Origin of the sequence: Specibacter sp. AOP5-B1-6 (genome assembly GCF_052376555.1) — a bacterium.
Classification (GTDB): Bacteria; Actinomycetota; Actinomycetes; order Actinomycetales; family Micrococcaceae; genus Specibacter.
Genome location: NZ_JBQSVT010000004.1, coordinates 114,861 through 158,034, shown reverse-complemented (window position 1 = coordinate 158,034; position 43,174 = coordinate 114,861). Strand labels below are relative to the sequence as shown.

The 43,174-nt window shown below is 64.9% G+C and carries 32 protein-coding genes (1 of these 32 running past the window's edge); 21 read left to right on the top strand and 11 right to left on the bottom strand.

Features of this window, described 5'->3' with window-relative positions:
- Positions 1-5: 5 nt before the first annotated feature.
- From ACT3TS_RS03475 to ACT3TS_RS03465, 3 genes are all read right to left on the bottom strand, one after another.
- Positions 6-2,873 (bottom strand): ATP-binding protein, encoded by a 2,868-nt coding sequence (locus tag ACT3TS_RS03475; RefSeq protein WP_444530087.1) that lies wholly within the window; start codon positions 2,871-2,873, stop codon positions 6-8.
- Positions 2,874-2,932: 59 nt separating this feature from the next.
- Complete coding sequence (locus ACT3TS_RS03470; RefSeq protein WP_444530086.1) at positions 2,933-3,130, bottom strand: hypothetical protein; 198 nt, start codon at positions 3,128-3,130, stop codon at positions 2,933-2,935.
- Positions 3,131-3,445: 315 nt separating this feature from the next.
- A complete protein-coding gene (locus tag ACT3TS_RS03465) occupies positions 3,446-3,670 on the bottom strand; it encodes a DUF7455 domain-containing protein (protein ID WP_444530085.1) in 225 nt (74 codons plus the stop codon).
- 213 nt (positions 3,671-3,883) lie between these two features.
- Between ACT3TS_RS03465 and ACT3TS_RS03460 the strand changes: the two genes are divergently transcribed.
- Positions 3,884-6,004, top strand: a complete 2,121-nt coding sequence (locus tag ACT3TS_RS03460) for a DNA gyrase/topoisomerase IV subunit B (RefSeq protein WP_444530084.1) — start codon at positions 3,884-3,886, stop codon at positions 6,002-6,004.
- Between the two features lie 111 nt (positions 6,005-6,115).
- Here the strand turns inward: ACT3TS_RS03460 and ACT3TS_RS03455 are convergent, their stop codons facing one another.
- Together ACT3TS_RS03455 and ACT3TS_RS03450 are read right to left on the bottom strand one after the other, a co-directional pair.
- The gene (locus ACT3TS_RS03455; protein WP_444530083.1) at positions 6,116-7,066 is read right to left on the bottom strand and encodes a M48 family metalloprotease; all 951 of its coding nucleotides are present in this window, start codon (positions 7,064-7,066) and stop codon (positions 6,116-6,118) included.
- 65 nt (positions 7,067-7,131) lie between these two features.
- Positions 7,132-7,509 (bottom strand): BlaI/MecI/CopY family transcriptional regulator, encoded by a 378-nt coding sequence (locus tag ACT3TS_RS03450; protein WP_444530082.1) that lies wholly within the window; start codon positions 7,507-7,509, stop codon positions 7,132-7,134.
- Positions 7,510-7,680: 171 nt separating this feature from the next.
- Here ACT3TS_RS03450 and ACT3TS_RS03445 point away from each other — a divergent pair, with 171 nt between their 5' ends.
- From ACT3TS_RS03445 to ACT3TS_RS03430, 4 genes are all read left to right on the top strand, one after another.
- Positions 7,681-9,282, top strand: a complete 1,602-nt coding sequence (locus ACT3TS_RS03445; protein WP_444530081.1) for a cytochrome ubiquinol oxidase subunit I — start codon at positions 7,681-7,683, stop codon at positions 9,280-9,282.
- A 71-nt stretch (positions 9,283-9,353) separates the two neighbouring features.
- Positions 9,354-10,412 carry a cytochrome d ubiquinol oxidase subunit II gene (gene cydB, locus ACT3TS_RS03440; RefSeq protein WP_444530080.1) on the top strand — a complete coding sequence of 353 codons (1,059 nt, stop codon included), beginning with the start codon at positions 9,354-9,356 and terminating at the stop codon, positions 10,410-10,412.
- 1 nt (position 10,413) lies between these two features.
- Positions 10,414-13,947 carry a thiol reductant ABC exporter subunit CydC gene (gene cydC / locus ACT3TS_RS03435; RefSeq protein ID WP_444530079.1) on the top strand — a complete coding sequence of 1,178 codons (3,534 nt, stop codon included), beginning with the start codon at positions 10,414-10,416 and terminating at the stop codon, positions 13,945-13,947.
- Between the two features lie 9 nt (positions 13,948-13,956).
- Complete coding sequence (locus ACT3TS_RS03430) at positions 13,957-14,991, top strand: GNAT family N-acetyltransferase (RefSeq protein WP_444530078.1); 1,035 nt, start codon at positions 13,957-13,959, stop codon at positions 14,989-14,991.
- A 15-nt stretch (positions 14,992-15,006) separates the two neighbouring features.
- Here the strand turns inward: ACT3TS_RS03430 and ACT3TS_RS03425 are convergent, their stop codons facing one another.
- On the bottom strand, positions 15,007-15,525 hold the full coding sequence (locus ACT3TS_RS03425) for a DinB family protein (RefSeq protein ID WP_444530077.1): 519 nt from the start codon (positions 15,523-15,525) through the stop codon (positions 15,007-15,009).
- Positions 15,526-15,774: 249 nt separating this feature from the next.
- Positions 15,775-18,447, bottom strand: coding sequence for a DNA gyrase/topoisomerase IV subunit A (locus ACT3TS_RS03420; protein ID WP_444530076.1), 2,673 nt, complete (start codon positions 18,445-18,447; stop codon positions 15,775-15,777).
- An 84-nt stretch (positions 18,448-18,531) separates the two neighbouring features.
- Here ACT3TS_RS03420 and ACT3TS_RS03415 point away from each other — a divergent pair, with 84 nt between their 5' ends.
- The 3 genes from ACT3TS_RS03415 to ACT3TS_RS03405 all read left to right on the top strand — a co-directional run bounded on the left by ACT3TS_RS03415 (position 18,532) and on the right by ACT3TS_RS03405 (position 23,251).
- Positions 18,532-21,207 (top strand): bifunctional acetate--CoA ligase family protein/GNAT family N-acetyltransferase, encoded by a 2,676-nt coding sequence (locus ACT3TS_RS03415; RefSeq protein WP_444530075.1) that lies wholly within the window; start codon positions 18,532-18,534, stop codon positions 21,205-21,207.
- 87 nt (positions 21,208-21,294) lie between these two features.
- On the top strand, positions 21,295-21,975 hold the full coding sequence (locus tag ACT3TS_RS03410) for a DUF5998 family protein (protein ID WP_444530074.1): 681 nt from the start codon (positions 21,295-21,297) through the stop codon (positions 21,973-21,975).
- Between the two features lie 4 nt (positions 21,976-21,979).
- Positions 21,980-23,251 (top strand): alkaline phosphatase family protein, encoded by a 1,272-nt coding sequence (locus ACT3TS_RS03405; RefSeq protein ID WP_444530073.1) that lies wholly within the window; start codon positions 21,980-21,982, stop codon positions 23,249-23,251.
- 76 nt (positions 23,252-23,327) lie between these two features.
- Here ACT3TS_RS03405 and sepH read toward each other — a convergent pair whose 3' ends face one another.
- A complete protein-coding gene (sepH, locus tag ACT3TS_RS03400; RefSeq protein WP_444530072.1) occupies positions 23,328-24,815 on the bottom strand; it encodes a septation protein SepH in 1,488 nt (495 codons plus the stop codon).
- 263 nt (positions 24,816-25,078) lie between these two features.
- Between sepH and ACT3TS_RS03395 the strand changes: the two genes are divergently transcribed.
- On the top strand, positions 25,079-25,354 hold the full coding sequence (locus ACT3TS_RS03395) for a DUF4193 family protein (RefSeq protein ID WP_444530071.1): 276 nt from the start codon (positions 25,079-25,081) through the stop codon (positions 25,352-25,354).
- A 60-nt stretch (positions 25,355-25,414) separates the two neighbouring features.
- On the opposite strand, the gene ACT3TS_RS03390 is transcribed toward ACT3TS_RS03395, so the two are convergent.
- Complete coding sequence (locus tag ACT3TS_RS03390) at positions 25,415-25,930, bottom strand: DUF3093 domain-containing protein (protein ID WP_444530070.1); 516 nt, start codon at positions 25,928-25,930, stop codon at positions 25,415-25,417.
- 118 nt (positions 25,931-26,048) lie between these two features.
- On the opposite strand from ACT3TS_RS03390, the gene dut reads away from it, so the two are divergent.
- The 4 genes from dut (at position 26,049) to ACT3TS_RS03370 (ending at position 28,522) form a co-directional block, all read left to right on the top strand.
- Positions 26,049-26,591, top strand: a complete 543-nt coding sequence (gene dut / locus ACT3TS_RS03385; RefSeq protein WP_444530069.1) for a dUTP diphosphatase — start codon at positions 26,049-26,051, stop codon at positions 26,589-26,591.
- Between the two features lie 63 nt (positions 26,592-26,654).
- Positions 26,655-27,446, top strand: coding sequence for a DUF3710 domain-containing protein (locus ACT3TS_RS03380; RefSeq protein ID WP_444530068.1), 792 nt, complete (start codon positions 26,655-26,657; stop codon positions 27,444-27,446).
- An 11-nt stretch (positions 27,447-27,457) separates the two neighbouring features.
- Positions 27,458-27,787, top strand: coding sequence for a hypothetical protein (locus tag ACT3TS_RS03375; RefSeq protein WP_444530067.1), 330 nt, complete (start codon positions 27,458-27,460; stop codon positions 27,785-27,787).
- Positions 27,788-28,522, top strand: coding sequence for a DUF3159 domain-containing protein (locus tag ACT3TS_RS03370; RefSeq protein ID WP_444530066.1), 735 nt, complete (start codon positions 27,788-27,790; stop codon positions 28,520-28,522).
- Between the two features lie 93 nt (positions 28,523-28,615).
- Here ACT3TS_RS03370 and ACT3TS_RS03365 read toward each other — a convergent pair whose 3' ends face one another.
- Positions 28,616-29,275 (bottom strand): potassium channel family protein, encoded by a 660-nt coding sequence (locus ACT3TS_RS03365; protein WP_444530065.1) that lies wholly within the window; start codon positions 29,273-29,275, stop codon positions 28,616-28,618.
- Position 29,276: 1 nt separating this feature from the next.
- Complete coding sequence (locus tag ACT3TS_RS03360; RefSeq protein WP_444530064.1) at positions 29,277-29,948, bottom strand: potassium channel family protein; 672 nt, start codon at positions 29,946-29,948, stop codon at positions 29,277-29,279.
- A gap of 221 nt (positions 29,949-30,169) precedes the next feature.
- On the opposite strand from ACT3TS_RS03360, the gene ACT3TS_RS03355 reads away from it, so the two are divergent.
- The 8 genes from ACT3TS_RS03355 to ACT3TS_RS03320 form a co-directional block, all read left to right on the top strand.
- A complete protein-coding gene (locus ACT3TS_RS03355) occupies positions 30,170-32,140 on the top strand; it encodes an APC family permease (protein WP_444530063.1) in 1,971 nt (656 codons plus the stop codon).
- 5 nt (positions 32,141-32,145) lie between these two features.
- Positions 32,146-33,618: a class I SAM-dependent RNA methyltransferase gene (locus tag ACT3TS_RS03350; RefSeq protein ID WP_444530062.1), complete on the top strand. Its 1,473-nt coding sequence runs from the start codon at positions 32,146-32,148 to the stop codon at positions 33,616-33,618.
- Positions 33,619-33,734: 116 nt separating this feature from the next.
- The gene (locus ACT3TS_RS03345) at positions 33,735-36,170 is read left to right on the top strand and encodes an HAD-IC family P-type ATPase (RefSeq protein WP_444530092.1); all 2,436 of its coding nucleotides are present in this window, start codon (positions 33,735-33,737) and stop codon (positions 36,168-36,170) included.
- A 68-nt stretch (positions 36,171-36,238) separates the two neighbouring features.
- Entirely contained in the window at positions 36,239-39,067 is a 2,829-nt protein-coding gene (locus tag ACT3TS_RS03340) for an aconitate hydratase (RefSeq protein ID WP_444530061.1), read from the top strand.
- Between the two features lie 418 nt (positions 39,068-39,485).
- The gene (gene dxs, locus ACT3TS_RS03335; protein WP_444530060.1) at positions 39,486-41,477 is read left to right on the top strand and encodes a 1-deoxy-D-xylulose-5-phosphate synthase; all 1,992 of its coding nucleotides are present in this window, start codon (positions 39,486-39,488) and stop codon (positions 41,475-41,477) included.
- The gene (locus ACT3TS_RS03330) at positions 41,474-42,058 is read left to right on the top strand and encodes a DUF402 domain-containing protein (protein ID WP_444530059.1); all 585 of its coding nucleotides are present in this window, start codon (positions 41,474-41,476) and stop codon (positions 42,056-42,058) included. The genes dxs and ACT3TS_RS03330 overlap by 4 nt, the downstream gene beginning before the upstream one ends.
- Complete coding sequence (locus ACT3TS_RS03325; RefSeq protein ID WP_444530058.1) at positions 42,055-42,735, top strand: hypothetical protein; 681 nt, start codon at positions 42,055-42,057, stop codon at positions 42,733-42,735. The genes ACT3TS_RS03330 and ACT3TS_RS03325 overlap by 4 nt, the downstream gene beginning before the upstream one ends.
- 92 nt (positions 42,736-42,827) lie before the next feature.
- Positions 42,828-43,174, top strand: partial view of an aldo/keto reductase gene (locus tag ACT3TS_RS03320; RefSeq protein ID WP_444530057.1) — the 5' portion only. 631 nt of this gene lie beyond the right edge of the window; only the first 347 of its 978 coding nucleotides appear in the window; the start codon lies at positions 42,828-42,830; its stop codon lies off the right edge, out of view.

Sequence of the window (43,174 nt, the reverse complement as noted above, 5' to 3'; positions counted from 1 at the left end):
GAAGCTCAGGGCTGGTTTTTCACCCTGGCATGGTTGGCCGCTTCGGTGCGGCTCGTCGCGTTGAGTTTGCGCAGGATGGCCGAGACGTGGACGCTGACAGTCTTGGCGCTGATGAACAGTTGCGCCCCGATCTGTTTGTTGCCCAGGCCCTCCGCGACAAGGTCCAGCACCTGGGACTCCCGCGCCGTCAGCTCCAAGGTGTTGGGGCGTGTGCCGGCTCCGTCAAGGCGCAGCCCTGACCTGGTGGCGAAGTCCCTGGCAAGGGCCGCGACTAGGCCGGCCCCGATCGACTCTGCCCTGTCGATGGCGTCCCGGAGCGATGCAACAGCCGCGGCCTTGTGCCCGGCGAACTGTTCAGCCTGCCCCTTGCGCAGTGAAACATAGCATCTCAGGTGGGCAGGCAGTGCCTGGCACAGTTCCGCGGCACTGTGCCACGCGGCCGGGTCATTGCCGGTGCCCCCGTCCCCGCCGAGTTCGGCCTCAAAGAGCGCTGACCATGCCGGGTGCGTGGGCCAGAAACCGTCTCGTGACAAGAGGCCCCGCAGCTGCGCCTCGGCCGCACGGTCAAGGCCCAGCCCGGCCTTGCGCCTGGCGGCAAGAATCCTTGCGGCGGCGGCTATCAGCGGCAGCTCGTAGCCCGGCAGTGACCGGAACTCCGGACTCATGAGGAACGTTGCTTCGCGCCAAGCCGCATCGAGGTCACCGCGCACCCACGCCAGTTCCGCAGCGAACAACGCCAGGGGAAGCCGCGACTGCATCTCCACCCGGGCCAATTCGTGCAGCAGCGGCTGCCATTGCTGAAACAAGGCCGCCGCCCCGGCAGTATCCCCTCCCCAGAGGGTTGACCAGCTCTTGGAGCGCAGCAGATAGGCGTGGAAGGAGCTGGGCGGGGACAGGGACAAGTTCCGTTCCAGCAGGGCATGGGCCTCTCCCCAGTCGCCCCTGGCAAAAAGGGGCTCCACGGCATTGGATGAGAGGATGGCCCCGGTCGTTCGCTCCACACCCACCTCGCGGGCCTGCTGGATCCCTTCCTCGGCGACACTAATCGACTCGTCATACATGCCCAGCTGGTTCAGGGCATCCGAATAATTGATGCGGTATCGCAAGAGCGCAGCGGCGTTGCCCTGTGCCAGCTCTTTTGCGGCCTCGAGGTCCGCCCGCCAGCCGTCGATGTCACCGGCAATGGCGCGCGAACAACCGCGCAGATTCAAGGCGATGGACTGTTCGGCGCGGTCCGCGCCCGCTTTGGACAGCTCCAGTGCCTCGCTGGCCATGCTGATCGATTCGCTGGGCTTCGCCTCCAACATGTACCGGGCTGCAAGGTGATTCAACAGGGTTGCCCGCAGCCGGTCGTCGCTGCCCCGAGGGGTCAATTCCAGTGCCCGCAGCAGAAGTTCGGCCGAGCCAAGTTGTGCATTGAACCCCAGGTACCGTGCCTGGTCGGCGAGCAACCGTGCCAGGTCGGCTCCGCCAACATCAGGCTCTGCCGCAGCCAGGCGGATGACGGCCAGCGACCGTTCGCCGCTGCCAGCCTGGTTGTGCGCGGAGGCAGTGCGTGCCATCAGGGCGAAGCGGGGCATGCCGGCCAGGGTTGCTGCGTCCCCAACCCGGTCCCAGAGCTCCAGCGCACGCTCGCCCATGCGGGCCGCCGTTGAATAGGCGTAGCTGCGTTCCGCCTCCGAGACTGCGGCAATGGAGGCCCGGAATGTTTTCTCCTGCGCGTTTGCGGCGTGCCAATGATAGGCAATTTCGACGGCGTCGCGGTGCCCGGAGCCCCTGGATTCCAGTGCCTGCGCGTAACGGGTGTGGAAACGCGTGCGCTCACCGGGAAGCAGGTCGGCATGGATGGCTTCACGGACCAGGGCGTGCCGAAAGGTGTAACAACTCCCGTCCAACGTCAGCAGGTTGGCGCGCTGTGCCGCACGGGCTGAGGCCTCAAATTCCTCGAAGGACCTGTCATAAGCAGCCAAAGCCTGCGTGTGTGGCACGGACACACCTCCGGCAGCCAGAACACGCAGGAAATACTGGACGGAATCAACCATGCGCTCGTACCGGGCCAGGAGCAGGTCGGTCAGGGTGGCAGGAACTTCCCCCGTTGCACCACAGGCCCCGAGGCCCAGCAGCTCCTCCACAAAGAAGGGAACGCCTTCACTGCGAGCAAAAACGTTCTCAACCAGGTCGTAACCGCCATCGTGGCCCGTGATGGCCTCGACCAGGGCACGCACCTGGTCCTTGGTGAGCCGGCTCAGGCGGATGGACTTGGCATAACGGCCGCGCTCGGACTCGGCCAGGAAATCCCGCAGGGGGTGCCCCCGGTGGATGTCGTCGCTGCGATAGCTCAAGACCAGCAGGAACTGTCCGCCGTTGAAGGCGCGGAGAATGAAGCGCAGGACGGTCAAGGTGGCGTCGTCGGCCCAGTGCAGGTCCTCCACCACGACGACGAGGGGCTGATCGGCGCTGGCACGTTCCAAGACCGAGCTGACTGCCTCCAGGACACGGTTGGCGGTGGGGAGCCCCTCCAGTTCTGTTCCGGCCTCCGGCAGCAACAGTGACAGGGCTTCCCGACCGGGGCCGGCGAAGTCCAATACGGTGTCCATGCCGATTTGTGCCGCCAGGGAGCGCAACACCCCGGTGAGCGGTGCGTAGGGCGGCGCCACCGTGCCAAGGTCCACACACTGTCCGGAAATGATCCTTGCCTGCCCGGAGATGCCGGCCAGGAATTCACCCAGCAGCCGCGTCTTGCCCAACCCTGCCTCGCCGCCGATGATGACGGCTTGGGGCTTGCTGTCCGCAGCCTCGGCCAAGGAGGCCATGAGGGCTTGCAGCTCGGCGTCACGGCCGATCATTTGTGCGCTCGCCTGGGTCATCTGCATGGGCCAATCCTGTCATGATCCAGCGGGCAGCGTCAGTGCTGTACGGGACTGCGGGGACGTCAGCCTGCCCGGAAGCTGCTGCGAACCGACGTGGCAGGGCGCGAGGTCCCGGCCAGGAAGCGGTGCCACCCGCCGGATGCCCGCCGGGCCGGCATCTTGGCGGCCATGGCTTCCTTTTGCAGCCGGCGGCGCTCCAGGGCAATCTCGAGTTCTCGTTCGTTTTGCTGGTACATCAGCAGAGCCATGAAGTCAGACATGGTCACCCCTTGTTCGTGAAGGCTCCTGCGGATGCGGAGCCTTCGTGATGACTCAATTCTTCCGTCCCAGGCGCCTGCGAACATGGGGTGAATGCCCTATCTTTGACCCGGCCGGCCCCGGCTAAGGCGCCTGAACTGTCTTAGGTGATGGGCAGCGTTCCCGCGGCGGTTCGGGCGGCGGGGCACTCTGGCGGGGGAACGGCGGAACGCAACGTCACGCCGTCGTACACGGCGGGGGTTGGCGGCCAAAAGGTGCGCCGCGCAAAAAAGTAAGGGCCCCGGAGCGATCCGGGACCCTTACTGTGGCAAAATTTCCTAGTCGACAGACACGGGAGCCTTTTCGTGCAGGCGGCCGGTCTCATCGAGCCAGTCTGACGCCAATGGCTTCAGCGTGGCCTCAACTGCGCGTGCGTGGTGACCGCAGAAGAGCAGCTCACCGCCGGAGGATTCCAAAACTACGCGCACATATGCCTGCGCGCCGCAACGGTCGCAGCGATCAAGGGTGGTCAGCTGAGGGCTGGTAACAGTTGTCGTGGTCATGATGGCCTCCTTCATAAGTTCCTGTACTTCATACAACCATCATTTGCTGCCCGTCCTTCCACGGCACGGGGGACTTTCGCTAACCGCGTATCCGTGGTGAACGCCTCGAATGGGGCGCAGTGACTGTGAGCCTTGACTGTGGCGATTGCCAGCTTTTGTCGGGACACCCATTAACCTAGGTAATGACCGGCCAGCAAAAGACCTTGAAGGAGTATGTCCACCGTGGCACGCGAGTGTTCCAATTACAGTGCACGCCACCTCTCTGTGCTGGAGGGGCTGGAAGCTGTTCGGAAACGCCCGGGGATGTACATCGGCTCCACTGACTCCCGCGGGTTGATGCACTGCCTGTGGGAGATCATTGACAACTCGGTGGACGAGGCCCTTGCCGGCTACGGGCAAAACATTTCCGTCATTTTGCACAAGGACAATTCGGTTGAGGTGCACGACGACGGCCGCGGCATCCCCGTGGACGTGGAGCCGAAAACGGGGTTGAGCGGCGTTGAAGTGGTCCTGACCAAACTGCATGCCGGCGGCAAGTTCGGCGGCGGGTCCTACGCAGCCTCGGGTGGCCTGCACGGTGTGGGCGCCAGTGTCGTCAACGCATTGTCGGCCCGCATGGACGCGCAGGTGGACCGCAGCGGCAAGACCTATCAAATGAGTTTCCGCCGCGGCGAGCCCGGGCACTTCAAGGACGTCGGAAAAACACTGAGCCCGGATGTGCCGTTTGAGCCGTTCACCGAAAAGTCCAACCTTGACATTGTCGGCACCGCCAAGCGGGGTGTGACAGGAACCCGCATCAGGTACTGGGCCGACAGGCAGATCTTTACGGCAGACGCCAAGTTCTCCTACGACGAGCTGGTGGGCCGTGCCCGGCAAACCTCATTCCTGGTCCCGGGGCTCAAAATCCGTGTGGTTGACGAGCGCCGCATGGCCGGAACGCCGGGGGAGTTCGCCACCCACGAGGAAGTGTTCCACCACGACGGCGGCATTTCCGAATTTGTGGACTTCCTCTCAGTTGGCGGGCCCGTCACCGACATTTGGCGCCTGCAGGGCCACGGCACCTTTACCGAGACCGTCCCGGTGCTGAACAGTGCCGGACATCTGGAGAGCACCGCCGTCGAACGCGACTGTGAAGTGGACATCGCCCTGCGCTGGGGCATTGGCTACGACACGACCATGCGCAGCTTTGTGAACATCATCGCCACACCCAAGGGCGGCCGCCACCAGGAGGGCTTTGAACAGGCGCTGCTGAAAACGTTCCGCAAAGTCATCGAAGCCAACGCCCGCAAGCTCAAGGCCGGCAACGACAAGATTGAGAAGGACGATGTCATGGCGGGCCTCACCGCCGTCCTGACGGTGCGCCTGGCCGAGCCGCAATTCGAGGGGCAGACCAAGGAGATCCTGGGCACGCCCGCCGTCAAGAACATTGTGGCCAAAGTCGTGGAGAAGGAACTCAAGGCGAAGCTGGAGTCCAGCGCCCGGGGTGAGAAGATCCAAGCCGCGACGCTGCTGGAAAAAGTTGTTTCCGAGATGAAGTCGCGCATCTCGGCGCGCGTCCACAAGGAAACCCAGCGCCGCAAGAACGCCCTGGAGACGTCCTCGCTGCCCACCAAGCTGGCCGATTGCCGCAGCAATGACGTGGCGAAGAGCGAGCTGTTCATCGTGGAAGGTGACAGCGCGCTGGGCACAGCGAAGCTGGCGAGGTCCTCTGACTTCCAGGCGCTGCTGCCCATCCGCGGCAAGATTCTCAACGTTCAAAAGGCTTCGGTGGGCGACATGCTGGCCAATGCCGAATGTGCCGCCCTGATCCAGGTGGTCGGTGCCGGTTCCGGACGGAGTTTCGACCTTGAGTCGGCACGCTATGGCAAGGTCATCCTGATGACCGACGCCGACGTTGACGGCGCCCACATCCGCACGCTGCTGCTAACGCTCTTCTTCCGCTACATGCGTCCCATGATCGACGCCGGAAACGTCTACGCCGCCGTCCCGCCGCTGCACCGGGTGGAAGTGATCCACCGGGGAACCAAGGCCAACGAGATGGTTTACACGTACTCCGAGAAGGAGCTGCACACCCTGCTCGCCAAACTGGAGAAGGCCGGCAAGAGCCATAAAACGCCCATCCAGCGCTACAAGGGCCTGGGTGAAATGGATGCCGACCAGTTGGCCGAGACCACCATGGACCCGCGGCACAGGATGCTGCGCCGGGTCACGAGCGCCGATGCCGACCGCGCCGAGCACACCTTTGAGCTGCTGATGGGCTCCGACGTGGCCCCGCGCAAGGAGTTCATTGTGGCCGGCAGCGAGTATCTGGACCAGGAGCGCATCGACGCCTAGAGGCTGGCCACAAGAAGCTGACCAGCCGCCGCCCACTGCTGCCGGCGGGTCGGGGAACAACAGCCGATGGTTGCGGGAGCTGCGGGAGCTGCGGGAGCGCCGGGCGGAACGTCAGGCGAGGATGCCCGGCACGAGCAGCAGCGCCGTGGGGATGGCGAGCAGCAGCAGGGCGCCGGCAACGACAAAGGACTGGGGGCCGGTCTGCAGGGCGGGGGCCGGTGCCAGCAGCCTGCCCAGCCGTGCCGACGTCGTGGCAGGGGTGTCAATTTGCTGTGCATTGCCGGCAATCAGCGTGTCGGCGGGCAGCTGGGCCGAACCGCTGGCAACCAGGGCGATGGCCGTGACCAGGGTGGACTTGCTCACGGACCGCAGGGCGACGTCGTCGGCCATGATTTCAATCAGCGAGGACACGGCCTGCTGGGCAAGTTTTGAGGTGGGCAGCCACGGCAGGGCCGAACGCCAGGCGGCAAACGCCCACAGCAGCAGGTGGTGGTGCTGGGTCAGATGGGTTTGCTCGTGCAGCAGCACGGCATGGAGTTCCTCGGGGGAGAGCAGCTCAAGCAGCCCCTCGGACAAGACGGTGACGGAGCGGGATCCGCCGGGCAGGCAATAGGCAACAGGGGCCTGGTGGCTGATGACAAGGGTGTCGGGGCGGTCGTTGGAGGGGGAGCTGAGCAGGTGCAGCAGGTCCCTGTGGCGGCGCCGCTGGCGGTGGATGCGGTAGTAGCTCAGCCACAGGGTGAATACCAGATGGGCCGAGAGGAGGGCCGCCGCGCTCAAGGCGAAGGCGTGGAGCAGGCCCAAGGTGTCCAGGGACTGTTGGCCCGTGACGATCCGGAGCAGCCCGCGCAAGCCGCTGGCGAGGTTGTCGCCCAGCGGGACGAGCCCGTAGCACAGCATCGCCCCGACCATGGAAAGGCCGCCGGCCAGGGCGATGGACTGCCACAGCACCATGGCCGCAAACGGGGCCCGCGCAGGCCAATCCGCGCGCGCCAGAAAAACAGGCACCGGCCACGCCAGGGCCACGGCCAGGGCGGCAAGGAACCACGAGGTCCAAAACATGTTCTACAACTTACCGCGTGCAGCTGCGTGCCGGCACGGAACAGGCACGGCTGGCGGTCCTGTCCTCAGTGCCCCAGCAGCTTCCGCAGCGTTTCCGCTTCTCCGGAGCTGACGGTGCCAATGAAGCGTGCAAGGACTGCTTCGCGGTCGGGGGCGGAGCCCAACACTTCGAGCATGAGCTCGGCTGTGTGGTCTTCGCGGGTGGTCACCGCACGGTAGCGGTGCGGCCGGGAGGAACGCTCGCGTTCCACGAGGCCCTTCTTCTCCAGGCGGGAAAGCACCGTCAGGACCGTGGTGACGGCCAGCGGGCGGGACTCCGTGGTGTTGTCCCCGGCTGAGGGGCGCTGTGAAAGCAGGTCACGGAGAATATTTGCCGTAATGGCTTCCTGATGCTCCCACAGCAGGTCCATGACCGCTCTCTCGAGATCTCCAAGCGTTGCCATATTCATCCTTAATTTCCTGCGGGCATCGAGCAATGTGGCCCATTGAACATTGCCACACAACTAAATCTACACGGTTTGACAGCAATGTTCTACACGGGGTAGAACTAGAACTTCTACATGACGTAGAACTTTGTGGGCAGACTGCCGATTATCGTGGATGAGGGGTATCAAGTGGAAGCTCTGGACATAGCCAGATGGCAGTTCGGAATAGTGACCGTTTACCACTTTTTGATGGTGCCGCTCACCATCGGACTGGGCACCCTCGTGGCGATCCTGCAGACGCGCTGGCACAAAACGGGAGACGAAGCGTACCTGCGCATGACCAAGTTCTGGGGCAAGCTGTTCCTGATCAACTTCATCATGGGTGTGGCCACGGGCATCGTGCAGGAGTTCCAGTTCGGCATGGCCTGGAGCGAGTACAGCCGTTTTGTCGGCGATGTCTTTGGCGCCCCGCTGGCCATGGAATCACTGCTGGCATTCTTTGTCGAGTCAACGTTCCTGGGCCTGTGGATCTTTGGCTGGAAGAAACTGCCCGCAAAGATTCACCTTGCCTGCATCTGGATCGCTGTGTGCGGCTCCATTGTTTCTGCCTACTTTATTCTCGTCGCCAACTCCTGGATGCAGCATCCGGTCGGGGTTGAGATGCTCAACGGGCGCCCCGTCATGGTCGACGCCTGGGCGGTGTTCACCAACAACACGGCCCTGGTTGCCTTCTTCCACACCATCACCGGGGCCCTGGCTGTCGCCGGCGGCTTCCTGCTGGGCATCGCCTGGTACCACCTGTGGCGCCGCCGCAAGGACGGCATCGACACCGTGGATGCCAAGGGCCGGGTCGTGGTGGGCGACTCCGCCACCATCCCAGGGCGGAGCAAGTTGGACCACGCCGTCTGGATCAAGTCCTTGCGCATCGGGGCAGTTGTTGCGATGCTCGCCTTCGCCGGTACCGCGATTTCAGGTGACATGCAGGGAAAGCTCATGTTTGAACAGCAACCCATGAAAATGGCCGCCGCCGAGGCAGCCTGCCATGACGGCACAGGCTTCTCCGTCCTGTCCATTGGCGACGTGGGCAGCCGCGACTGCTCCGACGTCGTCGCCGTCATGGAAGTGCCCGGCCTGCTCTCCTTCCTGGCCCACAACGACTTCGACACCGAAGTCAAGGGCGTCAACACACTGGTTCCCGAATACCAGGAAAAGTACGGCAAGTACCTGCCCGACGATCCGCTGTACGGCGACCGCGCCGGCCAGGAAATCAACTACGTCCCGATCATGCCTGTCACGTACTGGGGTTTCCGCATGATGATCGGCTTCGGCGGGATGGCCGCCGCGGCCGCCGCTGTGGCCCTGTGGCTGACACGCAAGGGCACGGTGCCCCGGTCCAAGGGCCTGATGCGGCTGGCCCTGTTTGGCATCCTTGCGCCGTTCGGCGCCAACGCGGCCGGTTGGATCTTCACCGAAATGGGCCGCCAGCCGTTCGTTGTGGCACCCAACCCGGCCATGTCCGGCGTCGACCAGGTCTTCATGTTCACGGCGGCTGCAGTCTCTCCCGGCGTCTCTGTCGGTGAGTTGATCTTCTCCCTCGTGGCCCTTGGCACCGTGTATGCGGTGCTGCTGGTGGTGGAAGTTTCCCTGCTGACCAAGTACATCCGCGGCGGGGTGGTCTCGGCCATGCCTGAGCTGGACCAGACAAATGCCGAGAATCATGTTGACAAGGACGACGACGGCACCGGCCCGGGTGGGGAGGCGGACGACGATGTCCTTGCGTTCGCCTACTAATCACGGCGCAGGCCGCCCTGCCGCCCACTGCGCCCCGCCCTTGACGAGCTGCCGGAACTAAAGGACTAACGATGGATTTTCTGCCTACTTTATGGTTCATTCTCATTGCTGTGCTGTGGACCGGCTATCTCTTCCTTGAGGGATTCGACCTCGGCGTCGGCATGCTCATGAAGACCTTCGCCCGCGACGAAAAGGAACGCCGGCTGCTGCTGAACACCGTGGGCCCCGTGTGGGACGGGAACGAAGTCTGGCTGATCACGGCCGGCGCCGCCACTTTTGCCGCCTTCCCGTTCTGGTACGCGTCGCTCTTTTCGGCGCTGTACATTCCGCTCGTGTTCGTGCTGCTGGCCTTGATCTTCCGCGCAGTGGCCTTTGAATACCGCGGCAAGATCCACAACGACACCTGGCGCACCGTCTGGGACTGGGCCATCGCCGTCGGCTCCTTCATTGCCGCCTTCGGCATTGGGGCCATGCTCGCGCTGACCACCACCGGGCTGCCGCTGAATGAGAACGGCGACCGCGTGGGCGGGCCCTTCGCCTGGTTCACCTGGTACGCAGTCTTGGGCGGGCTCGCGGTGGTTGGCTTTGCCTTGATCCAGGCCGCCGCATTTGTGGCGTTGAAGACCGACGGCGACATCCGCCACCGCGCCCGACGCCTGGTCGGGCGCTGGATGCCGCTGGGGCTGCTGCCCCTGGCCGGGTGGGCCATTGCTGTCGCCCTGCAAAACGGCAAGTGGTTCAGTTGGGTGTTGATTGCCGCCGCCGTCGTTGCGGCCATCGGCGCCTGGGCGGCGAACCGGTCCGGCCGCGAAGGTGTCAGCTTCCTGTCCATGGGCGTGTTCCTGCTGGCCGGCAGCGCCGCGATCTTCAGCGCCGTCTACCCCGTTGTCCTGCCCTCGACCCTGGATCCAATCTGGAACCTGACGGTGGCAAACGCCTCGTCGTCCCGCTACACGCTGGGCCTGATGTCAATTGTGGCGGCCGTGGGCCTGCCCTTGGTTCTGGCCTACCAGGCATGGACCTACTGGATCTTCCGCAAGCGCATCAGCGTGGCGCACCTGCCGGAACCGATCGACTTTGCGCCGGCCGTCGGCGCCGAAAAGTCTGTGGCGTCGGGCGGCGGCGCTTAACATGAGCCCCCGCCCCGCATTGCCCGAAGGCAAATCAACACGCCTGGCCCTGGCCGGCTTGGGCGGCCTGGCTGCCGTCAAGGCCGTCGCCCTGGTTTTGCTCATGGGTGCCCTCGCCCATGCCCTGGGTCAATGGGCTGCCGGCGCAGCGCTTGACCCGGTCAAATTGCTGGTGCAGGGCACTGTGGGCGCCGGGCTCATGACCGCCGCCGTGTGGGGGCAGTCTGTCCTGGCCCGGCGTGCGGCCCTCGGCACCAAGGAGGAACTGCGTGGCCGTCTGGTGGCGCACCGGCTCGGCCGCCGTCCAGGTGTGACAGGCGCCGGCCAGCGCACCGGCACCGGGCACGCCGGCGTTGGGCAAGTCAGCGTTGGCGTTCAGCCCACCGGCGTTGGTGCGGAGTCGATGCTGGCCAGTCGCGGGCTCGACGGGCTCGACAACTATTTCAGCACCTACCTGCCTGCGCTGGTGACCTGCGCGGTCCTGCCAATCATGGTGGGCCTGCAAATCCTGATCTCCGACTGGGTCAGCGCCTTGATTGTGGTCTTGACTGTGCCCCTGGTGCCCGTGTTTATGATTTTGATTGGCTTCCACACGCAGGAACGGGTTGAGCTGGCCGCGCGGGGCCTGGACAGGCTGTCCAACCACCTGCTGGAACTTGCCCGCGGACTGCCGGTCCTGGTGGGGTTGCGCCGGGCAGCTGCCCAGCGCAAGGCCCTGTCCGATGTGTGCGAGGCCTACCGCAAATCCACCATGGCAACCCTGCGCACAGCATTCCTGTCCTCCATGGCATTGGAACTCATCAGCACCATTTCCGTGGCGGTCGTTGCCGTGTTCATCGGCGTCAGGCTGGTCTCCGGCGGCATGGAACTGGAAGCCGGGCTGCTCGCTCTGATGCTGGCACCTGAATGCTTCAGGCCACTGCGCGACGTCGGGGCAGCGCACCATGGCAGCGAAGACGGTGTGGAGGCCCTGCGCCGTGTCAACGAAATTCTTGGCAATGGCAATGGCAATGGCGATGGCAATGGCAATGGCAACGAGAGTGCCACGAGCGGCAGCGCCGGGAGTGCCACGGGCGGCAGCTCCGTGCTTGTCGCGGACCGGCTGACTGTCACCTATCCGGACCGCAGCGTGGCCGCGGTCGACAAATTTAGTGCCATGGTCGCGCCGGGCGAGGCCCTCGTGCTTGACACACCCAGCGGCACGGGAAAATCCACCATTCTTGCCGCCATCGCCGGCACATTGCCATGCGCGGGCGATGCTTCAGGCTCGGGGACGGCAGCCACTGTCAGCGGCAAGCTCCTGCTGCGATCCTCCGATTCCCTGGTCTTTGTTTCCCAGCATCCGGTCTTCACCGAGGACACAGTGCTCGCCGAGACAGCCCTCTACGCCGCCGGGCCCCAAGGCCTTGACGTCGATACCGCAACGCTTATGACTGCCCTGGCCAACGTCAATGCTGAGCATCTGGCCTTGCGCACCGTGGTGGACTGCAGCCCCGGCGAACTTCGCCGGGTGGCCGTGGCCAGGGCCTTGGCCCGCATGGCCACGGACCCGTCCGTCGAGCTGGCCTTGTTCGACGAACCCACGGCCCATCTTGACCCTGTCTCGGCTGCGTTGGTCCGGCAGGCGCTGGGCAGTCTGCGGGGGAGTGTCGCGGTGGTTGTGGCGACGCATGATGCCAGGTTGGCAGCCATGCTGCGTTCACCGGCACCGGCACCGGCACCGGCACCGGCACCAGCACCTGCAGCGGCAGCCACTTCCAGGGTCTCCCACACCGCGGATACCAGCACCACGGAAACCGGCACCGCGGAATCCAGTACCGCTGAAACCAGCACCGGGGAAGCCACCACAGTTGACGCCGTTCTGCCGCGGCTGTCGTGGCGGCACCTGCGGCACCTGCCCCTGCGGTCGCCCCGTTTTGCCGCAGGCGTGCTCGTCTCCACTCTCGCCACGCTCAGCGCCGCCGCGTTGAGCGGCATCTCCGGCTGGCTCATCGTCTGGGCCGCCGCCCAACCGCCCATCCTGTATTTGATGACCTTGATTGTTGGTGTGCGGGCATTCGGGGTCGGCCGCTCCGTGCTGCGATACAGCGAACGCCTGCTGACCCACGACGCCGTATTCAGGTGGGCGGCCGAGCTTCGCCTGAAGCTGTGGGACTCGCTGGGCTCCTCGGTGCTGCACTGGGGGAAGCTGACCCGCTCGGGCGGCGCCCTCGGCACACTCGTTGCCGACGTGGACGAACTGCGTGATGCCGTTCCCCGCGCCGTCGTCCCCATCCCCGCAGCAATCCTGTCCTACTCCGCAGTCCTGACAACCATGTTCCTGCTTGTCCCCGAGGTTGCCGGCCTCGTTGTGGTGTTGGGTGTGCTGGGCTTGATTGTGCTGCCGTTCGTGGTGCTTGCCGCGCAACGCCGTGCCTCAGCCGCGGCGGCTGTGCATCGGGTTTGGCTGGCTGCCCGGGTCACGACACTTTTTGCCGCAGCCGACCAGCTCGGCGCCAACGGCGTTGGCGCTGCCCAAGCTGCGCGCTTCAGCACCGAGGACGCCACGGTGGCCAGGCCGCTGCGCCGGCTGGCCTGGGCCGACGGTCTGGGCCAGGGCGCCGTGACACTCCTGACGTCCCTGGCCGCGATTGCCGTGACGTTCACGGCCATTGGTGCGGGAGCCGACCCCCGCGCCGCCGCCGTTGCGGCGCTGCTCATGCTGGCACTGTCGGAACCGCTGGGCCAGTATGTGGAAGCCGTGTCAGCGCTGCCCGCGCTGGCCGCCATGATGCAGCGAACCTTGCCGCTGCTCGACGCCCCGGCCACGGTGCTGGCAACTCCCACGCAAACCAGCGCCGCCGCACAAGCAGCCGGAACCCCGCTGAGCAACATCGCCGTCGACGGCATCACTGCCCGATACCCGGGCATGGCCGGGCCGGTGTTCAGCAATGTCACCGGCGGCACGGAGCGCGGCAAGTGGTGGACGGTCAGCGGGCCATCCGGTGCGGGAAAGTCCACACTGCTGGCTGTGCTGCTCGGATTCCTGCAGCCCGAACGCGGCAGCTACCTGCTGAACGGACACCCCGCCACCGCAGACACCCTGGGCCGCATCGCCTGGTGCCCGCAAGATTCCTACCTCTTCAATTCCACCGTGCGCGCCAACCTCGCCCTCGCCAGGGCCGCCGACAACCCGCCCGCAAGTACTGAACTTGAACAGGCACTGGCAACCGTCGGCCTCGGGCCCTGGTTGGCGGAGCTGCCGCTGGGCCTGGACACCCGTGTCGGGCCGGGCGGTCACCACCTGTCCGGCGGGCAGCGGACCCGCATGTCGGTGGCTCGGACGCTGGTGGCGGGTGCCGACGTCGTGCTTCTTGACGAACCAACAGCCCACCTGGGCGGGGACGAAGCAGCCCAGCTCATCCAGGACCTGCGCGGGGCGCTGTCGGAGACCGCCGTCGTTCTGGTGACGCACGACGGCGAACTTGCCGAAGGCGGCGACACCCGGCTTCAGCTCGGGGAGGCAAAGCTGGAAGCTGCCGCGACGCGGCTTTAGGCTTGGGGCATGACAGAAACACGCCGTTCAGAAATCCCGCCGACCACGGATCCGCGCCCCGACCAGCAGTCCCCAGCGGCCTCGTTCCCCAGTGCCGACGGGCTCAGGTTCCGCCCGCTGGCAGCCGCGGATGTGGAGGCGTGGCTTGAGCTGGTCGTGCGCATTGCGGCGTTTGAAAAGGCGCCGTGGCATGCGCAGCGGTCCGAGCTGGAGGCGGCCTTCTCCGATGCCGTGAACCCGGTTGCGGAGAATTCGGTGGCAGGCGTGGATGCCGACGGCGGTCTGCGCGCCTTCGGGCGGGTCGTAAAGAATCCCGGCGGGGACAAGGCGTACGTGCTGGGTGGGGTGGATCCGGCATGGCAGCGGCACGGCGTGGGCTCGGCCGTTCTGGCGTGGCAGGAAGCCAGGGCCGCGGAACGATTCGCGGCCGACGGGCAGCCGGGTGCGAGGGCCCGTAACTATGTGGAAGAAGACAATCCAGCGCTGCGGGCCCTGTTGGCCGGTGCCGGGTACTCGGTGGTGCGGTATTTCTCCGAGATGCTGCGCCCGCTGGTGGATGTCACCGCCGTGCCGGTGCCCGCCGGGATCTCCATTGTGCCGTGGACGGCGGAGCTGTCCGAGGCAGTCAGGCTGGCCCACAACGAGGCGTTTGCCGACCACTGGGGTTCCGAGCCCCGCACCGCCGAACAGTGGGCCGTCCAGATGACCCACGAGCACCTGCGCCTGGACTTGTCGACCGTCGCGATTGACGAGGCCGGCGGCGACGTTGCCGGGTATCAGCTGGCCACAGTCGACCCCGACGTGGAGGCACGGCACGGCCGCCGCGAAGGCTACACCGAACTGCTTGGCGTGCGCCGGGCGTGGCGTGGCCGCGGCATCGCTCCGGCCATTCTGACCGACGCCATGGTCCGCTTTGCGGCGGCGGGCCTGGACCACGCCGCACTGGATGTGGACACGGAAAATCCAAGCGGTGCCCTGGGACTGTACGAGCGCATGGGGTATCGGGCCCAGCGCCGAAGCATGGCGTGGGACAAGCCGCTGTAGAAGTTGCCGGTGCGGTCAGGCGTTGACGTCGTGCAGGTGGTGGACGACGTCGTGCATGAAATACCCGGTCAGGGTCACCACGGTGAACTCCGAGCCGTTGCTGCGCAGGCCGCGGCGCCCCCACTGATCGCCGGTGACTGCCCCGAAGGCGGCAGCGGCATCAAGGCCGTTCTGCACCAGATCCCGGGCGACATCGTCAGGGTCAAGCGTGGAGTAGCTGCCATCCAGGGCGGCCTGGTCCTGGTCCCAATCGGCAAAGGTTGGGTTGTCCTCGCTGAGCATGAGCTCCAGGCGGGACGTAAACACGCAAAAGAGCTCGCTGACATGTGCCGCGTATTCCAGCACTGACCACGTGTCGGGCCTGGTGCGGTCCTCAACATTGGCCCGGCGCAGGGCCGATTGCCAGCGCGGCAGGACGGCCGGCAACATGGTCGCCGCAGTGGCAGGAGTTGCCTTGGAAGCGTTGAATCCACACTCGGGGCACGGCCGTTCAAGCACCCAGGTCCAGTCTTTATCATCAGGAATGATCGCCATGGGGCCAGTCTATGCTCACGTGCCGGGCAGCAATTGCCGCTGGCGGGAGTGGTTGGCATGACGCGGCACAGGGCCCCGAATGAAGACGCGCCAGCGGCGGTACGAGCCCGAAGCGCTGGGCCCACAACTCCGAGGGGCCCCGAATGAAGTCGCGCCAGCGGCGGTACGAGCCCGATTCGCTGGGCCCACAACTCCGAGGGGCCCCAAATGAAGACGCGCCAGCGGCTTCATTTGGGGAGGAGTTGGGGACTAGTCCAGGGGCAGTTCGAAGGCTTCCTGGGTGCTGTCCGGGATGGGTGCCGGGTCGCTGGCCGGGGCAGCCGGTGCCCGGCTTGGCTTCGCGGGTGCATTGGCAGGAGCCGGCGCTGCGGCGGGCGCTGCGGCTGTGCCGCCAGCAGCGCCCGGCTCGGTTCCGCCCGATCCAGTGTCGGCTGAATCGCTTCCGCCCAGGCTGGGCCCGACAAGGTCGATCGTGGCGCTGAGTGCCACGCCCGAGCCGTCCCGGTTGCCGTGCTCCACTGGCAGTGCCCGCGCCACCCCGGTACTCGTTGACGCCTTGGCGGGTCCGTGCCCGGCCCAGGCCACAAACAGCCTGTCCTCACCCTTGAGGAAGCGGTGCGCCCGCACGCCCCCGGTGGCCCTGCCCTTGGCAGGATACTCGGAAAGTGAGGTGACCTTCGCGGAGCCCGACGGCGTGCCCGGCAGGGCTTCCTGGCCGCCGGCCACGGTGACGACAACAGCGTCCGTGTCGGTGGGGGAGACCACGCCAAAGGACAACACAGTGTCGCCCGCGCCCAGCTTGATGCCTGCCATGCCGCCGGCAGTGCGACCCTGCGGACGAACAACGGCGGCACTGTACCGCAGCAATTGGGCGCCCTGGGTGATGAACACAAGATCGTCGTCGTCCGTGGCAACAGCGGCGCCAACCACGTAATCCTTGGGTTTGAGCGAGATGTACTCCCAGTCGTCGCGGTTCAGCGGGTATTCCGGCGTGACGCGCTTGACGACGCCGGACGCCGTGCCGACCGCGAAAATGCTGTTCAACGGCACAAAGCCCACCAGTGATTCGCCCTTGGTGAGCGTGATGAAGTCCTTCGCGGCGACCCCGCCGGCCAGATTTGGCAGGGCGGCAGTGGGCGGCAGGACCGGCATGTCCACGACCAACAGCCGGAGCATGCGGCCCAGCGAGGTCAGGGCGCCGATTTCTGCCCGGGCCGTGGTTTTTAGCACCGAGGAGAAGACATCGTGCTTGCTCCGCCCGCCAGATTCAGCCAGCGGATCGGCTGTGCTGGTGCGGGCAATCTGCCCCGTGGCGCTGAGCAGCACCCAGCAGGGGTCGTCGGCAATTTCCAGGGCCAGAGGGGCGGCCTTTCCGGCTTTCCCGCCGGGGCCGGCGGCCAGTGCCTTGGCCACCGAGGGCGCCATGGCCTCGGATTCCAGCAGCACCGTCCGGCGCGGTGTGGCGTATTTCGCTGCCACCTCGCCCATCTCATCTGACACCAGCTGGTGCAGCAATTCCTGGGAGCCAAGGATGGCCTCGAGTGCGGCGATCTCGCGGCGCAGCTCATCCCGTTCGGTTTCCAGCTCAACCATGGAGAACCGGGTCAGGCGGCGCAGTTGCAGGTCAAGGATGTAGTTGGTTTGGATCTCGGACAGGTCATAGATGGCCATGAGCCGTTCCCGGGCCGCGGCAACCTCGTCCGAGGTCCTGATGATCTGGATGACCTCATCGATGTCCACAATGGCGATGAGCATGCCCTCGACCAGGTGCAGGCGGTCCCGCTTCCTGCCCAGCCGGAAGGCGGTGCGGCGCCGGACCACGTCGATGCGGTGGGTGACAAAGACCTGCAGCAGTGCCAGCAGGCCCAGTGTCTGCGGCTGTCCGTCAACGAGGCAGACGTTGTTGATGCCGAAGGATTCCTCGAGCGGGGTGTACCGGTAAAGCTGTTCCATGACGGCGGCCGGGTTGAAGCCGTTCTTGAGCTCAATGACCAGTCGCAAGCCGTTTTTGCGGTCGGAGAGGTCAATGAAGTCGGCGACACCGGCAACCTTGTTGTTGTTGCGGGCGTCCTTGAGTTTTTCCTGTACCTTTTCCGGACCCACCAAATAGGGCAGTTCGGTGACGACCAGGCCCACGCGGCGCGGGGAGAGCTGTTCGACGGCGATCTTGGCCCGTGTCTTGAAGGACCCCCTGCCTCCGGCGTACGCGTCCCGGATGCCCTGCAGGCCCACGATGCGCCCGCCCGACGGCAGGTCCGGCCCCGGCACATACGCCATGACGTCCTCAAGGGTGGCGTCGGGATTCGCAATCAGGTGCTGTGCGGCGGCAATGACCTCGCCGAGGTTGTGCGGGGCCATGTTGGTGGCCATGCCCACCGCGATGCCGCTGGCACCGTTGACCAGAAGGTTCGGGTAGGCGGCAGGCAGCACCGACGGCTGCAGCATCTGGTTGTCATAGTTGGGGACAAAGTCCACCACGTTTTCATCCAGGTTTCCCGTCAGCTCCAGGGCGGCCGCCGCAAGGCGCGCCTCGGTGTAGCGGGGGGCGGCCGGGCCGTCGTCGAGCGAACCAAAGTTCCCGTGCCCGTCAATGAGCGGCAGGCGCAGCGTCCAGTCCTGGGCCATGCGCACCATGGTGTCGTAGATGGCGGTGTCGCCGTGCGGGTGCAGCTTGCCCATGACCTCGCCCACCACGCGGGCACTCTTGACGTGTCCCTTGTCCGGGCGCAGCCCCATCTCGCTCATCATGTACAGGATGCGCCGCTGCACGGGCTTGAGCCCGTCGCGGGCGTCAGGGAGCGCCCGGGAGTAAATCACCGAATAGGCGTACTCCAGGAAGGAGCCTTCCATCTCACTTGAAACATCAATGTCAACGATGTTTTCAACGAAGTCGTCGGCTGCGGGAGCTTGGCGCTTGGCCATGATCGAGGCGGTTCCTTTTCTGCACGGGGGTGTTGCGGGCTGGCATGCACGCTAAAAAGCGAATCATGTCGGTACAGTGATTCTATGGTGAAGCCAGAGCCCGCGCCCGAATATCCGGCCCATTGGGAAGCCGATGTTGTCCTCCGGGACGGAGGAACCGGGCATTTGCGCCCCATGACGGCCGCAGATGCGGACGCCGTGCAGGCATTTCACATGGCGCAGTCACAAAATTCCATCTATCTGCGCTTCTTTACGTACAAATCGAAGCTCACGGCCAAGGAACTGCGGCGCTTCACCGAACTTGACTACCGCAACCGTGTGGCATTTGTCATAACCCGCGGCGGCGAGATCATTGGGATCGGCCGCTATGACAGGCTCGACGACCCTGCCGAGGCCGAGGTTGCCTTCAACGTTTCCGACGCCAACCAGGGCCGCGGACTTGGCTCCATCCTCCTGGAACACCTGGCCGCGGCCGCCAGGGAGAACGGCATCGGCAAGTTCTCCGCCGAGGTCCTGCCCGAGAACCGCAAGATGATCCAGGTCTTCTCGGAGGCCGGATACGAGGTGCACCGGCACTTTGACGACGGCGTCATTTCCCTGCACTTTGACATTGACCCGACGGAAAAGTCCCGCGCCGTCATGGAGTCGCGCGAGCACCGTGCCGAGGCCCGCAGCGTGGCCGGCCTGGTCGCCCCCACCTCCGTGGCCGTCATTGGTGCCAGCAGGGAGTGGGGGAGTGTGGGCCAGCAACTGCTCGAACACGTGGTTGAAGGCACGTTCACCGGCACCATCCACGCCGTCAACCAGGACGCCCTGGAGGTGTCCGGGATGCTGCCGTACGCCAGCATTTCAGAGGTGCCCGGGCCGGTGGACCTGGCCGTCATCGCGGTCCCCTACAGCCAAGTGCCGGCAGTCGTTGAGCAGTGCGGGAAGGCCGGCGTGAAGGGCCTGGTGGTTGCCACGGCGGGTTTTGCGGACGACGGCGAAGCCGGCCTTGCGAGGCAGCGCGCCCTGGTGCGCCAAGCCAGGGCAAACGGCATGCGGCTGGTGGGTCCGGCGTCGTTGGGCCTGGCCAACACCGACCCGGCCGTGTCCCTGAACGCTTCCATGGCCCCGGCCCTGCCCCGCGCGGGCGGGCTCGGCATATTTACCCAGTCCGCAGCCTTGGGGGTGTCGTTGTTTGCCTCGATGAGCCGGCGTGACCTTGGCATGTCGACAATGCTTTCGGCCGGGAACAGGGCGGATGTTTCGGGCAATGACATGATGCAGTTTTGGGAGGACGACCCCAACACCACCGCCTGCGCCCTGTACCTGGAATCCATCGGCAATCCACGCAAGTTTTCCCGCATCTCCCGGCGGCTGGCCCGCAGCAAACCAGTCATTGTCGCGAAGTCGGACTCCATGGGGCTGCGACTGCCGCCAGGGCACGTCGTGCGCACGACCCAGGCACCGGCAGGGGCCCTTGATGCGATGCTGCGCCAGTCCGGCGTCGTGCGGGTCAACACCATTGAGGAGCTTTCCGACGTGGCCCAGATTGTTGTGGGACAGCCGCTGCCCCAGGGACCGGGGCTTGCCATCATCGGCAATTCCGCCGCCATGGGCAGCGTTGTGGCCGATGCCACCGAACAGTACGGGCTCACTGTTGCGGCTCTCGAGTCAACACTCATGCTGGACACCGGCCAGTCCAGGGCGCTGCCACTGCTGCGGCGCACGGTGCTCGAAGCCCTGGCCCGCGACGGCGTGGACTCGGCGATTGTGACGCTGTTGCCGGTCATCGGGCTGACCGTTGAAAACATTGCCAAAACGTTGCAGGCCTGTTCGGAAGAAACAGGCAAGCCCGTCATCGCCGTGTTCTCCGGCGTTTTTGACCCGCGGATCCACGTCAACCGGCAAATGTCCGGCTCCCTTCCGGCCTATTCAAGTCCCGGAGCGGCCATCGCGGCACTGGCCGCGGTAACCCGCTACGCGCATTGGCTGACACTTGAGTCCCCTGTCTTTGAGCCCCCGGCGGGCGTCAATCCGCAAGCGGTGGAAACCCTGCTGGACACGTGGCTGGAGAATGTGAGCGGCGACGGGCTCGTCACGCTCAGTGCCGCCCAGGCCAGGGAGCTGCTGGGACATTACGGCATCGGGGTCATGGAATCCGTGCCCTTTGGCAGCGAGGACGAGGCTGTGGCCGCGGCCGAACGGCTGGGCTGGCCCGTGGCCATCAAAACCATCGACCCAAGCCTGCGGCACCGGCTCGATTTGGGCGGTGTGCGCATCAACATTGAAAACGCCGACTCCCTGCGGCGCAACATTGTCCAGATGCGCAAATATCTCAAGCCTTATGGTGACAAGGAACTGGAAGTGCAGTCCATGGCCGAGGTCGGCCAGTCGTGCACCCTGCGGGCCATCGAGGATCCGCTGCTGGGGCCCGTGGTTTCCTTCGGCCTGTCGGGCGACGCCGTAAACCTGCTCGATGACTGGGCACACAGGGTTCCGCCGCTGTCGGTGGGGGACACGGCCGAACTGGTGCGTTCACCGCGGGCAGCCGTAAAGCTCTTTGGCTACGAGGGCCTGCCGGCGGGGAATGTGGCGGCGCTGGAGGACCTCGTAGCCAGGGTGGCCATGCTCAAGGACGAACATCCAGAGGTCGCATTCCTGGAATTCAAGCCGATCCTGGTGGGCCCCACCACGGTGACGGTGCTTGCCGTGGACCTGCGCATCGGCAACCCGGCCCAGCGCACCGACAGTGCCCGGCGGGCCATGATTTCCTAGAAAAGTTGATCCAGGGTGCTCGTGGCCGCAAGGTGCCGGCGCCCGCCCAGTTCGCAACGCTGCCGGCAAAGTGCGAAAATGGTGTTCATGAACAGCTTAGGAGCCGGCACGCCGGCCAACACCCAGGGCCGTGATTTGGAATCCGCGCTCCAGCGCTCGGGCTTTTACCCCCGTCTTGTCACTGATGTGGTCAATGACGCCCTGGACGGTCAGGAGAGCCTGTCGCATCTGGTGCACTTGGAGACCCACTTTGACCGCACCGAGGTTCAGCGGCACATCACGGTGTTGGTTCTGACGGCGGAGATGCTTGTCATCGCGCACGTTGACGATCACCAGCTGGATGAGTCGGGGGAGCAGATGGTGGCACAGGTGTCGACCGAGTCGGTGCCCGTCAGCCAGATCAAGTCAGTGGTGCTCAGCTACATTTACGCCCAACCCCAGGACTACAAGCCCTCCGACCCGGCCCGTGAGCTCACCCTGTCCATTGCCTGGTCCGGCGGACAGCGTGTGGAGATGGGTCCGGCGTCGTGCGGGGATCCGGAGTGCGACGCCGACCACGGCTACTCGGGGACCATCGCCCAGGAGGACATCGCGTTGCGCATCAGCGCGGAAGCCGAGGGCCTGCAGGCCGTCATTGACGCCAAGGCCTTCGCCCGTGCCCTGCGCGCAGCCAACACCGGAACCATTTACCACGGCCATTCTGAACTGGGCGCCACCAAGTTCCCCGCCTTCGGCGCACGGTTGGGCCGCTCACATCACCGCCGCTGACGCCGTGACAGCCCGGGCCCCCGCCAACGGTGCCGCACCGGCAGCACCGTTAGCACCGTCTGCGTCCCAGGCCGACGTGCTGGACGGGCAGCCGCCACTGCCGGCGGCTCCCGCCTACGGCAGGTCAAGCATTGGTGATGTGCTCAGCAGCGCGGCGGCCGTGCTGGGTGCCGACGGCTTTGAAAATGTCCTGAAGCTGCCGGCTGCCGAGCGTATTTGCGTGGTGCTCGTCGACGGTTTGGGCAAGGCACTGCTGAAGCAACGCTCGGCGCACACACCCTTCCTGCGTTCGGTCATGGCGGGCGACGCCAGGGGCGAACACCCCCGCACACTTCATGCAGCGTTCCCCAGCACGACGGCGACGTCGCTGACGGCGCTGGGCACGGGCACCGTACCCGGCCAGCACGGCATGGTCGGTTACGACGTGCTGGATCCGCGGCAGGACAAGATTGTGAATCTGCTGGGCAACTGGGATGGTGGCGTTGACCCGCTGCTGTGGCAGCCGTTCCCCACGATTTTCGAGCGGCTGGCGAAGAGTGTGCCGGCAACCACCGTGAGCCTGCCACGATTTGCCGATTCGGCCATGACGCGTGCGGCGCTGCGCGGCAGCAACTTCCGGGGTGCGGTGTCCCCGCATGCCCGCGTGGAGGAGGCAGTTGCCGCCCTGGAAGCCACGCCCAAGGCGCTGGTGTACCTGTACTGGAGCGAACTGGACAAGGCCGGGCACGCCCATGGCGCCGACTCGGCGCAGTGGGAGCACCAGCTGGAGGAACTCGACGCCGGCATGAAACGGCTGGCCGCCACGGCTCCGGCAAACACCTTGATCCTGCTCACCGCCGACCACGGCATGGTCGACGTGCCGAGGTCCGCGCGCATCGACTACTCGGTGTTCCCGGAGCTGGTCGCAGGAGTCAGGCACACCGCCGGCGAGCCGCGCATGGTCCACCTGTATTTGGAACCGGACGTCACCGCCGAAACCCGCGAACAGCTTGTCGCGGCATGGCTGGAGCGCTTCGGCAGGCAGGCCTGGGTGCTGACCCGTGAGCAAGCGGTGGACGCAGGATACTTTGGTGATGTCAGCGAATCCGTCAGCGCCCGGATCGGCGACGTATTGGTGCTGGCCAGGGAATTGATAGCGTTTTATGACCTGCGCCGCGTGCGCCGGCAGGCCATGGAAGTGGTTGGCCAGCACGGCTCCATCACCAAGGCAGAACGTGAAGTTCCGCTGCTCCGGATCCCCGTGACACCCAAGACTGTCAAGGGCCGGCGCCGCTAACCTCCTGCGGAGGCTGGCACAAAAAAGCTGCCCTTGCGGTGCTTGCTGACAAGCAACGCAAGGGCAGCGGCCCGGACTAGTCGCCCTTGGTGCCAAACACTATTTCATCCCAGCTGGGAACGCTTGAGCGCTTGGGCTTGCCTGCGGCCTTGCGCTCAAGCCGTTCCGCAACTTCGCTGTCGCTGGGGCCGTCTTCATCCGGATTGCTGCTGCCCCCGGCCGGCTCCTGAACAGGTTCGGCGGCTGGTGCCGGAGCGGACTCAAGGCGGGCAGGTGCAGGGCGCATGGTCGTCGCCGGTTCCCCTGACAGGACGACCTCCCTGGTTTCCGTGCTGACCTCAGCCACGCTGTCGACCTTGTCCACGCCGGACTCGTCGTGGCCTGCAAGACTGGGGGCCAATTTCAGGAAGGGAATGCCGCGCAGGCGCTCCCTTGCTCCGGTGGCCCCGGACTTGGGGACATCCGTCCGGTGGCTGTCACCGTTGTGGCGGCCACTGTTCTGGGCGTCGTCGTTGGGGGCGCCGCTGTTCGTGTCGCCCTCCGTGGCGCTGGCCGTCTCGCCGTCTCCGGTGCTGCCGTCGTCGGGGACGGGATGCGCCGAAGGAGACCCATAGAGTGCTTCATCGCGGGGATGGGCGCCGGGGACATGAGTGCCGAGCATGGCGGCAAGTTCGTCGTCGCCGTCTTCATCCAAACCCAAACGAACGCCACGCCGTGAGCGGAGCATGTCAAGGATGCCTCGGCCGGGGAAGCCTTCCTCGGCCGGGGTGTCAACGGGATCTGCGGCAGCGTCGCCCTCGGTGGCGGTCTGCTCTTCGGGATCGGCCCGCGCCAAGGCGGCCTCGGCGTCAACATCGAAGGGCTTGTCCATGACGGCGCTGAGCCGGCGTTCGGGAACGGGGCTGTCCAGCGGCTCCAGTTCGCTCAGCTGCTGGGCCCAACGGTTGGCATTGTGCAGGTCCTTGCGGCTTGCATGGAAACGCCACAGGGCCGGGGCCGGCTCGCCAATGCTGCTGGCAGCCCACTGGGTGCCGGGTTCAAAGTCCGCGCTGATCGTCCAGGCGCCGGCTTGTTCGCGCCAAGCATCCCAGCGCAGGGACTTCGGGTCAATGCCAAAGGCGGCCAGGCGGTGCCGGACCATGTCATCAAGTGTTGCCGGGCTGTCGCCAAAGGCCGACTTGTATCCGTCACTGTGCGGTGTGGCGGCAGCGACTTCCACCTTTCGGGCCTGGCCGGCGATGTACTCACGCTCGGCAAGCACCGGGCCCTCGTAGCGTCGGACCTGCTCGAGTGTCAGCCCCGACTGCTCGGCAACATCCGATGCGCTGGATCCAGCCCGGATCATTGCCTGAATTTCCCGTGGTGACATCCGGGGGCCCGATTGCTGGGCTGTCCTGGTCGAGCGGTGGGCGGTCTTGCCAACCGCCGTGCGCAGCGCCTCGTCAAGGGGGAGCCGGTAATTGGTGCCATCGGGACCACTGAGAAGCAAGTGTCCGCCGTCGTCCTGGACACCCACAAGCCGCAGATCAGCCATGCCGTCCTCCCAATAGTTCTTCTGGTTCACTTCGAAACTTTGCCACCGATGCGGGCGATTTCCTACTACCCGCGCAGGCGTGGCGTGAGATGGCTTGGAAAAAGCGCACTTTTCTTCCACCAGCTGCGGGGACTTCAACGCTAGCACCTTGGAGTTCGGCGCCGCAGCACCCCGGCGTCTTAAGCCAGCTGCGAACTCGGGCATCACTTTGCGGTGGTGACTTGTTTTCGACTTTACGGTGTTGGCAGTATTTAGTGTCTGCCGCACAGGGCAGCGATTTTAAGGAAGTAACAATGACAACCGGGTACCACCGGCCACGGACGGCCCACGCAGCTTCGGGACACACGAACGCAGCTGTCAAAAATGCCGTGATTGACTTCGCCGAGTCCGACCTTGCCGAAAGCCATGAACTCCCCGGTGGCGAACTGCCTCCCGACGAGCTGGCCATGGAAATCCTGGCGGAACAAGCCAACGAATTCACCTGCAGCTCGTGTTTCCTTGTCAGGCACCGCTCACAGCTGGTGCGGGAAAAGGATGGATTGAGCTTCTGCCGGGACTGCGAAGGCTGACCCGCGCGGGAATTAGTCCGACGGCAGGCCAGGATGGTGGCGCATTGGGGCCGCAGCCATTCAGGCTTCGGGGGCCGGCTCCCCGGGGCCCGTGTTTCCGCGCACGCCGCCGCCAAGGGCTGCCGCGAGGTGTTCGGGGTGGCGTGAGGACGTGAGCCAGTACGGTGTTCTGTCGGAGGCATCGGTGATTTCAATCCTGACAACAGGCTTGATCCAACCGCGAATGCACAGGTACGCCAGGCCGTTGAGCTTGACGCCGCGCTGAGCGGTGGCGTCGTCGCCGTCGTAATACGTCACCTCGCCAATATGCTGGCGTTCAATCTGTGCCCGGCCAACCTGGAGCGTGTCGGCGGTGACGGCAATGGTCGGAGTGGAGGCAATCAGCAACACGGCCTGTCCGATCAACAGGACAAAGAAGGCGATATATCCGGCGGTGGGGCTGATGGGGATGAAGATCAGGATTCCTGCCGCGGACAGCCCGAGCACAATCACCCATCCCCAAAAATTGGGCCAGAGCTTCTCTGTGTAGTTGGCCGTCGAGGGGGACACTGCGCTCTGCGGCGATTGTGATGACATGACCCAAGCTTTTCACCTTTCGGCCAGCTTTTCACCTTGGGCGGCCCTGACCTCCGTGCAGGGTCCGCGCGGGGGCACCCGCAGGAACCGCGTCCGGTTCGCGATAGAGTGAGCTGTTGTGAGCCAACAGACTTTTCCAACAGTTCCCGCAAATCAACTTCCGGAGCCCGGAGGCCCAACATTGAGCGTGCAACTGCGCATGCTCGACGGCGGTATCGAACCGCCCAGCTACGCACACCCCGGCGACGCCGGCGCAGACCTGCGCACACGCATCGATGTCGTGCTGGCCCCGGGGGAGCGCGCCCTCGTCCCCACCGGTGTCAGCATTGCACTGCCTTTTGGTTTCGTGGCCTTGATCCACCCGCGCTCAGGCCTCGCCACCAAGCAGGGGCTGACCATTGTCAACAGCCCCGGCACGGTTGACGCCGGATACCGGGGCGAGATTTCAGTGACGCTGCTCAACACCGACGCCCGCCATTCCATCACGCTGTCACGGGGCGATAGAATTGCACAAATGGTGATTCAGCGCGTGGAAATGGCTGAATTCGTTGAGGTGAATGAACTGCCGGACTCAGTGCGCGGCACCGGCGGCTTCGGATCCACCGGCGGTTTTTCCCCGGCAACGACCGGCGAAGCCGCACCGGGACACAGCAACGGCTGACAGCCGTCCCAAGACCTACCGCTTCATCTTTTGCTTCATCTTTTACAAGGAGTCTTTAATCCCATGGCTTTTGGGTTCGGTAAGAAAAAGAAGAACGGCTCGGACGAGCCTGCCACGCCCGGACGGGCAACAACTGATTCCGACGACGCCGGTTCCTCACCTGCCGGCGCGGGCCCGGAAATGCTTGACCTGCCCCCGGATCCGTCGGACACTGCCTACGACAGGGAGGTCCACGGCCCCCTGGACGAGTCCGAAGTCGAAGGAACCGACGGATACGTCGACCTTGGCGCGCTGCTCATCACCCCACGTGAAGGCCTGTCGCTGCGTCTTGAAGTTGAGGAGAGCACGTCCCGCGTCATAGCCGTGACCCTTGACCTGAACGGCTCAAGCCTGCAGTTGCAGGCGTTTGCAGCCTCCCGCTCGGAGAAGCTGTGGCGTGACATCCGCGAACAAATCGGCCTCTCCGTCGGGTCCCAGGGCGGCGAAATCGAGATCCTGGACGGCACGTTCGGCAAGGAAGTTCTGGCCAAGGTGCCCGCGCAAGGCTCGGACGGCAGCAAGGGATTCCGCGTGGCCAGGTTCATTGGCATCGACGGCCCGCGCTGGTTCCTGCGCGGTGTCCTGGGCGGCAACGCCGCAGTTGACAGCGCAGCCGCCGGAGAGCTTGAAGACTTGTTCCGCGGTGTCGTTGTGGTTCGCGGCGAGACGCCCCTTCCGCCACGCGACCTGTTGCTGCTGCGCCTGCCCAAGGACGCTGTTGCCGGCTCCGATGGTGGGGTGGCAGCAGACCACGCCGCCCCCGCCCAGGGTGGCGAGCCGTTCCGGCGCGGGCCTGAAATCACAGCGATCGGCTAGTCTTGGCAGCCATGCAGCAAAGCGACTGGCGCGAACCTGTCGCCATCAGCGAGTTGCCGGCCCGTGGCCGTGCCGTCTGTGCCGGAGCCGTCGACGCCGTCACGATTCTGCCGGCCACGACGGCCCCCGCCTACACAGCGATTCTTACGGACAGGGAGTCCTCCCGGGTTGCCGACGACGGCGTAAACCACCGGCTGCGCCTGGTGTGGATGGGGCGCCGGCGGATGCCCGGCATTGTGGCCGGCACCCGCTTGCGGGTTGAAGGCATGGTGTCCCTGCGCGACGGGCAGCCCACCATGTACAACCCGCGCTACGAGATCATTGGAACCCAGGAGAGCTAGTTGAGCCAGCAGAGCCCCGAAGAGAACCCGCCGGCGGACAAGCCCGCCGGCAGTTTCGCCGAGATTGCCCAGGAAATGGCTGCCAAGAACGCCCTTGTCCGCAAGGAAAACGGGCACATTGACTTGTTGGCTGCTGCCGGTGGCGTCAGGGGCATCGCTGAAAGCATCCTGCCGGGCCTGGTTTTCCTGGTGGCCTTCACCCTGACCCGGGACCTGACCATCGCCCTGGTTGGATCTGTCGCCGTGGCGGCCGTGTTCCTCATTGCCAGACTGATCCAACGCACCCCCTTGACGCAGGCGCTGGCAGGAATTGCCGGCGTCGCACTGTCAGCTTTTCTGGCCATGAAGACCGGCAAGGCCGAGAATTACTACACGGTGGGGTTCTACACCAACGCCGCCTACATTGCGGCGATGGTGGTTTCCATTGCCGTGCGCTGGCCCGTTTTGGGCCTGCTGTTCGGCTACGCGCGCAACGAGGGGCTGCGCTGGCGCGAGAAGGCCGAGCGCCTGCGTGCCTACCGCGTCGCCACCTGGATATTGGTTGGCGTCATGGCCGCCCGGCTGGCTGTGCAGCTGCCGCTGTACTTTGCCGGGCAGGTGGACGCCCTGGGTGCCATGCGGCTGATCATGGGCGTGCCGCTGTATGCCTTCGGACTGTGGATCGCCTGGCTCGTCAGCAGACCCGTCGCCGAAGCTGAAGCCGAAGCAGCCGAAGAAGCCGCCCCCGAGGCCTAGCTTTCAATATTCGAGTTTGCAGTTGTTGGACCATTGGCCGTGACGAAAGCGGTTGCCGATCCAACAAGTGCAAACTCGAATTCTTTGAGGGGGTTAGCGCGAGGCGAGGAGGGCGCGGAGGTCCTTTTCCGCGGCGATCGTGGTGATGAAGAACAGCTCGTCCCCGGACTCGACGACGTCGTCCGGGCTGGGCGTGATGGGTGCTTCGTCGCGCAGGATGGCCACGAGGGTGGAGTCCTGCGGCCAGTCGATGGTGCCGACGGTCTGGCCGATCACGTGCGAGTCGGATGGCACCGTGAATTCCACCAGTGAGGCGACACCGGCCTGCAGGGTCAGCAGGCGGACGAGGTCGCCGATCTCCACGGCCTCTTCCACCAGCGCCGTCATGAGCCGGGGCGTGTTCACCGCGACGTCAACACCCCAGGAGTCGTCAAACATCCAGTCGTTCTTTGGATTGTTGACCCTGCCAACCGTGCGGCCAACACCAAACTCGGACTTGGCCAGGAGTGAGACCACGAGGTTGACCTTGTCGTCACCTGTGGCTGAGACCACCACGTCGGCTTCCTCCAGCTTTGCCTCGCGCAGGGTGCTGATTTCGCAGGCGTCGCCCACCAGCCAACGGGCACCGCGCAATCCGCTCTTGCCAATCACCTCCGGCTTGGGGTCGATCAACAACGTCTCGTGGCCGTTGGAGAGCAGTTCCTTGGCAATTGAACATCCCACGCTGCCTGCCCCGACGATGACTACCAGCATGCTAGCTCTCCTTCACGGGTGCGGCAGCGAGGACGCGTGCGACCTCGCTTGACTGCGCACCGACAATCATGGCGTGCACAATGTCGCCTTGTTGGTAACTCGAGTCCGGGCCGGGAAGCATGCCCTCCCCAAAACGGGTCAGGTAGGCCACCCTGACGCGGGCGGCTCCTTCAATGTCCAAAATGTGGCGTCCGATCCAGCCCGGGTGCAGGTTGAGCTCACTGAGCAGCAGCCGTCCGGACGGTTCCCGGAAGTCGCCCTTGATGGCGGTTTCGGGAAGGATCCGCCGCAGCACCTGGTCGGCACTCCAACGCACGGCGGCCACGGTGGGGATGCCGAGGCGCTGGTAGATTTCGGCCCGGCCGGGGTCATAAATTCTGGCCACCACGTGCTCAACATGGAACGTCTCGCGCGCAACGCGGGTGGCCAGGATGTTGGAGTTGTCACCGCTGGAGACAGCGGCAAAGGCGTAGGCATTTTCAATGTCGGCTTGTTTCAAGGTGTCCTGGTCGAAGCCCACACCTGTGATCTTGCGCCCGCCAAATCCCGTGCGCAGGCGCCTGAAGGCGCGCTCGTCCTGGTCGATGATGGCGACCGAGTGGCCGGAGTCTTCCAGGGTGTGGGCCAGTGTTGCGCCCACGCGGCCGCAGCCCATGATCACAAAATGTGCCACTGATGCTCCTTGTCATGGCGGCCCGGCGGCGACTGCCGGGAACCGCAACTGGTCCCGCATGCTGTGGCATGCGGTGCGGGTCTAATTTCACGTTGCCGGTGCACCAATGGTCAAGTTGTGACCGTTTGCGGGCTGCCAAAGTGCTAGCACCAGTGTGCCACGCACCAGACGGCATGGACATTGCAGGTCCTGCAGGTCCCGGTGGTGCTAGCGTTACCCGCGTGCTGAACTTCTTCAACGCGTTTAAGCGGGTCCTGGTGGGGCGTCCGTTCCGCAGCGACAAACTTGCCCACACGCTGCTGCCCAAACGCATCGCCCTGCCGGTGTTTGCCTCCGACGCGCTCTCCTCGGTTGCCTATGCCCCCGATGAAATCCTGCTCACCCTGGCCCTGGCCGGGGTGGCGGCCGTCTCGCTTTCACCCTGGGTGGGCTTGGCCGTCATGGTTGTCCTGCTGACGGTGGTGGCGTCCTACCGCCAAAACGTGCACGCCTATCCCTCGGGTGGCGGCGACTACGAAATTGCCACCGTCAACCTGGGCAAGGGTGCCGGCCTGACAGTGGCCTCGGCGCTCATGGTCGACTACGTCCTGACAGTTGCGGTCTCCATGTCCTCGGCGGCAAATTACCTGGCCACCGCCATCCCCGGCTGGCACGGCACCCAGGCCTTGATCGCCGTCGTCGGTGTCATCATCCTGGCCCTGGTGAACCTGCGCGGCATCAGGGAGGCCGGCACGGTGTTTGCCGTCCCCACCTACATTTTCATGTTCTGCATCTTCGCCATGACCGCCGCGGGCATTTTCCAGGCCGCGACGGGGACCCTGGGCAGGGCGCCGTCGGCCGATTTTGAGATTGTCCCCGAGGCCGCGTTCAACCAAGGGCTTGTCGGGCTGGCAGGCGCGTTCCTGCTGCTGCGCGCCTTCTCCTCCGGCGCCGCCGCCCTGACGGGCGTTGAAGCCATCAGCAACGGCGTGCCCAACTTCCGCAAGCCCAAGAGCAAGAATGCCGCGACCACGCTGCTCCTGCTGGGCGCCATCGCCGCCGGCATGATGGCCAGCATCCTGTTCCTGGCCAATGGCACCGGCGTGCACATTGTCGCGGACCCGCACACCGAGTTCCTCGTCAACGGGGTTGCCCCGCCGGTGGACTACGTGCAGAATCCGTCCATCAGCCAGATTGCGTCGACGATTTTCGGGGCCGGGTCCATCCCGTTCTTCATCATTGTGGCCGCGACCGGCACCATCCTGGTGTTTGCCTCAAACACCGCGTTTAACGGTTTTCCCGTGCTGACCTCCATCCTGGCGAAGGACGGCTACCTGCCCCGCCAGCTGCGCACCCGCGGTGACAGGCTCGCCTTCAGCAACGGCGTGCTCCTGCTGGCTGCCGGCGCCCTGGTGCTGATCATCGCCTTCGACGCCGACGTCACCCGCCTCATCCAGCTGTACATCGTGGGCGTGTTCATCTCCTTCACCGCCAGCCAGCTCGGCATGATGAGGCATTGGACCCGTGAGCTGCTCAAGGTCAAGGACAAGGCCCTGCGGTTCCGCATGATGCGCTCACGGCTCATCAACACCATTGGTTTCTGCATGACGCTGACGGTGCTGTTGATCGTGCTGGTGACGAAATTTGAGCAGGGCGCCTGGATCGCGCTGCTGGCCATGGCCGTGCTGTTTGTCATCATGTGGAGCATTCGTGCGCACTACGACAACGTGGCCAAGGAGCTTGCCGTGGAGACGGATTCAGCCGTCAAGGCCCTGCCGGCCCGCATCCACGCGGTGATCTTGGTCTCCCACGTGCGCAAGCCGGTCATGCGGGCCATCGCCTTTGCCCGGGCGTCAAGGCCCTCAACCCTTGAAGCCATCACCGTTGATTTGGACCCTGCGGAGACCGAACAGACCCTCGCGGATTGGGACAGGCTGAGCATCCCGGTACCGTTGACTGTGTTGGCGAGTCCCTACCGGGAAACGCTGACACCGCTGATCAACCACATCAAGGCCATGCGCAGGGATTCCCCGCGCGACTTGATCGTGGTGTACATCCCGGAATACGTGGTGGGCAAATGGTGGGAGCAGCTGGTGCACAACCAGACCGCCCTGCGGATTAAGACGCGGCTGCATTTTGAACCCGGAGTAGTGGTTGCCAGCGTGCCTTGGCAGCTGAAATCCTCCACCGACGCGAAGAAATACCAGGAATAGAGCATATGAGCGAGCCCACCACCCCTGTCACACCCCGCCTCACCGTCACGGTTGGCCCGGTGGCCCACGGCGGCCATTGCGTTGCCCGGCACGACGGCCGCGTCATCTTTGTCCGCCATGCCATCCCCGGGGAAACCGTGGAAATTTCACTGACAGAGCACGACGACGACGCCAAGTTCTGGCGCGCGGACGTCACCCGCGTCGTGGAAGCGTCCCCGGAACGTGTGGCCCACTTTTGGCCCGAGGCTGACGCACTCAAGGCCGCCGCCCGCCATGGCGCACCCGTGGGCGGGGCCGAATTCGGGCACCTGAGCCGCACCGGCCAGCGCGGATTGAAGACCGCTGTGGTGCGCGAACAGCTTGAACGCCTGGGCGGCCTGTCCCCGGACCGGCTCGATGCCTTGTTCACCGCCGGCGTTGAAGACGTCGATGCCAAGGGAAACCAGGCCCAGCGGGACGGCCTTGGCTGGCGCACCCGGGTTGGCTACGCCGTCACGCCGTCGGGCAAGCTGGGCATGCACGCCCACCGCTCACACAGCATCCTGCCCATCCAGGACATGCCCCTGGCCATCCCCGCCATCAACGAGCTGCGCCTCTGGGAGATTGATTTCACCGGCATCGAGCGCGTTGAGGTTGCCGCCCCCGCCAACGGCTCGGGCACCCTGGTGCTGCTGGCACCCGTTTTTGGTCTCAGTGACAAGGCGTCCGGTGCCGCCGTCAAGCGCGTGGCCCGCGCCCTGGCCGCGCTGGAAACCCCGCCGTCGGTGGCCCGCTGGAACCCGGAAAACAGTGCCATCGAGGTTGTCAACGGCCGCGGGTGGGTCAAGGAAACCACCGATGACCATGAATTCCGGGTGACCGGCGACGGCTTTTGGCAGATCCACCGCAACGCACCCAAGGTCCTCACCGACGCTGCCCTCGGCTTCCTGCTGCAGGGCGGCTACCTGAACGACGGTGCCGATGTCGCGGACCTTTACGCCGGGGCGGGCCTGTTCACCGCACCGCTGGCCGACGCTGTTGGCCCTGACGGCAGTGTCCTGTCAGTGGAAGGCTCCCCGGGAACCAGCCGCGACGCCCGCAAGAACCTGCACGCCAGCGAGCAGGTGGAAATCCTGCAGGGCCGGGTGGAGAAAATCCTCGGCACCCAGTCCCGCTCGTCCCAAACCGCGGCCGGTCAGCGCCGCCGCTTTGACGCCGTCGTGCTTGATCCGCCCAGGGCAGGTGCCGGAAAAGCCGTGGTGCGTGCCCTGGTGGCCACGTCGCCGTCGGCCATTGCCTACGTTTCCTGCGACCCGGCAGCCTTTGCCAGGGACGTGAAGTACTTTGCCAACGCCGGCTGGCAGGTTGAAAAACTGCGCGCCTTTGACCTGTACCCGCACACGCACCATGTCGAAACGGTGGCCCTCCTTATTCCGGCAACACGTCCGGCAACAGTGTCGGCAGCAGTGTCGGCAGCGAAAGCATCCAGCACGGACTAGGAGCGGCGTTGAAGCAGACGGCAGCACAGGCCCGCCCGCCCCGGCGCGACCTCACGCGCAACAAACCGAAGGGCACTGTGCTGGCCGAGCGGCGCGACGAACACCGCCGCTCGGCCATGGAACAGGCGCGCGGACGGCTGGCGCCGGTTGACCCCGAGACGCTTGAGCAGTCGGGGTTGAACGCCGCGCAGGTGCATGAACGCCGGTCCGCGGAGCTGACAAACACCGTCGCGCATGAGAGCAGCCGCAGCATTTGGGCCATTGTGCGGGCAAATGTGTTCACCTTGTTCAACACCGTGCTGGGCAGCTGCCTGGTTCTGGTGCTGTTGGTGGGGGACGCCCGCGACGCCTTGTTTGGCTTCATCGTGCTGGCCAACGCGGCCATCGGGGTGGTTCAGGAATACCGAGCCAAGCGGACCCTTGACAGGCTTGCCGTGCTGCACGCGCCACGAGCCAGGGTGCTGCGGGACGGGAAGGAGGGCGAAATCGCCGTCGCCGACGTGGTGCAGGATGACGTCCTGCTGCTGCGCACCGGCGACCAGGTCCCTGCCGACGCCTTGGTGCTGGCAGCCGAGGCCCTCGAAATTGACGAGTCGCTGCTGACGGGGGAGTCCGACCCGGTCACCAAGATGCCCGGGGACACGGCGTTGTCCGGCTCCGCCGTCGTCGCCGGCTACTGCACGGCACGGGTGCACAGGGTCGGCGCCGAATCATATGCCTCGGCCCTGACCGCGGAAGCGCGGCGCTTTTCACTGGTGAACTCGGAAATTCGCAACTCGATCAACCGGATCATCCTGTACATTGCCTGGGCCTTGATACCGATCATCCTGCTGGTGATCAACGGACAGATGAGCGCCCATGGCGGCTGGGCAGCGGCCATTGCCACGGGGGACTGGCGTGTGGCAGTGGTCAGCGCCGTTGCCAGCATTGTCGCCATGATCCCGGAGGGGCTGGTGCTGTTGACGAGCATCTCCTTTGGCATGGCGGCAGTGACCTTGGCCAGGCGGAAGGTTCTGGTGCAGGAATTGCCGGCCGTGGAGGGGCTCGCCCGGGTCGACATGGTCTGCCTGGACAAGACCGGGACGCTGACGGAAGGCCGGATGGAACTGGCCGGCACCACGGTGTTTGGTGCCGTCGCAGGGTGGGAAGAGGTTCTTGCCTGGCAGGGTGCCCACCCCAACGCCAACGCCACTGCCGCCGGCCTTGCCGGCACCTATGCGGCAGTTCCGGCGCAGGAACCTTCGGACCAGGTGCTTTTCAGCAGTGCCCGCAAATACAGTGCCGTCACCTTCGGTCCCGGCCGTTTGGCCGGCGACTGGGTCCTGGGCGCCCCCGAGGTGGTCCTTGCGGCCGGAGACCACTCCGAGGCGCTGGAAGCCGCCCATGGGGCCTCAGGGCGCGGCCTGCGGGCCGTTGTGCTGGCACACAGGGCGGTACAAACGCCCGGTGGCGGAGAGTTTTCCCTGGCCGGGCTCGAGCCCGTGGTCCTGCTGGTGTTCCGTGAAAAGGTGCGTCCCGACGCCGCCGAGACGCTCCAGTACTTCCGCGACCAGGGCGTGCTGTTGAAGATCATTTCCGGCGACAACCCGCGCACCGTTGCTGCCGTGGCCCGTGATGTGGGCTTCGAATTCACCGGCGACGGGTATGACGCCCGCGGACTGCCGGAGGACCTTGAGGCCATGGCCGACGTCCTGGAACATGAAAGTGTGCTGGGCCGGGTCTCCCCGGAGCAAAAGAAATCCATCGTGCTTGCCTTGCAAAGCCGCGACCACGTTGTGGCCATGACGGGCGACGGCGTCAACGACGCGTTGGCGCTCAAGCACGCCGACATCGGCATCGCCATGGGCAGTGGTGCCGCAGCCACCAAGGCAGTCTCACGGCTGGTTTTGCTTGATGGCCAATTTTCACACCTTCCTTCAGTGGTTGCGGAGGGGCGCCGCGTCATCGCCAATGTGGAACGTGTGGCCAACCTGTTCCTGACAAAAACCACCTACGCCATCATCATTTCCATCACCATCGGCATCTTGATGTGGCGATACCCCTTCCTGCCGCGGCAACTGTCAATTGTGAGCTCCATGACCATTGGCATCCCCGCGTTCTTCCTGGCCCTGCTGCCCAACGGCCGCCGCTACCAGCCTGGCTTCCTGCGCAGGACGCTCATGTTCGCCATTCCCTCGGGGACCATCGTGGCCGCGTGCATCATGGCCGTCTACTCCTACGCGCAGGCGTTCCCCAATACTTCCGTGGGGGAAGATCAGGTCATCACGGAGGCCCAGACCGCCGTCACCATGACGGTGCTGCTCGTCGCATTGTGGGTCCTTGGTGCGCTGGCCCGCCCGTTCGACAAATGGCGGTCGCTGCTCGTTGCCGCCATGGTTGCCGGCCTCGTATTGGTGATGGCCGTGCCGTTCGCCCGGAAGTTCTTTGCCCTCGACATCCCCAGCGGGGGGCTGCTGACAGCTACGATTGCCGTAACTGCAACAGGATGCGTGGCGATCGAGCTGCTGTACCGCTTTTTGAAGAAGCGCGGGGCAGTCTCCGAACGTGAGTAAGGGCTGCCTAACTGGCATACTGTCCCTTGCGTGACAAAGATAAAAGCAGTGGCGAGAGGAGTCCATCGATGACTAATGTGGACAGTTTTGGTTCCAAAGGCGTACTTAATGTTGCCGGAACCGACTATGAGATTTTCCGACTGAACTCGGTAGAAGGCGCAAAGAGCCTTCCGTTCAGCCTCAAGGTATTGCTGGAGAACCTGCTGCGCACCGAAGATGGTGCGAATATTACGGCAGACCATGTGCGGGCCTTGGCAGAGTGGGACCCGAATTCGGAGCCCAACACAGAAATTCAGTTCACCCCGGCCCGTGTCATCATGCAGGACTTCACTGGAGTTCCCTGCATCGTTGACCTGGCAACCATGCGTGAAGCAGTCAAGGAGCTCGGCGGGGATCCCACCCGTGTCAACCCCTTGGCTCCTGCCGAGATGGTCATTGACCACTCCGTGCAGATTGACGTTTTCGGCAACTCAGGTGCCGTCGAGCGCAACATGGAAATTGAATACCAGCGCAACGGTGAGCGTTACCAGTTCCTGCGGTGGGGCCAGAGCGCCTTCGAAGACTTCAAGGTCGTCCCCCCGGGCATGGGCATCGTGCACCAGGTCAACATTGAGTACCTGGCCCGCACCGTCATGACCCGCGAGGTCGACGGCGTATTGCGCGCCTACCCCGACACGCTCGTCGGCACCGACTCCCACACAACCATGGTCAACGGCCTCGGCGTGCTGGGTTGGGGCGTTGGCGGCATCGAAGCCGAGGCAGCCATGCTTGGCCAGCCCGTCTCCATGCTCATTCCCCGCGTTGTCGGCTTCAAGCTGACCGGAACCATTCCGGCCGGGGCCACGGCAACCGACGTTGTGCTCACCATCACCGAGCAGCTGCGCAAACACGGTGTTGTTGGCAAGTTCGTGGAGTTCTACGGCGAAGGCGTTGCCGGTGTGCCGTTGGCCAACCGCGCAACCATCGGCAACATGAGCCCGGAATTTGGTTCCACGGCTGCGATGTTCCCGATTGACGATGTCACCATCGACTACCTGCGCCTGACCGGCCGTTCCGAGGAACAGGTCGCACTCGTGGAGGCCTACGCCAAGGAGCAGGGCCTGTGGCATGATCCTTCGGTTGAGATCCAGTTCTCCGAGTACCTCGAACTTGATCTGTCAACCGTGGTTCCGTCCATCTCGGGCCCCAAGCGCCCGCAGGACCGCATCGAGCTGACCAACGCCAAGGGCCAGTTCCGCTCGGACCTGAAGAACTACGTTGCCGGCGAAGAAAACGCTGAAGGCAACACGGTTGACGAGTCCCTGGAAGAATCTTTCCCGGCCTCCGACGCCCCGTCCTTCACACACCCGGACAGCCACACCCACGACACCGAGCGCACAGTGGTTTCCGCCGCTGCCGGTGCCAACGGGCGCCAGTCAAGCCCGATCCACGTCAAGAACGAATCGGGCGTCGAATTCGAGCTGGACCACGGTGCAGTCTCGATCGCCTCGATCACCTCTTGCACGAACACCTCCAACCCTTCAGTGATGCTCGCTGCAGCCGTTCTGGCCCGCAACGCCGTCAACAAGGGCCTGGCGTCCAAGCCGTGGGTCAAGACCTCCGTGGCCCCCGGGTCCAAGGTTGTCACCGACTACTACGAAAAGTCGGGCCTCGTACCCTACCTGGAGAAGCTCGGCTTCTTCACCGTGGGCTACGGCTGTGCAACCTGCATCGGCAACTCCGGCCCCCTGGACACCGAAGTTTCAGCAGCCATTGCTGAAAACGACCTGTCCGTGACCGCAGTCCTCTCCGGTAACCGCAACTTCGAAGGCCGCATCAACCCGGACGTGAAGATGAACTACCTGGCGTCGCCGCCATTGGTCATCGCCTACGCCCTGGCCGGCACCATGGACTTCGACTTTGAAGCTGACGCCCTGGGCCAGGATGCTGACGGCAACGACGTCTTCCTGCAGGACATCTGGCCGAACCCGGTTGAGGTCCAGGAAGTCATGGATGCCTCGATTGACCGCGAGATGTTCACGAACTCCTACGCCACCATCTTTGATGGCGACGACCGCTGGAAGGCCCTGGAGACCCCCGAAGGCAACGTCTTCGAATGGGACCCCAAGTCCACCTACGTCCGCAAGCCCCCGTACTTTGAGGGCATGAAGGCCGAGGCCGACCCGGTTGAGGACATTGCCGGGGCACGCGTGCTGTTGAAGTTGGGCGACTCCGTCACCACCGACCACATCAGCCCCGCTGGTTCCTTCAAGTCGGACACCCCCGCCGGGCAGTACCTGCTGGCCAACGGTGTGGAGCGCAAGGACTTCAACTCCTACGGTTCACGCCGTGGAAACCACGAGGTCATGATTCGCGGCACCTTCGCGAACATCCGCATCCGCAACCAGGTCCTGGACAACGTCGAAGGTGGCTTCACCCGCGACTTCACCCAGGAAGGCGGCCCGCAGGCCTACGTCTACGACGCCTCCGTCAACTACCAGGCTGCCGGCACCCCGCTTGTCGTCCTGGCCGGCAAGGAATACGGTTCAGGCTCCTCACGCGACTGGGCAGCCAAGGGCACCGCACTGTTGGGCGTAAAGGCCGTCGTGGCCGAGAGCTACGAGCGCATTCACCGCTCCAACCTCATCGGCATGGGCGTTCTGCCCTTGCAGTACCCGGCCGGCCAAAACGCGGAATCCCTGGGCCTGACCGGCACAGAGACCTTCTCCGTTGAAGGCGTGACCGAGCTGAACAACGGCACCACGCCCAAGACCCTCAAGGTCACGGCAGTTGCTGAAGACGGCACCACCGTAAGCTTCGATGCCGCACTGCGCATCGACACGCCCGGTGAAGCCGACTACTACCGCAACGGTGGCATCCTGCAGTACGTGCTGCGCCAGATCACAGCAGCAAGCTAGTCCCCACGCCCTCCCCAAGTCAAGACGCTGGCGCGTCTTGACTTGGGGCCCCTCGGGCGCGTGGGCCCAATTATCAGGGTTCAACGCCTCGGGCGCGTGGGCCCAATTATCAGGGATCAACGCCTCGAGGGCATGGGCCCAACAATATTGGGCCCGGCGCTTCAGCATGTGGGCCGCGGGCATGGGTTGTAATGGCAGGAACGCAGTACGTTGAGGGCGGGCAGCCGGGAAACCGGGTGCCCGCCCTCGATGCGTTAATGTGCTTTTCGACACCGGAGCCGCACTCTGGCGCCGGGACTTTTGGTGCCGGAAAGCAGAACCGGAGACATAAATGGCACGGGCCCAGCGGGGTCTGCGCGCACCCGGGCACGGGACGCGATATTGTTAGACGTTGACCGTGGACCCAGGGAGGTACCAATTGGGACTTTTAGAAACCATCACGCATCCGCGCGAGCTGGGCAGGCTCAGCGACAGCCAGATGGAAAGCCTTGCCCAGGAAATCAGGGACTTCCTCATTGCCAACGTGTCCCAAACAGGCGGCCACCTCGGACCGAACCTCGGCGTGGTGGAACTGACACTGGCCATCCACCGGGTTTTCGATTCACCTCGTGACAGCATTGTCTTCGACACGGGACATCAGTCCTATGTGCACAAACTGGTCACCGGACGGCAGGACTTTTCCACCCTCCGCCAACAAGGCGGACTCTCCGGCTACCCGGACAGGGCCGAATCCGAGCATGACATTGTTGAAAGCTCACACGCGTCCTCCTCGCTTTCCTGGGCCGACGGCATCGCCCGCGCCCGCCAGCTCAACGGCGAGAACGACCGCTACGTCGTGGCTGTGATTGGCGACGGCGCCTTGACCGGCGGCATGACCTGGGAAGCCATCAACAACATTGCCGCGGACAAAAACCGCAAGCTGATCATTGTCGTCAACGACAACGGCCGCTCCTACGCCCCCACCGTCGGGGGAGTAGCCGACTACCTGGCCTCATTGCGCCCGGCCCTTGACCATGTGCGCACCCACAAAAAATATGAAGCATCCATGTCGTGGGGCAAAAAGCGACTCCAGGACGGCAACGCCGCCGGCCGGTTCGTGTACAAGAGCCTGCACGCAGCCAAGAAGGGCGTGAAGGACTGGTGGGCCCCACAAGGCCTCTTCGACGACCTCGGCATGAAGTACGTCGGCCCGATTGACGGCCACGACGAAAAAGCCATGGAGGCAGCGTTGACTGCCGCCAAGAACTATGGCGGCCCCGTCATCGTCCACGCCTTCACCGAAAAGGGCCGCGGCTACGCCCCCGCCCGGGCCGACGTCAACGACCAGTTCCACGCCGTCGGCATCATCAACCCCGAGACCGGTGAATCGGTTGAAACACCCAGCGGCAAGTCCTGGACCGCCGTCTTTGGGGATGAAATCACCAAGATCGCCGAGGAACGCAACGACATCGTCGGCATCACGGGAGCCATGCTCCTTCCCGTGGGCCTGGCAAAGTTCGCGGAAAAATTCCCCGACCGCGTCATCGATGTTGGCATTGCCGAACAACACGCCGTGACCATGGCCGCCGGGATGGCGTTTGGCGGGCTGCACCCCGTCATCGCCATTTACGCGACGTTCCTGAACCGGGCCTTCGACCAGCTCCTCATGGACGTGGCCCTGCACAAGGCCGGTGTCACCATCGTCCTGGACCGGGCCGGGGTCACCGGACCCGACGGCGCCAGCCACCACGGGATGTGGGACCTTTCCATGCTGCAAATCGTCCCCGGACTGCACCTGGCCGCCCCCCGCGACGCGGTCCGCCTGCGCGAGGAGCTGCGTGAGGCCGTCGCCATTTCGGACGCCCCCTCGGTGGTGCGTTATTCCAAGGGCAAGGTGGGCCCGGAGATCGCCGCCCTTGAACGGCTGTACGACGGCGTCGACGTCCTGGCCCGTGCACACCACGACATGCCCGGTGCCGGCAAGGATCCGCAGACTGACGTGCTGATCGTGAGCGTGGGCGCCATGAGCGAACTGTCCCTCGAGGTGGCCCAACGCATTGGCGACCAAGGAATCACCTCCACCGTCGTCGATCCACGCTGGGTGCTGCCCGTGCCGCGCTCGATCGTGCAACTGGCATCCCAACACCGCATTGTCATTGTTGTGGAGGACGGCGTCCGCGCCGGCGGGGTCGGTTCGCGCATCCGCCAGGAACTGCGCGCCGCAGGCATCGACACCGCCCTGAACGAGGTCGGCCTGCCGGTGGAGTTCCTGGACCACGGCAGCCGCGGCGAGGTGCTTGAGCGCGTGGGCCTGACGGCACAGCGGGTCTCCCAGGACGTCGTCGAACAGGTCCTTGGCACCAAGGTCCCCTTCGCGCGCCCCCTGCCCGGCCAGCCCGCACCTCGCACAGGGCAGATGCCGATCCTGTGACGGCCGTGAAGGAAGCGGCCGTCCCGCAACAGCAAGAGACGGACCTCCCGCGTCCCGGAGACCTGGTGGTGGCCCGGAACCGCAAGTACGACGGCACATCCCATTGGGTTGTGCCCGGGCGTTACCTGGGCGTCGATGAGTTCGGGCACTGGATATTTCAGGGCACACACGAATTCATCTCCCGCCCCGGTGCTGCACTGTACACCGAATCTGATGCGGTCCTGCTGATCCCATTCACGGGCGATTGGGTGGCAACGTTCTACGATGAGGCGCATCCGGAAAAGGTGGAGCTGTACATTGACCTGGCCATGGATCTGCGGTGGCGGCGGATCCGCCCTGAGGTGGTCGAATTCCACATGATCGACATGGATCTGGACGTGGTCCGCACGGCAACGCGCGGCTTGTACGTTGATGATGAAGATGAATTTGCCCAGCACCGCATCGAACTGGCCTACCCCGATGAGCTGTGCACCCGCATGGAATCCGCCTGCGCGGAACTCGTCAAGGCCGTAGCCGGCGCCAATGCCCCATTCGACGGCCGCGATGCGGCCTGGTTCGCCCTAGGAAGGACATCGCCATGACTGGCACAGAGGAAAGCATGACAGAGCAGGGCAACCAAACAATTTTGGCGGGCATGGATCCCAACATTGTGCGCATGTACAAGCGGGACGACGCCGGAACCCTGGTTTTCCGTGAAGCGTGGGTTGACGCCGGGGGAGCCGGGGAGACGGACGATGAGGCGGGCACAAGCGAATCGCCGGAGGTGTATTTCGTTCTGAACCACGGCACTGTTGGGCACATCAGCACGTCCAAGGACGTGGTGGTGAAGTCGGTGGAGGAAGCCGAGGGCATGCTGGCGGCGTTCGCCGAACAGTGCGGTGAGGACGGCTACGCCGTGCTCACCCGGGAAGAGCAGACGCTCGTGGTGGCCCAGTTTGCGCTCAAGAGCGACCGTGTCTCGGACCGCGACAAGCACCTGGCCAAGCGCGTCAAGGACACCCTGACCCCGCACCTTGCCTGGCGTGGCAGCGGAGTGCTGGAAAAAATGGAATTCACTGCCGCCGGCCATGGATTGGGGAAGCTGAACGTCTACATCGCGGCCCCCGATGCTGCCCGTGCCGTCGCCAACATCAAGGTGTGCATCCGCGAGGAGAAGCTCGACTTCACCAAGCTGACCGTTGCGGCAGGCCCCATTGACGATCCAAGTGCCCTGCGGGCCAAGCACAGCGCCACGGGCGGCACGGCCTTCACCCTGTAGCGCGACCCGCCGGCCGGCCTCCCCGCCGACTACCCACCCACGGCCTCCCGGGGCGGTCGGGGGGAGTGGCCGACATTCGCTAGGGTGGAAACATGACTGATTACCGCCAAGTGGGCAATTCCGGACTGACAGTTTCAACCGTGGGGCTCGGGTGCAACAACCTGGGCCGCAGCGGCACCGTGACAGAGACGCAGGAGGGAAGCAATGCCGTCGTCCATGCCGCGCTGGACGCCGGCATCACGCTCTTTGACGTTGCCGACACCTACGGGAAAACACCCGGACTGAGTGAAGAGGTTCTGGGCAAGGCGCTTGGTGCTGAGCGCGCCAATGTCATCGTGGCGACGAAATTTGGCATGGACGCGGGCGGCGCCAACGGGGTCGACTGGGGCCGGCGCGGGTCACGCAAGTACATCATCCAGTCCGTGGAGGCGTCGCTGCG

Excerpts from the sequence above, each read along its gene's own strand:
- ACT3TS_RS03475 (WP_444530087.1), bottom strand. The coding sequence starts at position 2,873 with ATGCAGATGACCCAGGCGAGCGCACAAATGATCGGCCGTGACGCCGAG.
- ACT3TS_RS03470 (WP_444530086.1), bottom strand. The coding sequence starts at position 3,130 with ATGTCTGACTTCATGGCTCTGCTGATGTACCAGCAAAACGAACGAGAA.
- ACT3TS_RS03465 (WP_444530085.1), bottom strand. The coding sequence starts at position 3,670 with ATGACCACGACAACTGTTACCAGCCCTCAGCTGACCACCCTTGATCGC.
- ACT3TS_RS03460 (WP_444530084.1), top strand. The coding sequence starts at position 3,884 with ATGTCCACCGTGGCACGCGAGTGTTCCAATTACAGTGCACGCCACCTC.
- ACT3TS_RS03455 (WP_444530083.1), bottom strand. The coding sequence starts at position 7,066 with ATGTTTTGGACCTCGTGGTTCCTTGCCGCCCTGGCCGTGGCCCTGGCG.
- ACT3TS_RS03450 (WP_444530082.1), bottom strand. The coding sequence starts at position 7,509 with ATGGCAACGCTTGGAGATCTCGAGAGAGCGGTCATGGACCTGCTGTGG.
- cydB (WP_444530080.1), top strand. The coding sequence starts at position 9,354 with ATGGATTTTCTGCCTACTTTATGGTTCATTCTCATTGCTGTGCTGTGG.
- cydC (WP_444530079.1), top strand. The coding sequence starts at position 10,414 with ATGAGCCCCCGCCCCGCATTGCCCGAAGGCAAATCAACACGCCTGGCC.
- ACT3TS_RS03430 (WP_444530078.1), top strand. The coding sequence starts at position 13,957 with ATGACAGAAACACGCCGTTCAGAAATCCCGCCGACCACGGATCCGCGC.
- ACT3TS_RS03425 (WP_444530077.1), bottom strand. The coding sequence starts at position 15,525 with ATGGCGATCATTCCTGATGATAAAGACTGGACCTGGGTGCTTGAACGG.
- ACT3TS_RS03420 (WP_444530076.1), bottom strand. The coding sequence starts at position 18,447 with ATGGCCAAGCGCCAAGCTCCCGCAGCCGACGACTTCGTTGAAAACATC.
- ACT3TS_RS03415 (WP_444530075.1), top strand. The coding sequence starts at position 18,532 with ATGGTGAAGCCAGAGCCCGCGCCCGAATATCCGGCCCATTGGGAAGCC.
- ACT3TS_RS03410 (WP_444530074.1), top strand. The coding sequence starts at position 21,295 with ATGAACAGCTTAGGAGCCGGCACGCCGGCCAACACCCAGGGCCGTGAT.
- ACT3TS_RS03395 (WP_444530071.1), top strand. The coding sequence starts at position 25,079 with ATGACAACCGGGTACCACCGGCCACGGACGGCCCACGCAGCTTCGGGA.
- ACT3TS_RS03390 (WP_444530070.1), bottom strand. The coding sequence starts at position 25,930 with ATGTCATCACAATCGCCGCAGAGCGCAGTGTCCCCCTCGACGGCCAAC.
- ACT3TS_RS03380 (WP_444530068.1), top strand. The coding sequence starts at position 26,655 with ATGGCTTTTGGGTTCGGTAAGAAAAAGAAGAACGGCTCGGACGAGCCT.
- ACT3TS_RS03375 (WP_444530067.1), top strand. The coding sequence starts at position 27,458 with ATGCAGCAAAGCGACTGGCGCGAACCTGTCGCCATCAGCGAGTTGCCG.
- ACT3TS_RS03365 (WP_444530065.1), bottom strand. The coding sequence starts at position 29,275 with ATGCTGGTAGTCATCGTCGGGGCAGGCAGCGTGGGATGTTCAATTGCC.
- ACT3TS_RS03350 (WP_444530062.1), top strand. The coding sequence starts at position 32,146 with ATGAGCGAGCCCACCACCCCTGTCACACCCCGCCTCACCGTCACGGTT.
- ACT3TS_RS03345 (WP_444530092.1), top strand. The coding sequence starts at position 33,735 with ATGGAACAGGCGCGCGGACGGCTGGCGCCGGTTGACCCCGAGACGCTT.
- ACT3TS_RS03340 (WP_444530061.1), top strand. The coding sequence starts at position 36,239 with ATGACTAATGTGGACAGTTTTGGTTCCAAAGGCGTACTTAATGTTGCC.
- ACT3TS_RS03325 (WP_444530058.1), top strand. The coding sequence starts at position 42,055 with ATGACTGGCACAGAGGAAAGCATGACAGAGCAGGGCAACCAAACAATT.